Here is a 55939-nt window from a genome sequence, read left to right on the forward strand (position 1 = left end):
CGTAGTCGATGCAACGCAATTGGCCCCGCGCAGCAATCTTGTGCGCATCTCGACCGGCCGAGACGCCGCGGACACAGCCTTCCTCGATAATCACGGCGGTTCTATCACTTTGCATGCCTCGGAAGTTCGCGCAGTCGTCGACGGCGTTCTCGACAACGACGACTACGCGACACTGACGTCCATCGGATGAAGAGCAGCGTCAGGCGCTGATCTGGTTCTGCGAGGCCATCGTTCGCTCGAGGAACTTGACCGTGAGATCGACGATCGCTTTGCCCTCGCGAAGCGCTTTGCCGATCACCGGGAAGGCATGGATCTGCCCACTCCAGATGTGCGTTTCGACGGCTTGTCCTGCCTTGATCAAGTTTTCGGTCATGATCTCGACGTCCGGACGCATCAATTCGTATTCGGCGGACACCAGGAACGACGGCGGAATCAGGCTGGCGTCGGCGTTGATCGGCGACTGCGCACCAGGAATCTCGTCCGGACCCTCGAGCCACCGGTCCTTGAGCTTTTCCACCTGTGACATCGGTAGGTAGGCGTCACGTTTCATGAAATCGGGATCATGGTCCTCGAGGTTCACGTTGAGAAGCGGCGAGTATCCGACGACGGCTGCGGGCCGCGTGATTCCGCGCAGTGCGGTAATTTCGGCGACCTTCATGGCCAGGTAACCGCCCGCCGAGTCACCGGCGACCACAATCTTGTTCGGATCTTCCGCTGTCTCGAGCAACGCGGTGTATGCGGCCATCGCGTCTTTGACGGAGGTGCCGATGGAACCTTCCGGCAACTGTCGGTAGCGCACGGAGATCACCGGTACGCCGGCCTTCGCCGAGAGCAGGCCGCACAGCGCGCGGTGCGTTGCCAGACCGCAGAAGACGAACCCACCGCCGTGGAAGTAGAGGATTGTGGCGCCGGCCAATTCGCCCTGCGCTTTGCGTGGATGCTGCACCTTCTCGCTGGGCACACCACCCAGCGTGAAAGGCTCGATGTCGAGGTTCTTCGGCTTCGGCAGTTTGTCCGCCATCGCGTCGAGTCGCTCGAGTTGGCGGATACCGCGTTCGGTGGTCGGCCAGAGGGTGAACATGGGCTTCACGAACGTCCTGGTCAGGCAGAAGATAACCCGTGCTCGCGGGCTCACGTTCCAATGCCATACCGTCGAATCTCGCGTCCGCATAGCGTCCTCCCAGGTCAAGCCGTTTTGTGCATGTGAGTTACACATACTTGTCGGCTGCTGATGTGAACGATAACTGACGCTGCGTCAAAATGACACGACGGGTGGACCTCAATTGCTCGAGCGTGTGCAAGTTCGGCTCGCAATCACGGCTGGGAGAGATACGCGGACAGTCCGCGGTGCCCGCCACGCATCATCGCTTCATGATTCCACTCGAACACCGGCTTCGCGATCTTCGAGGCCAGACCGAGCGCTCCGGACACCGCCACTTGTTGCCGAAATTCGGCTATGCAACCAGATCCAGTAGGTCGCACCGCCCAGCTACTCCACCCGGTCATCGCCCCGGAGAGACGCACTTTCAGATAGCGGGCAACTGAATCTTCGACCTCGCGCCGCCCGAAGACCAGCAGCGTCAGAGGGACAGCGCTGCGGATGGACATGGAGCCTGAGTGCTCGTCGATCGTCCGGACTCGGCGTATCTGAGGCCACCACTGCGAATACCTCTCGGCGTTCGCGAGAACGTCGTAGACACGGTCGGCAGAGGCAGGGAGCGTCCAGACGCTGTGGAAGTCGAAGTCGGTCACGGTTCAGTCTGTCTGCGCAGCAGCAGTCACCCTTGCACCGTAACCCGAACCGCGGGTGCCCACGCACCTGGCTTGCTCAGTATTCGAACGTCTCCACCCGTCGCAGGATCTCCTCCGCGATCTTGGCGGGGCTCCCGCCCACGTCGACGACGATGGCCTGTTCGTCCGGGTCGACGGCCTCGAGCGTCGAGATCTGGGAGTCGAGGAGCGAGGCGGGCATGTAGTGATCGAGGCGGGCGGTCAATCGCTGGCCGATCTGATCCCGCGAACCGGCGAGGTGCACGAATACGACGTGCTCACCGCGAAGAACGTCGCGGTAACTCCGCTTGAGCGCCGAACACGTGACGATGCCCGGCTGACCGGCGTCGGTATGGCTCTTGATCCAGACGGCGATCTTGTCGAGCCAGGGCCAGCGATCTTCGTCGTTCAACGGATGCCCGGTGGCCATCTTGTCGATGTTCGCCTGCGGGTGCAGATCGTCGCCTTCTTGAAGGTCCCAGCCCATCGCGCCGGCGAGCATGCCGCCGACCGTCGACTTTCCCGAACCCGAGACACCCATCAGGACGAGCACGGGATACTGCTTCTGCTGTGCCGCTTCGCTGTTCATGTGCTCGCCTACCTAGATGAATGCGCTCAACACGAGCACTCCGGCCAGACCCGATACCGAGATGATGCATTCCATCACGGTCCAGGTCTTGAGGTTCTGTACCACGCTGACGCCCAGATACTCCTTCACCAACCAGAATCCGGCGTCGTTGACGTGCGAGAGGAAGAGCGAGCCTGCACCGATCGCCAACACCATCAGCGAGACGTGCGCCGACGAGAGGTCTGCCGCAACCGGAGCGAGGATGCCCGACGCCGTTACCGTCGCCACCGTTGCCGAACCCGTTGCGACGCGGATCAATACCGCCACCAGCCAGGCCAGGAACAGCACGGGAAGGCTGCTGCCCTTGATCGCGTCGGCGATCACCCCGGCGATACCGGTGTCGATCAGGACCTGCTTGAAACCGCCTCCGGCACCGACGATCAACAAGATGCCTGCGATGGGAGGTAGGGAACTTTCGAGTGACTTCGAGATGGCCTTGCGGTCCATCCCGCCGCCGCGACCCAGAAGCACCATTCCGACCAGAACAGCGAGACCCAAAGCGACGACGGGTGTTCCGAGGAAGTCGAGGACGGACTTGGGGAGCGCCTCGGAATCGGGCGCGATCACGTCGGCGAACGCTTTGCCCAGCATGAGAACAACCGGAAGGAGGATCGCTGCGAGAGTCGCCGCGAACGAGGGGCGCTGCTGCTTCTCTTCCTCGCCTCGATCTTCGCCTGTGACAAAGAGATCCGGAACCTTCACGTCGACCCACCGCGCGGCGTACTTACTGAAGACCGGTCCGGCGAGAACAACAGTGGGGATCGCGACGAGGACACCGAGCGCGAGGGTGAGGCCGAGGTTTGCGTTCAATGCCGAGACTGCAACCAGCGGGCCGGGGTGAGGGGGAACCAACCCGTGCATGGCCGAGAGGCCCGCGAGGGTGGGGATCGCGATACGCATCAGGGACAAGCCGGAGCGCCGCGCGACGAGGATGATGACCGGCATCAACAGCACGAGACCGATCTCGAAGAACATCGGCAGACCGATGACCGCGCCGACCAGAGCCATGGTCCACGGGAGTGCTTTGGTGCTGGATCGGCCGACCAGTGTGTCGACCACGCGGTCGGCACCGCCGGAATCGGCGAGGAGTTTGCCGAACATCGCGCCGAAACCGATCAGGATTCCGACGCTTCCCATGGTCGACCCGAAGCCGGTGGCGAACGCCGCGACCGACTCGGCCGAACCGAGGCCTGCCGCCAGTCCGACGCCCACCGCGCCGATGGACAGCGCGAGGAAGGGATGCAGGTCCAGCCAGGTGATCAGCGCGATGATGACCGCGACGCCGGCGACCGCAGCGATGATCAATCGTGCGTCGCTACCAGCGGGGACGACCTCGGCCGCCAGCAATGCTGTGGTGTTCATAGGGACTCCCAGTCCGATGAGTGATTGAGGTCACTGTTCCTTAATTAACCTACAATTTCAAGAGCAGACACTAATTTGTAGTATTTATCCGGCTTCCACCGGGCTTACTCCATACGCATGGGACGATCTACATATGCCTTCTGTCCCGTTTCAGCAGTTACACGACTCGATGCTGGAACAGCTCGGCCAAGACATAGTCGGTGGCGTTCTCGCCCCGGGAACCACGATCTCGGCCGACGAGGTCGCAACGCGCTACGACGTGTCACGAACCGTCATCCGCGAAGTCGTCCGCGTTCTCGAATCCCTCGGATTGGCCTCGGTTCGTCGACGCGTCGGAATCACCATCCTCGGCTCCGAGCACTGGAACTCACTCGACCCCAATGTCATCCGCTGGCAACTGGCCGGTCCGGATCGGTTCGAGCAGCTGTCGATCCTGAGTGAACTCCGTTCCGGTATCGAACCCTTGGCTGCACGACTGGCCGCAACGCGAGCAACACCCGAGCAGTGCGGCGCTCTCACCGCAGCCGTCATCGGCATGTCAGCTACCTCTCGCGCTGCCGATACCGATGCCTATCTCGGCCATGACTCCGACTTCCACCGCACACTGCTCGCCGCCTCCGGCAACCCGATGCTGCGTGCGATGTCGCAGATCGTCGTCGAGATACTCGAAGGCCGCACCCGCCACTCGCTGATGCCCCACGAAGCCGACCCCGAAGCTATTCACCTGCACGGAGTGGTCGCGTCAGCCATTCAGGCCGGGGACGCCGACGCTGCAGAAGCCGCGATGCGTTCGATCGTCGCGGAATCCGCAGAAGCGGTCGAAACAATGCGCGAAAGCCCCGAACCGCCGCCTCATCTGTAAGTCGAGCCACAGACTCGGCGGAATTGGCCCGCAACTGCTCCGCAAGTGGAACGCTTGGCGCCATGACAGCACTCGCTACCCAGAACAGCGCACTCTGATGGCCCGCCCGGTACGCGTCGTCGTCCTCGGTGCCGGATCGTGGGGAACCACGGTGGCCGGCCTCGCTGCCCGCAACACTCCCACCCTGCTGTGGGCACGAAATTCCGAAGCGGCCGACGAAATCAATTCGCAACGGACCAACTCCAAATACCTTGGTGAGCGCAAACTTCCCAAGGGACTCAAGGCAACCTCGGATCTGGTCGAAGCCGCTCGCGAAGCGGACGTCCTCGTCTGCGGAGTGCCGTCGCACGCCGTTCGCGCCACCCTCGCCGAGATCGCCAACGAGGTTCGGGCCTGGGTGCCGGTGTTGTCACTGTCCAAGGGCCTCGAACCCGGCACCCGGCAGCGTCCCACCGAAGTGATCGCCGAGTGCCTGCCCGGCCATCCCGTCGGACTGCTCGCGGGCCCCAACATCGCCAAGGAGATCGTCGACGGCATGGCCGCGGCATCGGTCGTGGCCACCCAGGACGATCGCGTCGCCGCCGCGCTGCAACCACTCTTCGCGTCGTCGGTCTTCCGTGTCTACCGCAACACCGACGTGCTCGGCTGCGAACTCGGCGGCATCCTCAAGAACATCGTCGCCATCGCCTCTGGCATGGCGGACGGCTTGGGCGTCGGTGACAACACCCGCGCGATGGTGCTCGCACGCGGCCTCGCCGAGATGACCCGCCTCGGTGAAGCGATGGGCGCCAACCCGCGTACCTTTGCCGGCTTGACGGGCGTCGGCGATTTGATTGCCACCTGCATGGCTCCGACTTCTCGTAACCGTCGCGTCGGCGAAGCTCTGGCGCAGGGCCTGACCGTCGAGGAGGCTGTCGCCAAGCTCGGTCAGGTCGCAGAGGGCGTCAAGACCGCCCCCACCGTCATGGATCTGGCCCGCGAATACGGCGTCGACATGCCGATCGCCGCGGAGGTCGAGGCCGTCATCGGTGGCCGTCAAAGTGCCAGCGACGCGTATCGCGGGCTTCAGAAAGTTGCTCCAGGCGGCGAGCACGAGGTGGCGTGAGGAAGTTCTACAGATATCTAGCAATTTAGCTAGATACCTGTAGATCGCCCGAGATCAGTGAGATGGAGCGTCGACGAAGATGTCGATCGCCAGCGGTGACCGACCGCCGTACTGCGAGAAATCCGAGATCCCCGCCTCGCGCAGGATCTCGACGTCGAGCACCGTGCGACCGGTATCCGTGCCGGCGGGACGCCCGAGAATCTCGACCGCCGCATCGGCCATGATCTCGGGTGAACGCGAGTGATCGATGCTGTCATCTCCCCCGAGCAGGTTTCCGACAGCGGCCGTGGCGATCATGGTCTCCGGCCACAGGCAATTACTCGAAATCGGTGCACCTGAATACTCGGCGGCGATACCCAAGGCCGCCAACGTCATTCCGTATTTCGCCAGCATGTAGCCCGGATGGGCACCCAACCAGTGCGGCGAAAAGTTGAGCGGCGGCGACAGCGTCAACACGTGCGCGTTGGCCGACACCTGAAGGTACGGAAGGCACGCGCGGGTGAGCGCGAAGGTTCCACGGACGTTGACCTGCTGCATCAGATCGAACCGCTTCATCGCGAGGTCTTCGGTTTTCGAAATGTCGAGGACGCTCGCGTTGTTGACCACGATGTCGATGCCACCGAAGTGCTCTACCGCTGCAGCCACTGCCCGTGCGATGTCGTCGTCGCTCCTCACGTCACCGACGACGGGAATGGCATGACCCCCAAGCCCGTTCAACTCGTCCACAGCCGTGTGGATGGTTCCGGGCAGCCTGGGATCCGGAGTATCGGTCTTGGCGAGCAACACGATGTTCCCGCCGCGGCGCGCTATCGCACGGGCTATGGCAAGTCCGATACCACGGCTCCCGCCGGACATGATTGCGGTTCGTCCCCGGAAGTTTTTGTCGTCCAAAACGAATCCTTGTCATCGTCGACGGTCATCGTCGCTGCGGATGTGGCCGAGGGAAGTCCCGACACGACCACTCGTCGACTTCCACGATATGAGCGCCTCACCGCGATGACTACGTCCGCTGAGCATCAAGAATCGTTGATCCCTTGTCCCGTCAGGACAACGGATCAATGCGGTCAGCCACCCACCGGGCGCAGGATCCACCATCCGCCGAGCACGAGCACCGCGACGTTCACGAGCAGAAACAAACCTACCCAGACGATCGCGGGTATCGGTGAGAGCCTGGCCAATTGATCGGCATCCGAATCCGGCGCTCCACCGCGTCGCATTCGCTGCCGTTGAAGTTCCACGACGGGGCGAGGCCCGGCAAAGAGCAGAAAGAGCGTCAAGAAGTACGCTGCAGCAACTTGCTGCTCCTGGGTCCCCCACCAGACGAGACCGAACAACACTGCGCCCACGACGGCAAGTGAGAAGACTCCGTAGAGGTTTCGGATCAGAACCATCATCACCGCGATGACGAATACGCCGATCCACAGCACCGAGACCGCACGCTGCGCACCCAACAAACCGGCCGCGCCCAGGCCGAGAATCGACGGTCCCACGTAACCCGCGAAAGTCATCAGAATGACGCCGAAGCCGGTCGGCTTGCCGGACGAAATCGCAACTCCCGACGTATCCGAATGCAGGCGAAGACCTTTCAAGCGTCGACCGACCAGGACGGCGACGATCAGATGAGCGCCCTCGTGTGCGATGGTGACGACGTTGCGGGCGATCCGCCACAGGTGCGGTTCGAGAACGATGATCACGGCGATCAACGCGGCCAGCTGAACCACCCACGCCGGCGGATTGGGACTGAGCGCCGCCACCCGATCCCACGCGGTTTCGAGCGCGTTCACTCCGCTTGCCCGCGCAGGTATCGGCCGAAGTGCGGGACCGTGAATCCGATGGACCCACGTTCTGCCGAGTAAATCAGCCCCTTCTTGATCAGTCCATCGCGTGCCGGCGACAGGGAAGCCGGCTTGCGCCCCAACTCGACGGCGATCTTCGCGGTCGCGACCGGTCCGTCGTCCCCGGCGAGATCGGCCATGGCCCGCATGTACTCGCGTTCCGCGGGCGTTGCTCGCTCGTACCGTGACCCGAAGAAACCGACAGCGAGTTCTTCCTCCGCCGTCGGCGCCCCGACGCGCACATCGTCTGCCGTGATCGGACTCGACGCCGCCACATCCCACGTGGCTTTCCCGTAGGCCTGAACGAAGTACGGGTACCCGTCAGCCGCTTCGTAGAGGGCATCGAGCGCAGATTCGGTGAACTCGACGTCCTCACGCTCGGCAGGTGCGATCAGTGCCTGATCCGCCGCTTCCCTCTCGAGGCGGTCGATCCGGTGGTAGCTGAACAGGCGCTCCGAGTAGCTTTTCGACGCCGACAGCACAGCAGGCAGATGTGGAAGCCCTGCCCCGACCACGATCAGCGGCGCCGCGTCCTGACTCAACTCGTGGCAGGCCCCGCAGATCGCCGAGACATCCGAAGCCCCGAGGTCCTGCATCTCGTCGATGAAGATGGCGATCCCGACACCGACATCCCTGGCCAGCGACGACGCGTCGAGCAGCAACTCGACCAGGTCGATCTCGATGTCGCCACTGTCTGCGCGACCTTTGATCGCAGGTGCGTCGATGCCTGGTTGCCAACGCTCACGCATTCCCTTGTCCGCGGTGGCGCGCAGGGCAAACGACTTGAGGACTCCGAGGAACTGCTCGACCCGTTCCGGATCGCGATGCGAGACCGCGATCTCTCGGACCGCCATGTGGAGCGCCGACGAAAGTGGGCGTCGCAAATCCTGATCGGGTCGTGCCTCGATCTTTCCGGTCCCCCAGCTGCGGGAGATCGCCGCCGAACGCAACTGATTGAGCAGGACGGTCTTGCCGACGCCACGCAATCCGGTGAGGACAACACTTCGTTCCGGGCGGCCACGCGCAATCCGCTCGAGCACGACGTCGAAGGCGTCGATCTGCTTGTCACGCCCGGCGAGTTCCGGCGGTCGCTGACCGGCACCGGGGGCATACGGGTTGCGCACGGGGTCCATGCCCATCGACGGTACAAGCCGAGTAGACGAATATCCCGCTATCTAGCGCGTGTCCTAGAGAGAACTAGGAACAGCAATATCGGCTCGACCTTGTCGAACCGGGCTCCGGCATCGTCGTCTAACAGTCCAGGCTCGACGCTCGGGCGAAGTCCCCGGCCACGTGGGCTCCAATTGCTCCGGCCAGAATGATCGCGGGATGCGCCGCGGCCAGATAGAGCCCAGACACGCCTTCGGCGAAGCCCAACAATGGGCGGGCACCACGCGGGATGGGACGGTCAGCGACTACCGCCTCGATCAGTTCGACGTGGTCACCGTCAACGAGCTGACTGCGGACTGCCTGCAGCGTCGGCTCGGCCAGCTCGCGAGCATCTCCGGAGAACCCGACCGGAACATCTTCAGCCGCAATCAGTGTCGTGTCGTCCAATTGCCGGATCTCGAAATCCGGAGTGGAGAGTATTCCGTTCACCAATGGGTGGGGCGTCGAGAATCTGATGAGGCAACACGGGGAGGCGTCGACCTCGACGTCGACTCCCGCCGACGCCGCGAGCTCGGGGATCGCGGTACCTGCAGCGAGCACGGTGGTCGATCCGTAGACGGGACCGTCGGCAGTCACTACTCCGCACACTCTCGCGCCCTCCGTGAGCACCCCGAGCGCACTGACACCGGAATGCACTGTGGCACCGTACTCTTCGGCACCTCGCATGAGCGATCGAGCGAACGCAACCGGGTCAACGCCGCCGTCATCAGGCGCGGACGCTGCCACCACCGGGGCCCTCCGTAATCCCGGCTCACGAGCAAGGATTTCCTCTTTACCGATGAGGTCGACGGGATGGCCGAGTGCTCGATGTGTATCTACGAACGCTCGGGTCTCCGCTTCCGTCTCTTCCCAGGTGATCGCGCCTCTGCGGCGCAAACCGATTGGCTCGGCGAGTTCGCGCTCCAGGCGGTCGAATTCGACTGCGGCGCCTTGCCGGAACGGATCTGAGTAAGTTTCTGCGGCACTCTTCGAGAGGCCGACCCAGGCAAAGGAGTTGCCGGTCACCCCTCCGGCCACCGAGCCGTGCTCCAGCACGGTGACTCTGAGACCAACGCGCGCCAGGTGATACGCGATCGACGCGCCGACGACACCGGCACCAATCACCAGGATCGGACTGTCGTTTCGACCATTTGGTTCCGTCACCAGTGGACCATATCTTCGAGCCGCAACCTGGATCCACTCAATTTGGATGCAAGGACGTCGGCGGTTAGCGAAGGACTAGGCCTGTTCCCGCTCGGCGCACATCGGGAACGATACGGTGTGCTCGTGCTCTGGCGTTGGTTCGCAGTCGTGATCGTCATCCTCGCTGTTGCCGGCATGTGGCACGTGACCATCCCCGACCGTCCTGTTGCCGTAATAGTCGACGCCGAGACGCTGGGGTGCGCGACCCCGTATCCGATCGGCCCGCTCCAGACGACACCAACTGCGACGGTTCCAGACGATTTCTACCGGTCGCCGCCGTCACGTGCGACCCGTACATCAGCGACAACGTGGCAGCCGACCGAACCGTCAGCTTCTCTGCTCATCGTTGGGAGGGCGATTTCAGTCGGGCGGTGGAAATGCTGAACCGCTCGTCCGCGCACAAGACTTGGTTCCCCGGAAGCTGCGGTGACAACTACAGCCTGGCTGTCCTGGACCAATTCTGGTTGGTCGACGATCGAGGCCGAGCAACTCGGCCGGGGTATCCCTCCGATTCGTGTGGACTGCCGAAACCCGGTGGCCTGGCTGCCATCAAGGAGCTGACACCGGTCGGCAGTACCGAAGACCGAATAGCGTTGTCCGACGACCAGATCTACGAACTGTCGCATTGCCGGCCGGCCTACCGACCAGCCACAACAGGTACCGCGGCGCTGACGTCGCTGTCGGCGGGCAGCGTTTTCTGCCGATTCTCCGCCACCGAATTCGTAGGCACATCGTCTACGACGGAAACCTTCGACGGGCTTCCACCCGCTCCCGACTGTGGCGCGTTGGCCACCGAGGTGGCATCGACGATCTACGTGGACCGTCCTACGAACGAGGAACGATTGCTCACCGTCGAGCTCGACGGCTGTCGGCGCGTCATCGCCGACGGATACGCGCCGATGCAAGCGTCGGACGAGCTGTTGGCGTCTTTCCGGTAGCGCTGCGCCACAATGCAGTTGATCTCCCGCTCGGACGCGTAGGTCCCGATGTGACCGCTGACGGCACGCAATCTTGTCAGGCGCCCGGGAACTGAAGGTGCGCTTGGGTCTTTCCCAGAACCGTCTGGCCCTTGTGCATGACGGTGACATCGATACACACAATCCGCGTTGTGGAGTCGATCCGCGCGATCTTCGCAGCGACGGAGAGATCTGCACCATCGACGGCATCGACTACGACGGGCCGAGTAAAGCGAGTTTCATACGAGATCACCCCGCTCGGGTCACCAACCCAGTCGACGATGGCTTGCAAAGCAATTCCGGCGGTGAGCATTCCGTGCGCCAGAACTCCCGGTAGCCCAGCCGCAGTAGCGATTGCGTCGTTGAAATGGATCGGGTTCATGTCGCCGGAGGCACCGGCGTAGCGAACTAGGTCATCACGAGTGAGGACCAGATCGACCTTCGCGACGATGTCACCGAGGACGAGGTTCTCGAAGACCGGCACGGCGGCAATGGTGATGCCTCTTCTCCTCTCGCCAGCAGGGTCGAGGTGACCGTCGCGACCAAAGCCTCGGTCGCGTCGTGGATCTCGGAAACTGTCGACAGGATCGCACTGCCTGCTCGCACTGTCACCCCTGTAATCGTCAGTGTCGTAGACAGGTCATCGCCGGCGACTATCGGACGCTCATGCTCGATCTTCTCGGAAGTATGGACCACACGAGTCGGATCGAGCCCAGTATCCGGCGTGCGCAGCAGTGCCATGATCGCTCGTTGCTGGACAACGGTTGTGAATGTTGTCGGCGCGATGACATCGACGAACCCGGCCTCCCTGGCGACACCGACATCATGGTGCAAGGGATTGCTCGAACGCACCGCCAGAGCGAACTCGCGAATCTTCTCGCGCCCGACAAGGTACGAAGACGAGGGAAACACCCGGCCGGCGAGCGCTGGGTTCACAGGAGACATCCCGGAATACTAACGGCGGCCGACTTCGAGTTGATTCGTGGCCTGAGGTCTCGTCGGCCCGAGAATCCGATCGAGGAGACGCTCAACCAACTGGACCGCCAATTCTGCTGTGGCGTAGCCGGGAAGCATCCCCTGGGCGAGCCCGGCGACAGCCGCCAGAATGAGCTCGGCGTCGAGGTCGGGATCCATTGACGGCGCAACCGCGTCCCGATTGGTCACTCGTTGAAGCTGGCCGGAAATGAGCGCAGTCAACTCTCTTGGGGCAGTGAGGGTTTCCTCGGCGGCGATTCCTTGTCCGGTCAGTGCGGCAGCGTGGAAGGCGCCGAGAACAATCGCTTCCTCTCGACGTTGTCGATCGAGCGGGAGCATGCCAACAAGGAACGCTGAAATAACCTCGCGGGGTGTCGCTTCCGCGCCAAGAACAGACAACTCCTGCATCAAGCGCGCACCCGCATCCTGACGCACAGCTTGATGCGTCGCGAGAAGGAATTCCCGCTTCGTGCCGAAGTAGTACTGCACGAGTCGCACCGAAATCCCGGCCTCGGCAGCAACGGACTGAAATGTCACCGCCGCGAGCCCACCGTCGACAATCACTCGCCGCACCGCATCGGTAATCTCCCGTTGCCTCACTTCATGGTCGACCAGTCGCGGCATGAGGCTGTCCTTCCCCTTTCGAATGGATGACTTTGACTCGTTAATGATACGCACGTGCCGCATTAGTGATACGGTCATACCATCAAAATTGAAAGCAGCGAGAGGGAGGCTCATGCCGAAGATCGGACGATTCAAGAACGAGGCATCAAAGCAGGCGTACGAGAGCATCTACCGAGAACTGGAGGGCACCTGGCCGGTTCCGTCGACACAACTCGACGTGCCGACATCGTTCGGAACCACCCATGTCCGCAGGTCGGGGACCGGCACGGAGACGCCGATCGTCCTGCTGCACGCAGTCGGCGCCAATTGTCTGCAATGGCACATCGTCATCGAGGACCTGTGCCGAGACCGAGTCGTTTATGCGCTGGACACGATCGGTACTGCAGGCCGCAGTGTGCAGACCGCTCCATTGACCGGGGAATCCGACTTCGCAACCTGGGTGGGCGAGGTATTGAACGAACTCGGGGTCGATCGCGTCCACCTGGTCGGCTACTCGCATGGTGCATGGCACGCCGTTCTCGTAGCACTTCATTCTCCTGAACGACTGGCGAGTGTGACGCTCATCGAACCGGGTGGAGTCTTCGACAAGCCCTCGTGGCGTGTGCTGCTGAAGATGATCCGCGCCGGTATGCGCCGCACCGACAAGAATATTCGCAAGCTCAATGATTGGCTGTCCCCCGGGTACGTCATCGGCGATCGCGAGTTCGCTTTGGTTACAGAGGCATTGAACTACCGGCCCGGTGTCGGGTGGGCACGAATGCTCAAAGATGCAGAAGTGCAGTCGATCTCGGTTCCCGTGCTCGTAATCTCCGGTGCTGAGACGGTGGTCTCCAACCCCGAGCATGTGGCCGCGAGGCTGGCTGACCTTCAACCTGAAGCCGAGGTGGAGATCTATGCCGGAACCGGCCACGGAATCCTGGGACACATACCTGATCGGGTAATTCCCCGACTCATGAAGTTCGTCCGCAATCATGACGACGCGAAGCGGACGTGATCTCGCGGACCAGCCGCCGACAGGGTGGTGATGAAGCCGGTCAATCAGCTGACCAAGGCGGTACAACTGATTGATGCGAACATTCCTCTCCGACCGGCACGGTCAGGCAATGGTGGCCGTTGCCGCCGCCGTTTTGGTCGTGGCGGGAGGTCTGTGGTGGACGAAGACCATCTCCTCGCGCAGATACTCGGTGGCAGTGCTTCCGACTACGAGTCCGATCTGACGATCACGGATGCGGATGCACCTGGGCTCGCGGTGACTGCCCGAGGTCGAACCCCCAGCGCCGCCCGAGCATTGGCGACCGACGCCGCCGAAGCTCTCTGTTCGATCGTCGGAGAAGCCAACGCAATGACTTCCGGAGGGTTCACGTGCACCGTCGTTCCACCGGGGAACTGACGGATCTATGTTCAGTAGCGCGGCCGCGCCAGGTTCAAGCCTGTTCCCGCTCGGCGGCGAGGGCAACCGCCCGCTCGAAGGTGTGGACGAGCACTGCGCGTCGAGCGACCTTGTGATCGTCGTCCGGTTGGAGTTCATCGATGTAGCCATCCCACACGTGCAGGTATCGATCGCGCCAGTCGATCAGCACTTGCGTCGACGGAAAGGTCACACCGACTCGTTTCGTCTGCGCAATATCGGTGAGGATCTCAAGCCAGGCCGGCACCATCTCCCCACCCCATTCGTCCGGCTCCAGACTCGAATCGTCTTCGAACTCGGCGGTGATGTCGTCCACGATTCGGCCGGTCAGTACCCCCAACCCATCCGCGACAGTGTCACTGTCGAAGTTCCCCGGACCCCAGACTCCCACAAGCCCTCCCGTATCGATCGTGGATATTTTCAGGTCGACAATCTCGCTACGGTCGCGACCGGCGGTGAGCGTCCGACCCTCGCACAGTCAGAGCTTGCGGTCGTTGCTGCCCGCCCAAATCGGGCTGTCGGCTATCTTCCGAAACTTCGGCGACCCGCCGATTGCTGAAAGCTTGAGCATCAACCAATTCCAGATCTGCACAGTTACCTCCACGTAGTGGTTCACCGTCAACACTAACCGACCGACAAGACTCTTTTGGCGCACGGTCAAGAAACGATTCACGGATGGACGAGATGTCCGAAATATGTTGCAAGAGTCTAGTTTCAGGAACTGCACTGCGCATCGCCGTTCCCACAGGCAATTCCGTCGATTGCGTAACAAGTATACGAAGGACAGCCATCGATCTCCGGAAGGAAGGCGGATCAGGCGGAGGGGGGCGGTAGTGTCAAATCCGGAAAGCGAATCTCGCTGGGCAACTGTTCACGAAGGAACGACTTCACACGCCGGGCACCGAAGATCAATGGCGCTGGTGACTTGCCAGTCGGAGGATGTCAACAAGAAATAGAACCCGTATCGCGTATATCACCAGTACCCGTTACATATTCGACTCTACGTCTCACTGCAGGAGGACTGAGAACATGGCTGATGTAATTTCGTGGATTATCCAGAATCCAATCGGTGCCGTCGTCGCGCTTGTTGCCGACATCGTGATTTTGACGATGACGTCCATCGCGGGGTACTCGTAACGAACCTGCCCTGATCGCACTGTCGCTGCGCGTAGCTCCGACATTGAAAACTTTTATGCAAAAACACATTTCACGAAAGGAACCACAATGGGTTCGATCAGCGCCTTCAACGAATGGGTCAACCAGGCTACGTATGCGGGCGACCCCTTTGCCACCGCCATTGCGATCGTGCAGTTCTTCGCTGGGAGTCTTGTCAACCTGTTCACCGGCGGCCCCATTCTATAAGTGCGTCCACTCTCGGCCCAACGTCTGCGCGGCGTCCATCGCGGCATGTTCTTCGGCGATACGACTCCACTCGAAGAGTGCCCGGACATCGCTTGACGAGCATGAAGTGTTGGACGGTCGATCAGGACGAGTCGGCATCGGGGCGAATGAACACCGAAGTGCCCAAGCATGTTCGACGCTCGGCCCTTGCTGTCTTGTTACCCGTCGGTCGGGGTGAGCTCAGGGTTTTCCTGGATGAAATGCAGATAGCGAGCCCGTACGCTATCGCAATGGACTTGATGGTCTGGATCGTCACGACGCCATTTCTAGCAGCGGCACTTGCGGGCGTGATGCGACGAACGCTGGGGACGAGAGTCGGATGGCCGCGAACACTTGCGGTCGCGGTGATAGCCCTGTCGGTGGGGGTTCCACTGTCGGGATACGTCGCAACACTTGCAGGAATTGCCAGCCAGGACGATCAACTTCTGGTGAGCGTGGGAACCGCGCTCATATTCTTCGGAGTTGTCGCGCTCTGGGTGTTCGCAGCATGCCTGGCCGCATTGGTTTTCCTCGAAGTCGTCATTCCTACGGGTTCCCTACCTGGCCCGTCAGAAGCCTTGCGGCGCAGCCGCAAATCCTGGCGACGGACGAAACGGTACGTCCAGATCATGAGTATCTTCATGCGAGCGGGAGGCGGGTCTGCTCTCCGTGCCGGACCGTCCGCACCTCAGTTCGGGGACGCGTTGGTGGATATTGTCAGCCGATGCGGTGTCACTTTCGTGAAGTTGGGACAGATCCTCGGGACGCGAGACGACCTCATCCCACCCGAGTTGGCGCGCGCACTCTCGTTACTGCAAAGTTCGGCACGCCCAGCTGATCCCGACCGCATTGCGGAGCTACTGGCATCGGAACTCGGGGACACCCCCGAGGCGGTGTTCGCTTGGTTCGATATGGAGCCGTTCGCCGCCGCCTCTGTTGCACAGGTTCATTCCGCGCGCACCACCGAAGGCACCGAGGTGGTGGTGAAGGTTCAACGACCCGAGGCCGGCACACAGGTGAGCGTGGATTGCGATATCTTCCTCCGCGTGTCATCGCTTGCGGAGACCCGCTTTCCCTGGGCACACGATATCGGCGTTCATCGACTCGCCGGCGGCCTCGTCACGTCACTACTCGAGGAACTCGACTACCGCACCGAAGCAGCGAATACCGGCGCGATTGCTTCCACCATGTCGAACCGCCCGGATATCGTCGTTCCTCACATCTACCCCAGCCTCAGTAGCGGACGGGTGCTCGTGATGGAACGTCTTCGCGGCACACCACTTTCCGATGGCGAGGCAGCGCTCACCGACGTCGATGTCGACGCCCGCAGCAGTATTGCCACCGAGCTTCTTGCGTCGTTGCTCGACGGGATCTTCGTCCACGGGGTATTCCACGCCGATCTTCACCCCGGAAACATCCTGATCCTCGACGACGGACGTATCGGGCTACTCGACTTCGGGGCTGTCGGAGTTCTGGACGGAGAGACACGGATCCTGTTCGCCGTGCTCCTGAACGCCGCCCTGGCAGGTGATCCGGTGGCGACCGTCGACGCGATGCTCATGGCATTCGACGTACCGTCCGAAGTGGATCGAGGAGCACTACGTCACCAGGTAGGCCGAGAGATCACCCTGCTCAGTGTCCAACCCAATGTTTCCATGGCATCGTTCGCGCGAATGTTCACCGTGCTTCGAGAGCACCGAATTGGAGTGCCGGGAGACGTTGCCGCCGCATTCCGTTCGCTCGCGTCTTTGGAGCGCGCCCTCCGGCTCCTGGATCCGCAGATCGACCTCGTCGCAGCTGTTCGGGCCGAAGTACCCCGACTGTTGACCCAGGTCGCGAGCCCGGCTGCAGCCGCGCAGGCGATCTTGTCGACGACGGCGGTCACAACCGCGGTGGTCAGGCGCCTGCCTGGTCAGCTCGACCAGATCGCGACCTCGATCGCGTCGGGAAACTTCACACTTCGAACCCGCTCCGTCGCACATCCCGACGACAGGCGATGGCTCCGACGGTCGGCGAACAACGCCCTGGGTATGGCGGCGGGAGTGACCGCCCTGATAGTTGCGGCGATCCTGCTATTCGTACCCGGCGGTCCTCAACTCACACCTCAGCTGTCGGGCTACGCACTCGTGAGCGCGGTACTGGGCTTCGTCGGCGTCGTTCTGTGCATGCGGACCGTGTTCCGCTTGTTCACGCTCGACAACAGGTAGCGAACAAGCACGCACGCCGGCACTGAGCACTGGCGGTAAGGTCAGATCCGTGTCTGAGATCGAGCGCTTGCCGTATCGGCTGTTGACCGGACCCGACGATGCGGAGTTCTGCCGTCGCGTATCCGCGGCTCTCGCCGACGGATACGTCCTGCATGGTTCTCCCGCTGCGACATTCGACGGTGAGCATGTAATCGTCGCTCAGGCGATAGTGCTGCCACCGACCGAGGCGCGATCCCGCGCGTAGCCGACTGTGACGGGTCGTCCGAGACAAGGATGAATCATGCCGGTGTTCATCGCTTGATCTCGATGTCTTCGAAGTCAAGCGCCAGGAGCGTCGGCCGCGAGAGAACGCGGCCGCCTGGGACTCGCGGAAGTACGCGCCGTCGAGTGGGAACGGTGAGACCGTCGAACTGGCGGTGCTGGTCGCAGTAGAGAGCAGCTTTCGCCCAGCTGCCCACCGGTTCGGCAACGAAGTCGTGACGGCGGATGAGGCCACCGTTGTCGACGTAGAAGGTCTGTTGCGGGCAATGGGTGTCGAGTCCCGGCGCAAATGTTGCCTCTAATCGTCGCCATTGCTGCCCGGCTTCCTGCCACGGTTCGGCTTCGGCGACAGTGATGTCGTCGCGGGCCAGGAGCAACGGCGCGTTCAAGTAATTCCAGAAGGCGTATCCGGCGAAGTAGGCGGTGTCGAGCGCATCCCAGTGAAAGTTGCGTCGGATCCCACTCATCCCGAAGAACTCCGGACGCGGGTCGGTTCGGCCGTCCAGCTGTTCACCGTCACGGGTTTCGATCCGCACGACGCCCTTGTCGAACACAGCGCGCTCGCCGACACGCGGAAAGTCATGGAGGACAGTGTGTTGATCGGCGACTTGAACCTCGACCGTGAACTTCGCCAGCTTGTTGCCTGCGAAGCGCTGAGGCAACAGACCGCTCAAGCGTCCCCGGGCCGTGATCGCTGAAACCGACTGCCAACGTTCGACTCCGCCATGTGCGGTGAGGACTTCATCGAGCAATTCGTTCATGATGTGAGACTCTTCGTCCCCTGACGAAATTGGGGAAATCAGCGATCAGACGGCCGCGGGGCTGTAGTTGCGTTCTTCCGGCGGTACCACTGCCAACCCGCAGTGATGATGACAGCGCCGGCGAGGGAGCCCAGGATGCCGCTGGGGCGCAATGATATTCCGTCGCCTGCAATCAAACTCACAAGCAGTCCACCCACCAGCGAACCACCGATTCCAGCGATGAACGCAAAGGTCCAATCCACTCGTGCGGCCTTTTGCCCCAGAATCAACTGGGCTCCCGCTCCGATGACGATCCCGAACAGAAGTATTCCGATGATGAGCATGAGCTGAGGCCCTTTCGTGGAGTGACGGCGCAAGACGCGAACGACTTACTCTGCGCCATCTTTCCGGTATGTCCCCTATGTCGTGGTGAAATCCGTGTGAAAGGTCGTCGTCGCTCACTCCACGCCGCTAGGACGACGCCAGTGTCGTCGCCCAGCGGTAGTCCGCCTTGCCGGCCGGGGTTCGCTTGACTTCATCGACCAGCACGATCGTGCGCGGCACCTTGTATCCAGCCAACGTCTTGCGGCAATGCTCCTGTACCACTTCGAGAGTCAGCTCGTCGGATCCGGGGTAGGTCGCGATCACCGCTGCGACCTGCTGCCCCATGCGCGGGTCGGGTGCAGGGACCACGAGCGCGTCCGATATTGCCGGATGCGCGTGAAGGGCAGCCTCGACCTCCTCCGCGAAGACCTTCTCGCCGCCAGTGTTGATGCACTGTGAGCCGCGGCCCAGGAAGACAATCGTCCCGTCCGCTTCGACCTTGCCCATGTCGCCGAGCACCGAAAGGCGGGTGCCGTCGGCACGGGTCGGGAACGTGCGGGCGGTCTTCTCTTCGTCCTTGTAGTACCCGAGCGGGACGTTTCCGATACGCGCGATGTAGCCCACGTCGTCGGAGCCGGCGGGGATCTCTTCGAGACGCTCGTCGACCAGGATCATGTTGGGTGAGGGTGGCATTCGCAGATTGCCCGCCTCGTCGATGGAGAAGGCCCCGTCGTTACCGGACTCGGAGGCTCCGAAGTTGTCGCGCAACAGTAGGTCCGGCTTCACTGCCAGCATGCGATCCCGAACACTCGTGGACCAGATCGCGCCACCCGACGTGATCGAGAAAAGGGTGCTGAAATCGACCTCGTCTTTGCGTCGTTCCATCTCGTCGACCAACGGGAGTCCCATGCCGTCGCCGACGATCAAGATCACCTGTACCGAATCCTTCTCGATCGCTTCGACAACCTTCTCCGCGTCGAACTCGCGCCGTAGAACAACTCGCGCACCGAGCGTGAGGAAGGTGAACAGCGAGTACAACGCGGCGCCATGCATCAGCGGGGCGGCAATGAGGAACGAGAGTTCCGGAAATTCCTTTGCAGCACTGGCAATCTCGGCAAGGTCCTGTCGCGCTTCCTCTCCGTACGGATTTCCGCCGGAGAGCGGCTTACGGAAGAAGTCGTCATGACGCCACATGACGCCCTTCGGATATCCGGTGGTCCCGCCGGTGTAGAGGAGGTACACGTCGTCGCCCGAACGAGCGTCGAACTCCCCCACTGGCGACTGTTCACGGGCGTCGTCGGACGAAACTACAGAAACTTCATGCGCTTTCGCTGCGGCGACCAGTTCTGCGTCGATCTCGCCGATCACGATCACCGTCTTGACCTTCGGGCATGCACCGAAGAGGGAAGCAAGGACACGCTGATGCTCGGGCAGTTCCACGACCACCGCGACCGAATCGGAGTTGGTGAAGATGTACTCCAGTTCAGCGGGCGTGTATCGGTAGTTCACGTTGATCGGAACCGCGCGGATCTTGATCAACCCGAGGATCGACGTGACATGTTCGACGCTGTTCTTCAGGAACAGAGCTACATGATCGCCACGTGAGATACCGGCTTTCGCGAGCAGATTGGCGGTTCGGTTGGCTTCCGCATCCAACTGAGCGTAGGAGAAGTTCTCTCCCTCGTAAGTCAAGGCGACGCGATCAGGTACCGAGCTGGCGACGGTTTCGAATACATCAGCGAGGTTGAACTGCATCGTCTTCCCTTTCAGAGTCTGCGCCGCGATATCGAGGCATACAACCCTGAATCTAGAACACGTTCCATGTCACGCGAGGCGAAACGGAACGATTAGCTGATCATTACCTGGACCTGACTATCGGTGCGGCAACGGCCGAGGCTGCCCCGCCCGACATCCATTCGGTGAGCAGGGTCTGCCACGACCCACAATGACAGCGCAGATAGGTGACCGTCCCCTCGCTGGTCCGATGCAGGGATTCGACCTCCCAGCGGTGGATGCAACCGATCGGCGTGAGCTCTGTTTTCTTCATGCACCGAGCATGATGTAATGGCATTGTGCATCTCAACCCTTACGGTGAATATGCGGTGACATTGGCCGCCGACCTGGCCAATCGAAATCCCGAGAGCTTGACCGAACTAGTCGAACGCTGCGTCGATGCAGGCATCATTCTCGATTTCCCCATCGCCGAGAAGGACCTCGACGAGACCCTCGACCTTCTGATCGAGTGGTCGAAAATCGTCGACGTCACGGAGGAGGCAGCCCGCGCCGAACTCGTGAACGTCATGCTCGAGCAAGCGTCGGCGTATCCGCGTATGACCAACCACGCGAACGACGGCTGGCATCTGCACTACCGCGATCCCCAACAATCACTCGCCGAGGTCCTCAAGGCACTCTTCTCGGTGGGCACGGCGCTACACCTCGTCGGCCGCGGCATGCACCGATTAGGTCGATGCACCCTGGACGAGTGCACCAACATCTACGCGGACACCTCCCGCAACGGCAATCAGCGGTACTGCTCCCCAACGTGCGCGAATCGCGACGCGGTGCGACGTCATCGTGCACGCAAGTGAGCTGCACCTACTACGACGTGGGACCCACTACCTCGAAATCCGAGCCACCTTGGTACTCGAACTGAAAGCTACCGCCGCTGCTTCCCGAGTTGATGCGATTCCACGCGTCGATCAAGTCCTGAACCGTGGTGTATCCCAGATCCTCCAAAGATCCTGAGAGACTTCCGGTTCCTGCGCCCTCGAACCAGCCGCCGACCACAACTGCCTGCGGGATCGCGATAGTGGGGTTGGTCGGATCGAGCAGTCGAACACACGCTCCCGCAACGGCGTAGACGCCGGCCGGCAGATTGCCGACGGTCCGGGTGATCGTCTGGCCAGGCGAAACGGCGAACAGATCGAGGATGTTACTGACGGTCGGATACACCAACACGCCAGGCTGGAGCAGCTTCGCCGGATCACGAATCACGTCGGAAACATCCCTGGCATTGAGGATCGCCACCGTGCAGTTGATGAAGCTGAACCGCGGGTTCGGGTTGGTGACGGTGAAGGTGATCGCATTGTCCGCTGCGCTCACCGACACCGGAGGCGGGAGAATCGCCGGTGCTGCCGACGCCGTCGCCGGAGACATGACAACCAGTCCCACGACGGCGGCCGACGCCGCGGCAATGCTTCCGATGGCGCGTTTGAATCCACGACTTCGCATTTTCCGAACCTCCAGGCAAGTCGGTCAGATCACCAGATGCATGAAGAATAGACCGCTCAGTCGGAAAATTGGGGAGGCAGACGGTGCGCTACCCGAAAAGGCCCTCGGCGCTGCCACTGCCGAACAGGTCGCTCAAGCTGCCGGTATTGATGCCGCTGAACGGTCCGCCGATGACAACGAGGCTTGGTACGCCAGGAACCGGCTTGCCCAACGTCTCGAGATCGAGAAGATCGAAGCAGGCACCGAGCACGGCGTAGGTTCCGTCCGGAACATCGGTCACGGTGTTGGTGACCGTCTGCCCCTTGCCCACGTCGAACAGCGAGGCCGGATCGGTGATCTTGGGGTACACCACAAGGTTCGGATCGAGCAGTTTCAGCGGATCATCAAGCACAGCAGCAGAATCCGCGGCGTTGACGACAAACGCCTGACACAACGGGGCAATGCCCGTGTTGTTGTTCGTGATCGTCAGTGCCAGATCGTTTCCGGTCACCTTGTACGAGACGACCGGCGGGACCACCTCGGCCGACGCAGTTGCAGGATTGACCATCGCGACGCCTGCCGCGGTTGCAGCGGCAACCGCGACGGTTCCCACTACGCGACGTACTCCACTCGTGCCCAGCTTCATCGAGGTTCCTTTCGTACTGCGCCTTGAGTTCGGCAACAGTGCGCAGCCTAGATCGGATCTAGCGCCCGAAATGGCCCAATTGTCCCGCCAGGAGGTCATTCCCGAAAGATCGGGACATACGTCCCCTTCTCGAAGAGTTCGCTGTTCGACTCAGTTCCCACTGGAGACGAAGGGCGTTCGCACCGGTCCGCCGGCCGTACCGTGCGGTGCCACCAATCCACGCTTTTCGAGGATCGGACGCACGCCCTCACCGAACTGATACGCCTCTTCGAGATGCGGATAGCCCGACAGTACGAAGTGATCCAGACCGATCGCCGCGTACTCGGCAATCCGATCAGCCACTTCTTGGTGCGAACCGACCAATGCGGTGCCCGCTCCCCCTCGGACCAACCCGACGCCGGTCCACAGGTTCGGCGCAATTTCCAACGACCTTGCTCCGACGCCCTGCTTGTAAGCCGAACCGCCGCCGTGCAATTCCAGCATCCGACGCTGACCCTCGGAGCCGGATCGCGCAAGACTCGCCTGAGCCTGCTCGACGGTCGCCGGGTCGAGCGCGCTGAGCAGCCGATCCGCTTCTGCCCATGCCTGTTCCGAGGTGTCCCGGCTTATGACGTGCAAACGGATTCCGTAGTCGAGGTGACGACCTTGAACTTCCGCGAGGTCACGAATCCAGGCGATCTTGGCGGCGACAGCGGACGGCGTCTCACCCCAGGTGAGGTAGGTGTCGGCGTAACGCGATGCGACGGTTCCGGCTGCCGGCGAGGATCCGCCGAAGAAGATCGGCGGTACCGGATCCGGAATACGCTGCAGCGTAGCTTTTTCCACGTTGACATACTCACCGGAAAAATCGACTGGCCCGTTACCGGACCACAGCTGGCGGATCACGTCGAGGAACTCACCGCATCGTGCGTACCGCTGGTTCTTGTCGAGGAAATCACCGAACGTGCGCTGCTCGTGGTCCTCCCCGCCGGTCACGACGTTGAGCAGCAGACGACCGCCCGACTGCCATTGGAAGGTTGCGGCCATCTGGGCGGCCAGCGTGGGGCTGAGCAATCCCGGTCGCAGAGCAACCAGAAACTTGAGTGTCTCGGTGGTCTCGATCATCATCGCCGTCGTCAGCCATGCGTCTTCACACCACGCGCCGGTGGGCGTGAGGACGGCTTCGAAACCGTTCGTCTCGGCGGCCGCACCGATCTGGTTGAGGTATTTCAGCGTCGCCGGACGATCACCGGACATCGAGCTGCCGTGCCCACCCGCCATCAGATTCCGGGAATCACCGTAAGTAGGCAAGAACCAGTGGAAGCGCAGTGACACGGTGATTCCTTTCGTCGACGAACAGGCAGAACTCTTCTGTCATTACAACCACACTCCACCTCGAAGAACAGGGTTGAAATCACCCTGATCGCTATGGGTGCCCACTTTCGGCTCCGGCGATACTTTCGTGAATTTGCACCGCTACCCGGGGGCTCCGATGACCACGTTTGCCGAAGTCGAGCACAATTCACCGTTCTCGAACGAGACCGACGGTGAGCGACGTTCCAGACTGAGAACCGTCGTCGCCGCAAGCCTGCTCGGCACGACGGTCGAGTGGTACGACTTCTTCCTCTACGCGACGGCCGCGAGCCTGGTCTTCAACCAACTGTTCTTCCCCAATCAGAGTTCCTTCGTCGGGACCATGCTTTCTTTTGCGACCTTCGCGGTCGGCTTTCTCGTTCGCCCTATCGGTGGAGTGGTGTTCGGTCACATCGGCGATCGCATCGGACGCAAGAAGACGCTTGCTCTCACAATGTTCATCATGGGTATCGCGACGGCGCTCATGGGTGTTCTTCCGACCGCCGCTCAGATCGGGGTTGTTGCTCCGATTCTGCTTCTGCTGCTTCGTATCCTGCAGGGATTTGCTCTCGGTGGCGAGTGGGCCGGAGCCGTTCTCCTGGCGGTGGAGCACAGCCCGGAGAAGAAGCGTGGCCTGTTCGGCAGCATCCCGCAGATCGGATTGGCTCTCGGGTTGGCATTGGGCACAGGAATGTTCGCGCTCCTTCAAACAGTCTTCGACGACGAACAGTTTCTCCGTTTCGGCTGGCGCATAGCCTTCGTTCTGAGCTTGGTTCTCGTGATCGTGGGGTTGGTGGTCCGTTTGAAGGTGGACGAGACGCCCGCCTTTCAGGCCGTTCGCGACCTCGAACAACGCTCCTCCGCCCCGCTCAAGGAAGTCTTCCAAGGAAAGGTCGCCCGAAACACCGTACTGGGCATGCTGTCTCGCTGGGGCGAAGGCGCTGCCTTCAATACCTGGGGCGTCTTTGCAATCACGTATGCAACCAAGACTCTGCATTTCGAGAAGGTTCCCGTACTTCTCGTAGTCACCGTCGCCGCGGTCGTGATGGCGATCTTGCTGCCGTTTTCCGGTTTACTCACCGATCGGTTCGGCCCGCAACGGGTCTACATCGTGGGCATCGCCGCGTACGGCCTCGCGATCTTCCCCGCCTTCGCATTGTTCGGGACCGAGAACCTTCTGCTCTTCGGAGTCGCGATGGTCGTGGTCTTCGGAGTGATTCATGCCTTGTTCTACGGCGCCCAGGGAACGCTCTACGCCAGCCTCTACCCCACCGAAATCAGATACACCGGCTTGTCTGTCGTTTATCAGTTCTCGGGCATCTACGCCTCCGGCGTCACTCCCCTGATTCTGACTGCACTGATCGGCGCCAGCGGCGGTTCACCGTGGCTGGCCTGTGGGTATCTGGTTGCCACGTCGGTGATCAGCGTCGTTGCCACTGCGGCGATCAGGAAGAGTGATCTGCATCTGTAGCGATCACACCTGAATATCCGTATCTATTGCACATTCACTAGATATGCATAGAAATACCTGAGAAGAAGAACAGCTCGAGATACGCCTACGCATCGGATACATCGGTGTATCGTTTGGGGTCCACCCCGACGGAGGCGCCGATGACGACTGGAACGGACAACTCGCCGGCCAAGCGTGTCACCAAACGCCGTGGTCAGACCCGGCAGCGACTGCTCGACGCGGCCGCGGACGTCTTCTCCGAATCCGGGTTCGGACACGCAACGGTCGAGCAGATCTGCGAACGCGGCGGTTACTCCCGAGGCGCGTTCTACTCCAACTTCGATTCACTCGACGAACTGTTCTTCGCGATGTGGGAGCAGCGATCTGCAGCAATGCTCGCCGATCTGCGGTTGGCGACGGAGTCGATCACCGCCGGCAACGCCGTCGACATCCATTCCGCCGTGGCCCGAATCGTGTCCGTGGTTCCGGTCGACCCGCAGTGGTACCGGATCAACGCGGAATTCACAGCCCACGCGCTCCGCAACCCGGCACTTCGTCAGGCGCTTGCCGACCGTGAAGACGCAATTCTTCGGACCCTGCTTCCCATCGTGGAGTCCGCACTCAGCGATGTCGGTCGAACAATCGTCGGTGACCCGACGTCGTTGGGACGAGCATTGGTCGCAGTTCACGACGGCACGAGCGTCCAGTGCCTCGTCGATACCGACACCAGCGCCGCCTTCGCGCTGCGTCGCGATATCTTCACTCGAATCCTGCTGTCCTACAGCGAAATAATCCAGAACAACCAATCTGAAGAGGAGCTGTCGTGAGCGAACAAGCTGACGTCATCGTTGTCGGGGCAGGGCTGGCGGGACTGGTCGCCACCTACGAACTGACGCGCGCCGGCCGCAAAGTCCTTGTGGTGGAACAGGAGAACGCGGCAAACCTCGGAGCCCAGGCATTCTGGTCTCTCGGCGGGCTCTTCCTCGTGAACAGCCCCGAGCAGCGTCGCCTCGGTATCAAGGACTCCCTCGAGTTGGCAATGCAGGACTGGATGGGCACTGCCGGATTCGACCGCGACCGCGAAGATCACTGGCCGCGACAGTGGGCCAAGGCGTACGTCGAGTTTGCGGCCGGAGACAAGCGTCAGTACCTGCACGATCTGGGTCTTCGCCTGATGCCCAACGTCGGCTGGGCCGAACGCGGTCGCGGAATGGCTCTCGGACACGGCAATTCGGTCCCGCGCTTCCACCTCACCTGGGGTACCGGTCCCGGCGTGGTCGACGTCTTCCTGACCAAGGTCATCGCCGCTCAGAAGCGTGGACTGGTCACGTTCAAGCACCGCCACCAGGTGGATCAGTTGGTGGTCACCGACGGTACGGTCACCGGTGTACGAGGAACCGTCCTCGAACCGTCCAGTGATCTCCGTGGCGTGAAGAGCTCCCGCACTCCCATCGGCGAATTCGAGTTCGCCGCACAGGCCGTCGTCGTCACCTCCGGCGGAATCGGCGGCAACTACGAACTGGTGAAGAAGAACTGGCCCGAGCGACTCGGCAAGGCACCGAAGCACATGCTGACGGGAGTGCCCGCACACGTCGACGGACGCATGCTCGAAATCACCGAATCCGCGGGCGGAAACATCGTCAACCGCGACCGCATGTGGCACTACACCGAAGGCATCCAGAACTGGAATCCGATCTGGCCGAACCACGGAATCCGCATCATCCCCGGACCGTCCTCGATGTGGTTCGACGCCACCGGCAAGCGTCTGCCCGTCCCCAATTTCCCGGGCTTCGACACGATGGGGACCTTCAAGTACATCCTGGACAGCGGCCACGAGTACACGTGGTTCATCCTCGATCAGAAGATCATCGAGAAGGAGTTCGCGCTCTCGGGATCGGAACAGAACCCCGACTTCACCAATCGCGACTTCAAACTCCTTCTCGAACGAATCAAGAAGGGTGCGCCGGGGCCGGTAGAAGCGTTCAAGCAGAAGGGCGCCGACTTCGTGGTGCGCAACAACCTTCGCGATCTGGTCGACGGCATGAACGCCCTCACCGACGAACCGCTCCTCGACTACGAGGACATCGAACGCGAAATGATCGCCCGCGACCGCGAAGTCGACAACAAGTACAGCAAGGACTTCCAGGTCACCGCCATCCACGGCGCCCGTAATCTGTTGGCAGACAAGATCGTGCGTGTCGTTGCACCACATAAGATCTTGGACCCCAAGAACGGACCACTGATCGCGGTCCGGTTGCACCTGCTCACGCGCAAGACCCTCGGCGGCTTGGAAACCAACCTGGATTCACAGGTCATCAAGGCCGACGGCAGCGTCTTCGACGGCCTGTACGCGGCCGGCGAGGTCGCGGGCTTCGGCGGCGGTGGAGTCCACGGTTACAGCGCGCTCGAAGGGACCTTCCTCGGTGGCTGCATCTTCTCCGGCCGCGCAGCCGGACGAGCACTGGCGCGCAACCTGTAGCCCAGATCAGGCGAGCGAATGCGTGACCAGTATGTGATGGGCGCGCATTCGCCGTGCCTCGTGCACGGATTGATGGTGGTGATGATGCGTCGGCCCGCGCGCGTGGCGAACCAGATCGTGAACAGTGCGGATGACGGTCGGCATTGCGACCCTCCCTCAGGAGATTGTGACTGCTGCTCTTACTGGTGAAATCACTGTCTGGACACCGCCACTCGCGCCACCTCCTCCGGATCGATGAGGTGGGTATGGTCGTCGTCGCCGACGTCGATCTGCACGAGGTCGATACAGCCGTTGAATGTGGTTGCGCCACTGTAATCGACACTGACAGGCATGCCGTAGTCGTCACCGATGTCGGTGGTCTCGTCCGCAGAGAAGACCATCGGTTGGGTCTGCTCGACGCGACCCGAACCCACTTCGCGACCGTCGTGGTAGATCGTGACACCGCCGCACCTCGCGAGACCACCTCCGTCGTAGGCGAACTCGGCCCTGATCTGATGTGATCCTGCCGGTATGTCAACGTCGGAACCGATGACGAACTCGGTCATGCCGAGCAGGTTGTAGACGAATTTCGCGCGGCCTTCCCGCGCGTAGAGCGCCCAGCCGCCGAACCTGCCTCCCTGCGCGATCATCACACCGTTGGCAGTAACGCCATCCGCGAGGTCGACTGCTGCTGTGACACTGAATGATCGGTTCTTGATACTCAGCACGCTGTGCTCGCTCAGTCGCTTCATTCCGGGAAACAGAACTTGCCTGTTCCCGGATACCAACTGCGGACGCCCCGCGATGTGAGGGTTGAACCTCTCGAATCTACGATCGTCGATCGGAAGTACGTTGTACTTGACCGCTTCGATCAACCACAAGCGTTGCAGTGCAGCGAGTTTCTCCGGCATCTCAGCGGCCAAATCATTGGATTGCGTCCAATCCTGTGACCCGTCGTAGAGTTCCCACACGTCGTCGTCGAGAGCGGGAAGCACCTCCGCGAACAGCCACGGAGTGCTGTGACGCGTGACCGCACTCCAACCCTTGTAATAGATTCCACGGTTGCCGGCCATCTCGAAGTACTGCAGATCGTGACGTTCGGGGGCTTCGGCGTCGTCGAAGGTGTAGACCATGCTGGTCCCCTCGATGGGTGATTGCTGGACGCCGTTGACAAAGGTCGGTTCCGGCAGTTTCGCGACCTCGAGGATCGTCGGTGCAACGTCGATGACGTGGGCGAACTGCGATCGCGTCTCCCCCTTGGTCCGAATCCCCGCCGGCCAGTGCACGATCGTCCCGTTGCGAGTGCCACCCCAATGCGACGCAACCTGTTTCGTCCACTGATACGGCGTACACATTGCCCACGCCCACCCCACGGAATAGTGGTTGTACGCGTCCTTGGTACCGAACTTGTCCTTCACTTCCGCCATGAACTCGGGCGTCTCGATGGCCGCGAGTCCGTTGAAGTTGGCCATCTCGTTGAAGGCTCCGTTGACCGTCCCCTCTGCGGACGCTCCGTTGTCTCCGATGATGTAGTACACGAGGGTGTTGTCGAGAGCTCCGAGTTCTTCGATCGCATCGACAAGCCTGCCGACATGGAAGTCGGTGTGTTCGAGAAATCCTGCATAGACTTCCATTTGGCGTTCGAGGACAGGCTTCAATTCCTCACCCATGTCCTCCCACGCCGGAATCGCCTCAGGGCGCGGGGTGAGAACCGCATCCGTGGGAACGACGCCCAGCTGCTTCTGCCGCTCGAGGATCTTCTCGCGTTGAGCGTCCCAACCTCCGGCGAACCGGCCCTCGTACTTGTCGGCCCACTCCTTCGGAACATGGTGCGGCGCATGGGTAGCGCCGGGAGCGAAGTAGACGAAGAACGGCTTGTCCGGAGCCAAGGACTTCTGCATCCGGACCCAGTCGATGGCGTGGTCGGCCAGGTCCTCGGTGAGGTGGTAGCCCTCCTCCGGTGTCTTGTCCGGCTCCACAGGCGCGACGCCTTCGTACAGCGCCGGGTAATACTGGTTGTTCTCCCCGCCGATGAATCCGTAGAAGTGCTCGAATCCGCCTTCTCCCGTCGGCCACGACGTGAACGGTCCCACCGGGGATGTTTGCCACGGCGGAACCTCGTGACACTTGCCGAACTGCGCCGTCGAGTATCCGTTGAGTTTCAACGTCATCGGCAGTGCGGCTTTGGTATTCGGCCGCAGGCCGGAAAGACCAGGAGCCGAGGTAGCGGTTTCGGTGATCGATCCCATGCCGACCGAATGATGGTTGCGCCCGCTCAGAAGAGCGGCGCGGGTCGGAGCACACAATGCCGTCGTGTGAAACCGCGTGTACGTGAGCCCATTACCTTGCAACCGCTCAGCAGTCGGAGTGTCCGCCGGTCCGCCGAAGGCACTGCTTGCGCCATATCCCACGTCGTCCAACAGGACCACCAGAACGTTGGGTGCCCCGGTCGGTGGTAGTAACGGAGTGATCGGCGGAAACTCGGTGTCCGGATCCTTCGCGTCGTACGTCACCAGACCAAGATGTTGTCGATCCGGGATCGGTAGTACAGCGCGGCTCTGGCCCGTCGGATCCGTCATGACGTCTCGCCTTCTGTCTCTCACATGGCTCTTTCAAGCGTTTCAGGATCACGACGACATCGACATCATCCGTTTCGGGTGAAGGCGCACCATTACCGCAGCGTGGAGGCTTGAAGTGTGGATCAGCCCGGACGTTTCGCTCCCACCCCGATCGGGCATGCCTTCCTCGTCCCCCGGCGCCGTGTACGTGCCGGCCTGACCCAGATCCTGTGCGTCGTCGTAGGACTGGCTGCCGGACTGGCGATGCCGTATATCCGGAGCGGCCCGATGATTCCCGCACGTCAGGTCAGCGAGATGCTCGTTGCCCTCGGACTGGGGTTACTGGGTGTAGTCGCAGTGATCTTCTCGCTGCTGTTCCTCGTCGTCCAGTGGGCTGCGACCACCTTCACCCCTCGCCTCTTGTTGTTCCGCGACGACCCCATCGTGTGGCGTACGTTTGCCTTCGCGATAGGCCAGTCGGTTTTCGACATCACGGCAGCACTCGCCATCAGCAACGAAACGGATGTGTCCGTGGTCGTGCCCAGTCTCGCAGTGCTGGCACTCTTGGCCACGCTGACGCTGATCAGACTGCTCCAACTGCGCGCCTTCTCGGCCATCCAATTGGCTCCGGTCCTCGCCTCCATCTCGAGCCGTGGACGAGCAGTCGTCGAATCCGTATACCCCGACACCGATCGGGAGTTACCGCCTCTACCAACGCTTCCGGTGATCATGACGATCGAGTGGCATCGGCCGCCCGCCGTTCTGCAGCAGATCCTCGTCGAAGATCTGCTGCACAAAGCTCGCGGCTGTCACGCTCTTGTGGTCTTCCGAGTCTCGCCAGGCAGCACTCTGCGAGGCAGACTGCCGCTCGCCGACGTCTACGGCGAACCCATGCCCGCCGACGCGATCCTCGACGCCCTGGTCAGTGGGAGTGAGCGAACCTTCACGCAGGACCCCCTACTCGCGCTTCGGTTATTGGCCGACATCGCGCTCAGAGCGCTCTCACCCGCGATCAACGATCCTGCTACGGCCGTCCAGGCTCTGGACGAGATCGAGGACCTCCTCTCGCGCGTGGCCTCCGTACGAGCAGATTCGATCCGGGCCCTCGACCAGCGTGGTGAACTGCGCGTGGTGGTTCCGCTGCCCGGTTTCACGACCTTCGTACGAACCGGACTGGACGACGTCATAGCCTCTGCATCGAACTCGCCGCTCGTTCTGGGTCGGCTTCGCGAGTTACTTTCGCACGTCGCCGCTCACTCGGAGTCTCCGAACCGCGACGTTCTCGCCACGCGCGCTGGTTGGGTAAGCCAGATGTCCGACGGGTTTCGTCGACGCGAGCCGCCGTTGTGAACCCGTACAGATTTGCGGGCCATCGCGTCAAAGCATCGTCAAGATCAGTCTCAGTGCTGCGGGAAATGACGATACTGACTCGGTGAGACATGCAGTGATACTCGGACACCGTGGAGTCATATCGTCGACCACCCGCCCCGGCGGCGAACCTGAGAAGCAAAAGCTTTCCGTCGCAACCGGACTGGCGGGCCTGTCGCTCGACGCGATGGCCTCGGTGTCGTACGGTCCAGAGGCCATCGTGTTGGTGTTGGCCCTCGCCGGCGGCGCGGGGATCGGCTTCACCGTGCCGGTGACGATCGCCATCGCCGTGCTGCTTGTCGTCCTGGTGGCGTCGTATCGCCAGGTGATCGCCGCATTTCCCGAAGGTGGTGGCGCCTACGCCGTCGCGAAGAAGCATCTGAGCCCCCGCGCGAGCCTGACCGCCGCCGCCTCGTTGATCGTCGACTACACACTCAACGTCGCGGTATCGATCGCAGCCGGTGTCGCGGCCCTGACCTCCGCCTTCCCCGCGCTTCTTCCCTACACGGTCTGGATTGCGCTGGCGATACTCGGCGGCATCACGGCACTGAATCTGCGTGGCATCGCAGATTCCGCGCGGGTATTCATGTTGCCCACCGCGATCTTTGTCGTCAGCATCTTCACGGTGATCGGCGCCGGACTGCTTCGGGAAAGCCCCGCCGCCGCAACGGCTCCCTTCGTCGCCGACAACGCACACACGATCGGCATTCTCCTTCTGCTCAAGGCATTTTCGAGTGGTTGTGCCGCATTGACCGGTGTCGAAGCCATCGCCAACGCGGTACCCAGTTTCAAAAAGCCTCGCGTGCGTAGCGCTCAGCGCGCCGAAGTTGCTCTGGGAATCCTGTTGGGCACCATGCTGATCGGCCTTGCCGTGTTGATCGAAAAGTTCTCACTGGCCCCGATCCCCGGAACAACAGTCCTGTCGCAGCTCACGTCCGCTGCCCTCGGAAATGGTGTGGGCTACTACGTCGTCCAATTCTCCACCGTGATTCTGCTGGCATTGGCCGCGAACACCTCCTACGGCGGACTCCCCAACCTGATGCGGATCCTTGCCGACGACAACGTGCTCCCACACCGCTTCAGTCGGAAGTCGACGCGCGACGTCTTCACGTACGGCGTCTTGTCGCTCGGCGGCGTCGGCGCTCTCCTGCTCATCGGATCCGGCGGAAACATGAACACCTTGGTGCCGCTGTTCGCCATCGGTGTGTTCATCGGTTTCACGCTCGCGCAGTTCGGCATGGTGCGCCACTGGCTCGCCGAACGGACACCGGGTTGGAAATGGCGCCTGGCGCTCAACGGTTTCGGCGCTGTGTTGACTTCGATCGCAGCAGTGGTGACCACCGCCATGAAGTTCACCGAGGGCGCCTGGCTGATCGCTCTCGCACTCCCTGCGCTCGTCCTCGGCATGGAACGCATCCGCGGCGCGTACACACATATCGGTACACGGTTAACTACTCAGAGTGACAACGATTCTCTGTCCATCGGATACAAACCAGCGGTCCTAGTACCCGTCTCCGAAATTACATCGCTCTCCACCCGCGCGATGGCCGCGGCAACGGCGATGTCGTCGCGGCCCATCGCAATTCGAGTCTGCCTGGCCCACGAATCTACGACGGACTTCACCCGCCGATGGCAAGCCCGACACCCGAATTCGCGTTTGATCGTCATCGATGACACCGAGAATTCTGTGGGGAACACCCTCGCTCGATATATCCGCACACACTTCCCTCACCGGGAAACATTTGTCGTCGTCGCCACCATCGACCCGGCGACCAGATGGCACCGGTTCCTCCCGAGCCAACGGACCGATGAGATCGCTCATGCACTGCGCAAACACACCGAGGCCGTGGTGTGCCAAATTCCGGTCCGGATCGATCCGGCTCACCGCGATCCCGCCCTACGCGCGTGACCCGTCACTCAGAGCGAGGTCCCGAACAACATGCCGAGCAGATACGTCGCGCCGGCAGCGCCGTAGCCGATCGCAAGTTGGCGTAGGGCCCGCTTGAACGGCGGCCCGCCCGACAGCAACCCGACCACAACGCCGGTGGTCAGCAACGCGATCCCCACGAGAACAGACGCGACGATCAGGGCTGTCATGCCTTCCAGGCCGAACAGATACGGCAACACCGGAATGATTGCGCCCGAGGCGAAGAAGCAAAAACTTGCCGCCGCTGCGCCCAATCCGGTTCCGACGGCTTCATGGTTGTCGACAACGTCCGCGGCGCCGAAGGTGCTGTTCGCTAGGACCTCGGCGGCGCGCTGGTCCGCTTCCTCGGCGGACATGCCGCGGGCCCGGTAGACCAGAGCCAACTCGTTGGCGTCGACGTCGAGCAGACCGACAGCTTCGCTGGCGGCGGGACCAGGATTGGACGCTTCCAACAACTCTCGCTGAGAGCGGACGGAAACGTACTCGCCGGCACCCATCGACAGGGCGCCGGCCAGAAGCCCGGCCATGCCGGTGATCAGAACGATCTGGTTGGAGACGCCGCTACCACTGATGCCGAGTACGAGAGCGAGGTTGCTGACCAGGCCGTCGTTGGCCCCGAAAACGGCGGCACGAAACGTCCCCGAAAGTCTGTTCCGACCCCGAGTGGCCAAGGCCCGCACCACTTCTTCGTGGATCTTCTCGTCCGCGCCCATCGATGCAGTCGCGTCGGCGTCGTTGGGATACGGGGATCGCGTCTCCGCGCGCTGCGCAAGAGCAAGCACGAAGACGGAGCCGAAGCGCCTGGCCAGAAAGCCCAGTATCCGGGTGCGGATATCGCCGCGCAGTGGTTTGCCGACGTGATCGCCGAGTAGCGCTCGCCAGTGCGCCTCGTGTCGGCCCTCCGCGTCGGCCAGTGCGAGAAGGATTTCGCGCTCCTCGCCGCTGCGCCTACCCGCGAGGTCGCGGTAGACGGCGGCCTCAGCTTGTTCGTCGGCGAGGTATCGTCTCCAGCGCTTGACATCTCGCGGGTCTGGATCGGGTCGTGCGGCCGGAACTGTGGACATCGTGTTCCCCTTCCGGTGAGGCGGTCACGCTTCGAGTACGCGGTCCATCCACGTCGTCAGATCGTTGATGACGTCGTCGCGGTTGGTCTCGTTGAAGATCTCGTGCCTGGCGCCCGGATAGGTGTAGTAGGTGACGTCTTCGATCCCCGCCGAGTTGTACCGTTCGACTGCGACGTCGGTACGGCTCAGCGCGGCGTTGAGAGGATCCGAGGTGCCGACGAAGACCAGGATCGGAAGGTCTTGTCGCACGCCCTCGACGTCGACGAACCTCGGCCCCGCTGCGATAAGTCCGCCCATGCCGGCGTCATCCAGGCTGAAACCGCACAGCGGATCGTTGATGTACAGATCCACCTGAGCTTCGTCACGGCTGAGCCAGTCGTGCGGAGTACGGGCCGGTTCGAACTCCGCGTTGAACTGGGCGAGGACGTCCGGGCCGTCGTTGACGAGGCTCTCTATGAGTTGATCGACCGCGGTGGTCCCCGACAGTGCGACGGCGTCGATCAGGTGCGAATGATCGAGGATGTACTGCTGCGAAGCGAACGAACCAAGACTGTGGCTGAGCAGCACGACCGGCAGGCCCGGGTGTTTGTCGCGGATGATCCCCGTGAGGGTCACCATGTCTGCCACCAAGCGGTTCCAGCCGTCGTCGCCGATGTTGCCTGGGCCGGCGTGCATGCTCTCACCGTGGCCGCGGTGGTCCGCCGCGTAGACGAGGAAGCCGCGAGCATTCAGAGCTTCGGCAACGTGTGCGTAGCGTTTTGCATGCTCACCCATACCGTGCGCGAGTTGAACAACCCCTCGAGGTTCCTGCTCGGTGGGCCATTCGTGGACATGAATGACCACTCCGTCGTCGCTGGTGAAGGTGAACATGCGCTACTCCCGGTGGTCGCGATCCGGACAGGTCATTTCTCATGCTAGATCCGCAGCGGCAATCCATCCGGGAAGTAGGTCCTGATCACCGGCGAGCCTGATTCGTTTCTGCACATCCGGGCTCGGATTCGGATATACCGGACACGGATGTTCCGGAGCCAGTTGTCGACCAGCTTGAGGAGTACAGAGCGATGAATCCCAACCGCATGCGCAACGTCGGCTTGTTGGCGGCTCCTCTTGCTGCTCTCGCCCTTCTCAGCGGTTGCGGCTCGGATGAAACGGGAACGGCCGAGAGTTCACCAGCACCCGCCTCAACCACGACCGCCTCTGCGCCGACGACCCAGACCGGTACTGCCGCACCTTCGACGACCCATACCGATCACACCCAAACCACAACCTCGACGGCACCCAATCCCGAAGGCTGCGCGATCGGGGAACTGAACGTCACCCTCGGCGAGTCGAGTGGCGCCGCCGGTTCCGTGGAGCTTCCGGTTGTCTTCACCAACACGGGCGGCCGCACGTGCACGCTCGACGGTTTCCCTGGCGTCTCGTATGTCACGGGAGCGTCCGGAAGCGAAGTGGGTGCCGCCGCCGGCCGTTCCGGATCCGGTTCACTCGTCTCCCTTGCCCCTGGCTCCGCCGCAACGTCTTTGGTGCGAGCTACGAACGTCGAGAACTACCCGGCAGATCAGTGCGGCGTGACCGACGTTGCGGGACTGAAGGTTTACCCGCCCAACAGCTACGACTCGGTCTTCCTCGCCTACCCCACCAAGGGTTGCTCGATGACCGGCGCGAACATCAACCAACTGACGGTCGCACCGGTCGCCCGCTGAGTCACGGCTTGAGGCGTCGTAGGCCCCAGAGCGCCGGCAGGAGGAACAGGCCCGAAAGGATCAGGACGAGTGCAGCTTCCGTGAACTGAAATCGTCGGACCTGGTCGACTGAGTGGTACCGCGTTTCGTAGTGGTCCACTCCCTGCGCGAGCACACACGCACGGTAGTCGGCATCGAGTTGGGCCAAGAAGGCCTTTTGGCGAACGTAGAAATCCACGTCACTCTCGTCGGTTCGCTGATCGTATTCACTGCCGGCTGTATCGGTAGTGCACGCCTGATAGTCGATCTCGACGGGCTTCCCGTTGGCATCGGTGTATCCGCTTCGCACGATCCACGCCATCGAGGAATCCATGACGTACGTTGCGTAGAAGGTGTCTTGGTCGATACCTTGTGTCAGCACAGTCGGCTCGGCATAGTGCGGCCGTGCCAGATTCTGAAATCCCACCATCAAACCGGCGACGGCAATCAAGGTGACGGCCACCGCGGCGATGGGTGATCGCACCAGCAGTGATACCGCAGCTCCGGCGACCAACGCCATGAAAGTGTATGCACCCAAGACGATTCCGCTGGAATTGAACAGAGGGAAGAGCATCGAACTCATTCCATACGACTGAACGGGTCCGACGTTGACCACATAACTCCAACTCTCGAATCCGACCCGAGCGGCTTCGAGAATGAAACCGAGGATCGCGGATGCGGCAGTGAGCGGAAGAAAGACAACAACGACTCGCATCCAGAACCATCGTGCTCGACTCACCGACTGCGTCAGACCGAGAACATGTGTTTGCTGATCGATGTCGCGGGAGAATACGGTCGCACCCACCAGCGCCCCGAGTAGTACCGGTAAGGCAGCGGCGATCGTGTTCACACCGGTGACGGTGGTATCCGCCCAACAATCCCAACCGATCCCGACACACTCTAGGTAAGTCCCTCCGCCGTCCACTCCCGAAGTACGTCGAGTTCCGATTCCGCCGAATATCGCTGCTATAGCCAAAGCTGCGATGAATCCCAACGACACAACGAGCGATGTGCGGTGATGCCGCCACGTAACCCAGATCATGCCGCCACCATCGTTTCTGCGCTCAGGTGCCCGAGCACCACGTCATCGAGAGTTGCGTCGTCGATCACCCAGCCGGCCCGAGGGCTCGGACGGACTCCCTCCACCACATGAGAATTCGACCGCATCCCCTTGTCGGTATGAATGACCGCACCGGCGCCGACCACGTCCGAAGGATCGCCGTCCCCGATCAATACGTAATGGGCAGCGATCAATTCATCCAACGGTCCGGACAATCTCGCGTTTCCGCCGCCCAGTAGAAGTAGTCGATCCGAGACGTCTGCCAGTTCGGAGACGATGTGTGACGACAACAGAACCGTGGTGCCGTACTCGGCAACGTCTTCGAGCAGGGTGGTCGCCACGGATCGCCGCGCCACGGGATCAAGATCCGCCAAGGGCTCGTCGAGAAGCAGCAGTTGCGGCCTGCGTCCGAGTGCCAAAGCCAGTGCAACCCTGGTTCGCTGACCTGGTGACAGCGTCTTCGCCTTTGCATCGAGAGAAATCCCAGCGCGCTCCACCAGATCCAGAGCGTACTTCGCATCCCACTCGTCGTTGGTGTACGCGCCGAATCGAAGAAGTTCTGCAACAGTGAATTTGGGGTACAGCGGCTTGTGCTGAGCGAGGTAGGACAGGCCTGGGCAGATGCCGTCCTGATCCGGCGTGCTACCCAGGACCGAGATCGAACCGTGGTCAGGCATCGTCAATCCGACCGCCAAGGACATCAGTGTCGACTTGCCCGCTCCGTTCACCCCCACCAGGGCAGTGATACTTCCGGTGGCCACCTCGAAAGTGCAGGCGTCGAGCACCTTCTTCTTGCCGAAGCGCTTGTCCACGTCCTGCATCGTCATTGCCGATTCTTGCGCAGTCATGATGTCTCCCCCTGCTTTCCGGACGGATCCGATTCGATGAACGTCTTCTCGAGCTCCAAGCTCACCAATGCTTCGATGTCCGTGCGCTCGAGTCCGGCGGCGACGGCATCTGCCACCCAGCGAGCCAACTCGCGCCTCAGCGCAGAGCTTTCCGCCATACCGGGCTTGGCCAGGGACTTGACGACGAACGTGCCCAATCCAGGCCTCGGGGCAACAAGTCCGTCGCGCTCGAGTTCCTTGTAGGCCTTCAGGACTGTGTTCGGGTTGATCGCGAGCGCTCCCACGACGTCCTTGGCTGTGGGCAGCCGATCCCCGACGTGGAGATCACCGAGCCTGAGCGCCTGCTTCACCTGAAGGACCAATTGCACGTATGTGGGAATGCCGGATCGGCGGTCGATACGGAAGTCGATCATCCGAACCCTTTCACTAGTTCATTAGTGGAATAGATATTTACCCTGCCTTGACCTCCCGGGTCAAGCCAGACGACCCCTGTAAAGTGCAGATGCCCCGGCTTGCCGGGGTGCCACGCTGCTCGTGTGAAGTTCGGTGAAACCCCGGCACTGTCGACGCAACTGTGAATTCGCCCGGCACTACTCGAGGCGGACGAGTCAGGTCACCGGCCTCGTGGCGACACGATGGTTCTCGGACGAAGGACCGCTCGTGGCGCTTCCCCTCGCGGCCGCGCTGCTCGCGGCCCTCGTCCACTAGCGGAGGGGTGGCTGTGAGTACTCGGCCGACACGTAGATTCAGATCCGTACTTGCAGCGCTGACGGTGAGCACCGCACTGCTTGCCGGTGCCTGCAGTAGCTCGACGTCCGACGCACCCACGACCACAGCCGCCTCGGACGGTTCGTTCCCGGTGACTGTTGTTTCCGGTCCCACGGATTCAGGCACTGACATCACCATCGAGTCACGTCCGCAGTCGATCGTGTCGCTCAGTCCCAGCGCCACGGAAACCTTGTGGGCCGTCGACGCGGGCGACCAGGTGAAGGCCGTCGACAATCAGTCCGACTACCCGGCCGGTATCCCGGTCACCGACCTCTCGGGCTTTCAACCGAACGTCGAAGCCATCCTCGGTTACGCACCGGATCTGGTGATCGCGTCGGATGACATGAACGATCTTGTGTCCGGACTGCAGAAGGCGAAGGTGCCGACGCTCCTGTTACCGGCAGCGACCAGCATCGACGACGTCTACGCCCAGATCGAGCGCGTCGCGAAGGCCACCGGCCACGAGGACAAGGGCACCGAGGTCGTCGACACCATGCGCTCGGACATCGACGCCGCTGTCGCCAGTGTTCCTGCGCGCCAACAGCCGCTGACGTACTTCCACGAACTCGACTCCTCGCTCTACACCGTCACGAGTTCGAGCTTCGTCGGGCAGATCTACTCGTTGTTCGGAATGAAGAGCATCGCCGACGCCGCGGGGCAGGGCGACTATCCGCAGCTGTCCGCCGAATTCGTGGTGCAGGCCAATCCCGATCTCATCTTTCTCGCAGACTCCCAATGCTGCGGAGTGACAGAAGAATCCGTCGCCGCCCGACCCGGGTGGAGCGGCATGAAAGCGGTTACCGGCAACCAGATCCATGTGCTCGACGAAGACCTCTCCAGCCGGTGGGGACCTCGTGTCGCCGATCAGGTGAAGGCTGTCGCGGCCATCGTTGCCCAAGTTCCCGCGGCCTGAGCATTCGATGATCAAAGCCGGTATCTCCCATCATCGGACGGCCGTTCTGCTCGGCGCCGCGCTGATTCTGTGCGCTGCCTTGCTGATCGGTGTTCTGGTGGGGCCGGCCGGTTTGACGCCTGATCGGACAATTCTCGAACTTCTGGACGGAATACCCGGCATCAACATCGATTCCGGTCTCACCGCGACACAGCAGGCGATTCTCTGGCAGATCCGGCTTCCGCGAGTAATCCTGGGCGCCTTGGTCGGAGCCATGTTGGCCGTGGCCGGCGCCGCATACCAAGGTGTGTTCCGAAATCCCTTGGCGGATCCGTATCTCCTCGGCGTTTCGAGCGGAGCCGGACTGGGTGCGACCCTCGCCATCGTTTCGGGTGGCGCCCTGGGCATGTTCGGAATTCCCATGGCCGCCTTCGTCGGTGGTGTGCTGGCCGTGTTCGCAACATATTCGCTCGGCCGAAGCATTGGCGGGCCGCAGAACGCGGTAGTCATCATCCTCGCCGGTGTCGCTGTCGCGGCGTTCACGAATGCAGCGCAGACTTTTGTTCAGCAGCGGTTCGACGATTCACTCCGTGAGGTCTATTCCTGGCTGCTCGGCGGATTGTCCACCGACGGTTGGTCGGAAGTTCTGGTCGTCCTGCCGTACGTCGTGCTCGCATCTGTCGTCATCCTCGTACACCGGCGCGTACTCGACGTGATGGCGGTAGGTGACGTCGAAGCCTCCAGCCTCGGCGTCGATCCGGCCAGATCGCGCCTGGTACTGGTGCTCGCTGCAACACTGGGAACAGCTGCAGTAGTGAGCGCCAGTGGGCTCATCGGCTTTGTCGGAATCGTTGTTCCCCATGCGGTTCGACTGGTCGTCGGCCCGTCGCATCGGCTGCTTCTCCCCCTGTCACTCATGCTGGGTGCGGCGTTTCTCGTCCTCACCGACGTCGCCGCCCGCACGGTCATGGCGCCGGCCGAACTCCCGATCGGCGTTGTGACCGCGATGATCGGCGCCCCGTTCTTCCTTCTGGTTCTGCGCCGCAGTCGAGTTTCCGCATGACCGACACCGCAGTGCGATGCCGCGACCTCCGAATCAACCTCGGCGGCAAAGACGTCGTCGACGGCATCGATCTCGATGTGACACCCGGCGATTGGGTTGCCGTGGTCGGGCCGAACGGCGCCGGCAAGACGACCTTGATGCATGCCCTCGCTGGATTGATTCGGTCCACCGGTGAGCTCACCGTCGGGGGACTCAACCCACGCAGTTCGAGCCGCAAGGCCATGTCCGCAGTCGTCGCGCTGATGCCTCAGCGTCCGGTGGTACCCGAGGGCGCCACGGTTGCCGAACTGGTTGCGCTCGGCCGTACACCGTATCTCCGACGCTTCGGCACCGAAACCGCCACAGATCGTTCGGTGATCTCCTCGGTGATCGAAAGGCTCGACCTCACCGAGTTCGCCGATCGACGAGCCACCGAACTTTCCGGCGGCGAATTGCAACGCGTGGTCCTGGCTCGGGCACTGGCTCAAGAGCCGCAGGTACTGCTCCTGGACGAACCCACCAGTGCTCTCGACATCGGCCACCAGCAGCAGGTTCTCGACTTGGTGGAGGAGCTGCGAGAAGCCGACGACATCACGGTCATCGCCGCGATGCACGACCTCACCCTCGCAGGTCAATACGGGCGACGAATCGTGTTGCTGGACAAAGGCCGCGTCGTCGCCGACGGCGCGCCCTCAGCGGTATTGCAAGCCGACCTTCTCGGCCGTGTGTACGGAGCTCGGGTCGAAATCCTGGACCGGCCCAGCGGTCCCATAGTTGTTCCGATTCGGCAGGAAGGCACGCGCTGATGGAACTGGTGTTGCTCGGCACCGGTGCTGCTGACGGTTGGCCGAACCCGTTCTGTACCTGCCCTTCCTGCCTAGCAGCCTTGTCGAGTGGAACCATTCGCGGGCACACTGCCGCTCTGATGGACAACCGAATCCTGTTGGACTGCGGTCCGGAAGTACCTCGAGCGGCGTCACGCTACGGACGCACATTGGCAGGCGTGGAACACATTCTGCTGACGCACTCTCATCCCGACCATCTGGGCCCGATGGCATTGCTGTTCCGGTCCTGGGCCTCTCGTACCGAACCACTACAGGTTCTCGGGCCACCGGACGCGCTCGATCTCTGCCGAGACTGGGTAGGCCCCGCCGATCCGGTGACCTTCACGCCGCTCGAGCCCGGTCAGTCGATCATGTTGGGCACCTATCGTGTTCGCACACTCGAAGCCGCGCACGAAGTACCCACCCTTCTCTACGACATCACCGACGCATCCGGGACCCGAATCTTCTGGGCCACCGACACCGGGCCGCTGCCCGAATCAACTGTCGACGCCCTCGCCGACGCCTGTTTCGACGCCGTCTTTCTCGAAGAGACCTTCGGCTACAAAACTGACCACGGCACCGGGCACCACGATCTGCCGACTTTCGCGAGAACCGTGTCACAGCTACGCAATTGCACCGCGATCACCGACAGAACCGATGTTGTCGCCGTACACCTCGGGCACCACAACCCAGTCGAAAACGAACTCGCCGAGGCACTTCGGGTGTCCGGGGCGCGAGTGGTTCCGGATGGAACTGCGCTCGAGATCGGGGTAGGACAGAGCCATCGAACTCTGGTCACCGGTGGCGCCCGTTCGGGCAAGTCCACTCACGCAGAGGCCTTGCTTGCCGGCTACCGGCACGTCACGTACATCGCCACCGGGGATCCGCAGGACGACGATCCCGACTGGATCGAACGAATTGCGTCGCATCGCGCGCGGCGGCCGTCGACGTGGACGACGGTGGAGACCTCCGAGGTGTCCGAGATTCTTTTAGGCGCAACAACACCGATCCTGCTCGACTGCCTCGGCACGTGGTTGACCGCATGTCTGGACCGACATCAGGCGTGGGCGACGGGAGATCTCAGCGCCGTCCACGTGGACATCGACCACTTGGTCGACGCCTGGGCCGCCTCTCCGGTACCGATTGTCGCCGTGACCAACGAAGTCGGTAACGGCGTCGTCCCGGACACGAAGTCCGGGAGGCTGTTCCGTGATCTACTCGGTCTGCTGAACAGCCGCATCGCCGGTGCGTCGGAGTCCGTGGTTCTGATGACCGCCGGACTCCCCCAGCACCTGCGCGGGTGACGTCAGAGCAATCCGGTGAGCTGACGCGCACAATCAAGTAGGAACCCGACCAACTCTCGATCCCCCTCCGTCACTCGCCCGCTCGCTCCCTGAACACACAACCCGCCGGCCACCTGGTCTGCGTGATCGCGAACCGGTACTGCCACCGCGGATCGACCCAGGCGACATTCCTGGTTCTCGAATGCATAACCCTGCAGACGAACCGATCTCAGCTGTTCAGACAAAGCATCGAAATCACCGATGGTGAACTCCGTGACCCGACGAAGTTCCAAACCCGACAGCAACTGCTCGTCGTGCGCCAACAGAACCTTCCCCAGCGCATTCGCGTGAAGGTTCTTCGGCAGTGCGGCTATTCCGATGATCTCGTGGTCCGGATCCTTGTCGACGAACCGCAAGCGCCCACCGGCGAATGACGCAACGTGCAATCCGAACCTCGTGTGTGTCCGCATGTCCTCGACACGCTCGTGCAGCGTCGGCGCCGGACCACTCGACGACGCCGCATGCGAGAGCTCGGCAGTTCGACGCCCCAACGCGAACCCCGACAGATCTGGCACTCGTACGAGGAAGCCCTCCGCCACCAACAGATTGAGCATGCGATACGCCGTGGCCGAAGGGACGCCTGCAAAAGTGGCGATCTCCTTCGCGGTTGTTCCCGGTCCCAGATGAGCCACCGCCTCGAGCATCCCCAGCGCCTTCTGAACTGCACGCGGTTGTTGTCCACTGAAGTGGGTCTCTTCGCCGATCCGTTTGTCTGATCGTGGACCAGCGGTTGCACGGTCCGCGGACACCGCCCATGCTCCGGCGAGTTACCCTCGGCGGTCCCACGATCCGGTACGAGTCGCCTTCGCCCGTCACCGTCTATCAGCAGAGTGCCAGCACCGGGCAACAGGTCCGCCGTCTCGACGCTGTCGAAAGCGCCGAGCATCAGAAGGCTTTCAGGTCTGGCTCGTCGAAGCAACGAACTCCACACTGTCCCCGACACAGCAACAGCAAGAGCAGCGATCGGCAGTGCCCACATCCCGTGAACCGCACCGTCGAGAACGATGTAGACCAGTAGACCGGCACCGGCGACGCTCACCGACACCGTGCATATCCGGGTCAGCGAAGTATGTTCCCCGATTCGGCGCAAGAACTTCCACGAAGCAAAGGCCACCAGCGTGTAAGCGCAGACCAACGCGGTCTCCACCACGCCGTCGAAGGATCCCGAATCGTCGCGAACCGTATCCGAATAGATGAATACGCCCACCGCACTTACCGCGACGAACGCAAGTACCGCAACGTACGGGGTACGGAACCGTCTGTGCACGCGAGCGAGCGGCGCAGGCAGTACCCGTTCGATCCCCATCGAGTACAACAACCGCGAACCCGCCTGCGCACAACCGAGAGTGGATGCGAACCAGGAACACGTCATTCCGATCTTGACTGCCAGAACCACCTCCGCGCTGGCCCCGGATGCCGTTCCCTCGAAGTACGCTCCGACGATCGTTGCGCCGTGGCCGGTCATCGCCGCCCAGGCCGCAAAAACGAAGAGGACCCCGCAGATGATCGGCGAAATGAGGACCGTGCGTGTGACGCTGATGAGTGGTCGCTTCGCTTCTGGGCCGAAGAAGGCCGAACTTTCGAAGCCCGCCATGCTGAGTACCGTCAGCATCGCGAGAAACGGAACTGCACTCAGCGACGGATTCGGCAGGGCAACAGCAGTTGTCGTGTCACTGTGCGTCGCCAGCATGACTACGACGATCAGAATCAGCGAGCACGCCTCGACAACGAGGATCGCTCGAGTGGCGAACCGAACGCCTCGCACTGCAATCCACGCGACGGCCAGGGCAATCGCCACCGTCGTGATCACCGTCGCCGCCGTCCCCCGCACGTCGGGTCCGACAATGGCGATGGTATCGAGCAGACTCGGAACTGCCTGGGAGAAAACCGAAACCGAGATTCCGAGATACCCGAGCACCAGTGCCGCGCCCGCTGTCAGTGTCGCCCGGATACCGGAGCCTTGGAAGACGAAGCTGTACAACGATCCTGCTGCGGCCAGTCTCCGTGTGAACTGAGTGATGCAGAACGCAACGAGAAAAACAGCCGAAGTTGTCGCAGCAATCGCAGCCAACCCGACGTAACCGGGACTGTAGGTAATCATCCACAGGGCGATGAACACCATTCCCGTTGCGGGTGCGATCGTGGAGAGTGACTGCCCCAACAGATCGATCGGGGTCAGACGTCCCCGTCCGAGACCACGGAGCGGGGAGAACACGGGCTCACTGTGTTGATCCGCATTCTGCGCTCGCGTGATCGCTGCACGCAGTGCCGCACTCACGGCCATGTCTCACCGTCCGTCGCGTCCAGGCCCGAACCTACGAGCGAATTGTCAGAATTCGGTCAAGTTAGTCCGCTTATGTTTCCGCGCAGTTTCGACGATGGCGCGCACAGAACTTTCAAGTGGGAATCCGACTCTGTTTCCCACCCAGCGTCATGCCGGATCCAGGGCAGCCGACGATGCCCTGCCCCGCCGGCAGCGGCTTCACCTGCGAGTTCTCCGATTCTCACACGACAACTGCTCTCTCAGTTGCACCTCGTCCAGGCGTAGCGCGGTCGACGCGGGTTCGCAGCATCGCCCGTACAGGATGTGTCCCACACACCACCGGCACTACCTGAGAGGAACGGAGGAAGCATGGGCTTGGTCAGCGCCACCACTTCGGCGATCATCGGATTCGTTCTCCTGCTCGCCGGCATTCCCAAGCTGAACGAGCACGACGGGGTCCTTCGTTCAGTGCGCGGATACAAAGTGTTACCGGTACGACTCGAAGCGCCGATCGCTCGCATCCTTCCCGTCGCGGAAACCGTCGTAGGCATCCTTCTGGTTCTCGGCGTTGCCCAACGCCTCGCTGCCTTGGCTGCTGCCGTCATGTTCGCGTCGTTCTTCACGGGCCTCACGATCAACCTCCTGCGTGGGCGACGCGATCTGGACTGCGGTTGTTTTGCATTCGGAGTCGGTGAGATTCCGCGAATCGGATGGTTCCACGCTGTTCGTGCCGGAACACTCGCGGTGATCGCTGTGGCAGTGTCGGCCACCGCCGGACAGGCTGAGATCGGCGTCCAGGTCGCGGCGGCGACCTTCGGATTCCTCCTCGTTCTGGCTGGAGTTGCTCTCGCACAGATTCGTTCGGTGGTCCATCTGGGGCGACGCCCTGTCGACGACTACCTGTCGAGCGCCTCCATCCGACTCCGCACCGCCGAAACCACATCCCGGTACGGCTCGTGAACCACACCCACCGCACCGAAAACTCGAAGGCAGGACTTCCACGATGACCACTTTCCTTCTCGTCGCGACCGTGATCCTGGTGATCGCCGTAGCCGTTCTCTTCCTGATGGTTCTTGCTCTGGCTCGTGAAATCGGCCGCGTCCAAGTACGTCTCGGACCTCTTGGCGCCCGGATGATGGATACCGGCCCCAAGGTCGAACAGGTCGGCCCGTCGTTTGCCGGTCTGATCGACCAGGAAGGACGAACCGTCGGAGTCGGTGGTCACCGCGACAAGCCCCAACTCCTGCTGTTCACAGCACCGAGTTGCTCGACGTGCAAGAGCCTTCTTCCCGGCGTAAGGGCAATGGCCCGAGCCGAATCGGATCTCGACGTGATCATCATCTCCGACGGAACACCCGAGGAGCATCGCGAGTTCCTGGCCGGCAGCGGGATCGGTTCCGAGCTCAGTTACATCGACGCTCGCGACGTCGGAATCGCGTACCAGGTGGGCACCACTCCGTACGGCGTGATTCTCGACGAGCACGGCAAGATCCGAGGGAAGGGCCTGTGCAATCACATGGCTCAGGTGGAAAGCCTGCTCAATGCACTCGAAACCGGCACCCCCTCACTCCAGCACCTTCATGCCCAGGCGAAATCCGGCAGCGCGGCCTGATCTTCCCGCACAGTTCGATCCTCTTCACGAATCAGGAGAAAATCGTTGGACGACAATGAATTCCCGCAGCACAACATGACGGAGAACCGATATCCCGTCGACGAGGCGACAGTTCAGGCCCAGGCCGAATGGATGGCCGGCCAAGGCGGTTCGCTCACCAGTCGAACCGGACGCAAACTTTCCGAACGAGTTTCGCGGCGGTCCATGATCAGTCGGATCGGCAAGTGGACCATGGGTGTGTCAGGAGTGGCACTGATCAGCACACTTCCTGTGACGCGTAGTGCCTTCGCCCAAGAGCCCGAGGTTCCTGCACCGGCACCTGGCCCCGAACCCCTTGTCCCTGTCTACGACGGTAAAGATCCGGCCGAGTGCGAGTACTGGCGCTGGTGCAACATGGACGGAACGTCTTGTGCCGCATGCAACGGCGGCGGTGTCACCACCTGCGCCCCCGGCAGCAAGCCCGGCGCAGAGTTCTGGGTCGGATGCTGCACGAACCCTGATACCGGTAAGACCTATCTGATCGCCTACTACGACTGCTGTGGTGCGCCTTCGTGTTCCAACGCATTCTGCGGCGAACCGGACATGCAGGCCGTGATGTACAACCCGGTCTCCGGAAGCTACGACCAGGAAATCATCTGGTGTGTCTCCGACGAGTCTCAGGCATACACCTGCACGATGGCGCCCATCATCGGTGAGGACTGCCAGACTCGACCGGCCGAGCGCCCCAAGGTCGGTGCCGGATCATGAGCAGTCCGCGAACCCGAAAACTGGCGCGCCCCGCCGTTGCCGTCATCCCACTCACCGTCGTACTCGCGCTGGCCGGTTGCAGTTCGTCCGACAACGACGAACCGTCCAGCGCAGGTGATGTCACCTATCCGACAGTTCCGTTCACTGCTCCGGGCGAGGGAATCTCCCTCGGACACGACGACCAGGAAATCGGCGATACCATTCCCGAGCCATTGCACGTCGGTTCGATCACCCCGATCGCAGCTGACCGCCTACTCGGCGTCGAAGGTGGATTCGGCCAGCTCGAGCTCAGCGTCAACGTCATCGATCCGAAGACCGGTGTGGCCGAGAGCCGGATCACCGTCGGCCCGGGCATCTGGGATCCGGTCATTCACGGATTCGTCGGGGATTCCGCCGAAGATCCTGCGGTGCTCGCTGCGGAGGTGTGGCGCCCCCGAGGTTCCCGTGGCGCAGCCGATTTCACGGTCAGCACCTACTCCGGCAACCTGCTGGAACCAGCCGAGGTCATGCTTCCGGACGTCGCACGCGTACATTCCCGTCCCGGCTCCAATGCGGTGACCTCGGACGGCAAGTTCTTTGTCACTTGGGATGACGGTTTGTACGGCATCAGAGTGGTCGATCTCGAGAAGAAGGAAGCAACCGGCGCACTCCAGATAGTCGGCTGCGGTCCGTTCACGTGGATGGTCGATCACGAGCTGTACAGCGTCTGCGAGGACTCCCGGGAACTGCTACACGTCACGATCGGTGACGACGGTGTTCCCAAGGAAACCGCCCGAAGCAAGGTCCTACCCGAAGATTTTGTCTCCACCCGAAAGGTCACGTGGGCATCGGAAGCACAAAAAGCCTTGCTGGTCAGTGAGAACGGCGATGTGTACGTCTTCGACTTCTCCAACGGACTGCCTCAGGAAGGTGTCAAGCCGATCGGAAACGCCGGGCAGGACTCCGGTCGATTCTCGGAGAACGTCATCAACGCCGACGCAACCCGGCTCGCAATCGCGTACACGGACACGGCTATTCATCCGGACTCTGCTCGGGGAGGCTCACTGGTCAAGATCGACCTGTCCGACGCGACGACCTTCGCCCCGGTGAAGAGCTTGACGCTTGCAGACCTCGGCCTGACAGACATCAAGAGCATGACCTTCTCCGTCGACGGCGCCACGTTCTACGTGCTCGGTTCGGGACCAGAAGTCGAAGGCTCCGCTCCGCAGAAGATCGTGGGTTACAACGCGAGCACCGGTGAGCAGGTCAGTTCCGTCGATGTCTCGGGCAACGTCGGGGATGTCAGCGGGTTGATCACACCAGAAGTACTCCGATGAGCCGTCCCGGATCCGGTGTGGTGATGGGCCGGCGCCGCTTCCTGAGTTTGGGAGCGCTCGGCGCCGGAGCACTCGGGCTCGGCGCCATGGGGACGATTGCCGGATGCAGTTCCACTGCAGCATCTCCGACGCCCACGACCGATCTCGACTACATCCTGCCCACCGACCCCGAAGTTACTGCCGCAGAATCGGCGCGAGCCTGGAACGGGACCACCGCTGCGTTTGCCCTTGCCGCCGGATTCTCGACGGTAGATCTTGGCGGACGCCTCGCGGACACGTGGACGTACGGAGGCGCTGCGGTGGCTCCGGAACTTCGACTGAAGTCCGGTGACCGGGTGAACGTCAGCGTCCAGAACGGCCTCGACGCCGAAACAACACTGCACTGGCACGGAATTCGAATCCGCAACGACATGGACGGCGCGGCACCCACCACGCAGGCTCCCATCGGCGCCGGTTCGAGCTTCGAGTACAACTTCATCGCCCCGGATCCGGGAACGTACTGGTACCACTCGCACAGCGGATTACAGGCCGATCGGGGGCTCTTCGGCGCCATGATCGTCGAGGATCCGAACGACACCACCGGGGCCGACGTCGATGCCGTCCTGGTGCTCGACGACTGGCTCGACGGATTGGGAACCTCCCCGGATTCCGTCCTGATGGCCCTGAACCCGGCAATTTCGGGTGGGCACGGCGGACACGGCGGTGGGGCAACAACTCCGGCGGAACACTCGGAAGCCGACATGTCCGTCGCGCAGCAGTTGGTCAGCGGCGGACACGGTTCTTCCGAACCACTCGGCGGGATGACTCAACACATCGCGTATCCGCTGCACTTGATCAACGGGCGGCCACCCAATGATCCTGCTGTCGTCACTGCAGCGCCCGGTTCGACCCTGCGACTACGAATCGTCAACGCAGCGGCCGAAACTCCGTACCGGTTTGCTGTGGCCGGTCACGAGATGACAATCGTCGCTACCGATGGCTACGACGTGGAGCCAACTCCTGCCGACACCATCATCGTCGGCATGGCCCAACGCTACGACGTATTGGTGACGGTGAAGTCGGGAACATGGCCGGTGGTAGCGAAGGTCGAGGGCCGAGATGGTTATGCGTCGACCGTCCTACGCAGCACCGACGCGTTGGCGCTGGCGAATCCGGATGTGGGCGGAAACCTCTCGGAGCTGGCCGGGCGGCTGGTAACCGAAAGCGAACTCCGGCCCACGGAATCCGCACGACTCGAGACGAAGACGCCTGATCGCGACTACCACATCGAGTTGATCCAGGCCGGCGATCGATACGTGTGGGGAATGGCGGGAGCCGATGCGGGCAAGCTCGTCATGAAACAGGGCGAACGGGTCCGCATCACGATGAAGAACACGTCCACGATGTGGCATCCCATGCATACCCACGGCCACACCTTTGCGGTACCGGATTACGGCGGGCTTCGCCGCGACACCGTGAACGTCCTACCCGGCACCGAGCTCGCCATCGAGTTCGACGCCGACAATCCCGGCGAGTGGATGTTCCACTGCCACAACGCCTACCACTTCGAAGCAGGCATGACGGCAAATCTGCGTTACGTCCGCTGACAAGTCGAAGAATGGAGAAAACCCCTCATGAAGAAACTCGTTCCCGCTTTCCTCGCAGCCTGCGCGGCATTGAGCCTCACCGCCTGCAGTAGTGACGCCGGTGCGTCGTCGGACGAACCTGCCGTCGTGATCGAGGTGAAGAACATGGCGTACACACCAGCATCGGTCACCATCGAGAAGGGGCAGACCGTCGAATGGAAGTTCGACGACAGCGGACTCCCCCACGACGTGGTCGGCAACGGTGATCTCGACGGGAAACTGAAGAGCGAGTTGCTCACCGAGGGAACCTTCTCGTACACGTTCGACGACACCGGCACCTTCACCTACCACTGCACGCCCCACCCGATGATGGTGGGCACCGTGATCGTTCAATAGTGAGGAGGTGGATCGCCGGCTTCGTCCTCGCCGTCACAGCGACGTGTGTTTCGTCCTGCGGCACAGAAGATCCCGTCCCCGACGTGGTGGTCGAGATCAGCAATGTTCAGTTCAGCCCGATGGACGTCACGGTGGAACACGGCGGCACCGTCGAGTGGCGCTTCGACGACGGTGGACTCCTGCATCACGTGGAATCACCCGGCCTGTTCGACAGTGGTATCACCGGAGACGGAACGTTCCGGCACACGTTCGAGAGCGTCGGCGTCTACGAGTATTCGTGCTCCGTCCACCCGTACATGATCGGAGTCATCACAGTGCTGTGAACTCTGGCTCATCACTTTTCGCTGCGACTTCGACTCAATACTTTTCCTGAACCACAAACACTTCGGAGGATCCGATGACTACTGTTCTCTCACACGGCCCACTGCAGACCGATGTCCCTGACATCCGGCCGACCCTTCAAGGCTCCGTCGGCACCGCGACCCGTGTCAGCCTCGTCGCGGCGGGCGCTGCTGCGGGTGCCGGCCTCGCACTCGTGGCCACGCCTTCCGCGACAACAGCTTTGACCACAGCTGTTATCGGCGCCGGACTGGTTACGTCGCTGGCCGCGAACTGGTCGACCTGCGGAATGTCCGTCGCCGGAGTTGTTGCCGCGCCGAAGCAGGTAGATCGGAAGGGATCCTCGACTCCCGTCCGCCGACTCGGCTGGCACGCACTGGGTTCGGTCACGACGGGGGCCGTCACCGGGGCATTGATCGGCGCCCTCGGTGCGACGATGTCCGGCTACGTCCCGATCAGCTGGGCGCTGGGCGTCTGGGCCGTCGTCGCGGTTGCGTACGGGCTGCACGAGCTGGGTGCAATGAAGATGCCGACTCCGATGCGGCGCCAACAGCTTCCTCGTCATCTGCGCCGCACCATGGCGCCCTGGAAGGTCTCGCTGATCTTCGGCGCGATCATCGGCCCGGGATTTCTGATCTTCATCCGCTCCAGTGCGTACTACCTCCTGGCGCTCGGCGTCATCGCCTCGGGTTCACCGGCTCTCGGCGCGGCGCTGTTCACGGTCGTATCCCTTGGCCGCTGCATGCCCAGCCTCGCGGCAATCGTGCACACCAAGCGTGGTGGCTCGATGCCGGGATTCCTCTCGATCATGTGCGTCGTGGACCGTCGCGTGCAGAGCGTCACCGGCGCGGCATTGATCGCACTGGGAGCATTTGCCGCCGCAGCACTGATCTGACTGTCGAGCTAGCACCCTTCATCTCGAGTGAACACACGTTCCGACTCTCGGGAGCGTGTGTTCACTCGACAGAAACCGTGCGCACTCACCCCGCGTCAGGGAATCGACAGCGCCACCTGGACCGAGTCCTCCGACGGCGACGTCACCTTTGCGTCCCGACTCCACAGCATGTCCAGCGCTGCCTTGGGCTTGGCAAGAACCCACTCCCGCGCGGCGTTCTTGATCAGCGTCGGAGTTGCGCACCCGCAATCGCTGTTCACCCCGTCGGCGTCGATGCCGACGTCTCGGCACAACGCCACAGCGCGTGGCACGTGATACCCCTGAGTGACGATCAACGCCTTGGTCACCCCATACGTATGTATGGCCCGGAAGCAGGTGTCATAGGTGTCGAGGCCGTACGGATCCCCGACGATGCGACGCTCATCTATTCCCTGCTCCACCAGGTAGTTCGTCATCGCCGCGATCTCGTCACCCGAGCCGCCGTTCGCGTCGCCGGAGACCAGGACCGCTTTAGCCTTTCCCGCTTCCACCAGTTCGACTGCTGCGTCCAGTCGCCCTTTCAGGAAAGCCATCGGCTTACCGTCCTTGATCTGCGCGCCCAGCACGATCACCACCGGAGCGTCGGGAGCATCGGCGGCGTCTGACGTATGTCCGGCCGACGCCACGGAAATCCACACGATCGAGCCCGCGTAGACAACTGCTCCGAGCACCGCAATGCCTGCGACCCATCGAGGCCATCGGCGCTTCCGCGGCGGTTTCACCGGATCTGCAGCGGCTTCGTCCATTCTTCGATCAAACCACACGGTTTGCTCATGGCTCTCGCGCTCGGTCGATCCTCCATCCCTCCGCGCCACTGCGCTCGGCCCACAGATCCGAGTACTTTCCGCCGTGCGCGATCAGGTCTTGGTGAGAACCCACCTCTTCAACTGTGCCGCCTTCGAGAAACACGATGTGATCTGCTCCCTGAATAGTCGACAGGCGGTGAGCGATGACCACCACCGTTCTACCACGGGCCAATCGGTGAATTGCCTCGGTGATCGCTACTTCGTTCTCGCCGTCGAGGGCGGAAGTCGCTTCGTCGAGTAGAACTATCGGAGTGTCCTTGAGGAAGGCGCGCGCAATCGACACCCGCTGACGTTCACCGCCGGACAGCAGCGATCCGCCTTCACCTACTCTCGTCTCTTCGCCGCTCGGCAGACGATCGATCACTTCGCCTAGTCTGGAATCGACCACCGCTTGGAGGACCTCCGACTCGGTGGCATCCGGTCTCGCCAACCGAACGTTCTCCACAATGGTTCCGTCGAACAGGTAAACCTGCTGCGAGACAGTCGATATCCGAGACATCAATGCTCTCGTTCCGATGTCGCGAACATCTACTCCCCCGATCGACACCGTTCCTTCGTCAACGTCCCAGAATCTGGAGATCAGCCGAACCAGCGTTGTCTTTCCGGAACCGGAAGGGCCGACCAACGCGGTGACCGAACTTTCCGGGAATTCGAGGCTGACGCTACGAATCACGCGATCCGGGCCGTAGCCGAAGGAGACCGAATCGAACCGAATACCGTACGACGTCGGCTCTTTCGGCACCTCAGGCTCCGCCAGCACCGGTACATCGATCATCTCTCGGACAGATCCGAGCGACACCCGGGCCAGTGAGATACCTTCACCGAATCCTGCGAGCATTTCCATCGGCTCCACGAACCTCACGGCCAACACGAGCACAACGATCACGCTTGCGGTGTCGATGGACCCGGTGGTGACCAGCAGTGCCGCCAGAGCCAGTACAGCAAGGAAGGCAACCTGAACGACGATCATGAAGCGCAGCAGATACTTGTCGACCGAGCCGATTTCCTGGAGGTGTGCGTCCCGGTTGGACACAAGAGCTTCGTCCAGCCGATTCCATCCTTCGTCACTCTTACCGGCTGAGCGCAGAACCTGTTGCGCCTGTGCATATTCGACGACGCGCGATGCCAATTCGGATTCACTCTTTCCAATCGCCTCGTATTCGGGCACAACCGCCCGCTGCACGTTGCGGTAAGCGCGAATCCCCAGTGGAACGAAGACGACCATCGCGAAGGACAATCTCCAGTCGACGAACAGGACAGCGATCGCCACGGTCGCGGGAGTGACGGTCACGGTGACGAGTTGCACGACGATCATTCCCGGGATACTCATCAAGATCGCTGTGCCCTCGGTGACCAGACGAGTGAACGCTCCACGGTTTGCCTTACTGAACCACCCGAGCGGAATCTGCACCAGATGCTCGCCCAGTCGGTGCATGATTCCACCGGCAAAACGCTCGATTCCGATGCGGTACGCACGATTCTCGGCTATCCACCGTACGGCGCCGCAGGCCGCCGCCACGAGAGCAGCCGAGACAACCCATGGAATTGCAGCGCCGTAGTCGCCGCGGACAACCGCTTTCAGTATCGGGATCGTCAAGGCGAAAACGACACCCTCGAGTATCCCGGCGAGCGTGAAACCTACTATCTGGCCTCGCATCCCGTTGTCTCGTCCGAGGATCTCGTCCAGGTCCCGAATCATTGAAGTACCTTCCACGGAGTCATGTCCTCGCCGAGGGGATTCTGGAGCGCCCACATCCGCGCGTAGGTTCCCCCGAACTCCGACAGCTGTTCGTGTGTACCCTTCTCCACAATTCTTCCGTCGTCGAGTACGAGTATCTGGTCCGCGTAGCGGATGGTGTGCAGTCGATGAGCGATCACCATCATGGTGCCGCCGTCTGCACTGATCTCGCCCAGCGCCCGTTGAACGGCCGCTTCGCTGTGCGGATCAGCCTGCGAGGTCGCCTCGTCCAGGATGACGATCGGCGGATTCTGAAGGATCGCGCGAGCGATGGTCAGGCGTTGCTTCTCCCCACCCGACAACTCACCACCCGAACTACCACCGATCTCGGTGTCGTACCCGTCGGGCAGTCGCATGATCACGTCGTGAATCTGCGCCCGCTTCGCTGCTGTCTCCACCTCCAGATCGGTTGCATCCGGCCGACCGAGCCGGATGTTCTCGCGCACGGTATCCCGTAGGAGGACAACATCCTGGAAGACGATCGCCATCGATTTCAAGACTTCACGACTGGACTGATCTCGTACATCGCTTCCACCGAGGCGAACAGACCCGTCCGTCACGTCCCAGAACCGCGGAAGTAGACGTGCCAACGTGGTCTTTCCGGAGCCGGACGGTCCGACGATCGCGGTAACGGTGCCCGGTTGCATCTCGAAGGAAATATTCTCGAGGACGCGCTGCCCGGCAGTGTATTCGAATCCTACGCAATCAAACTCGACCAAGGTGCCCCGAGCCGAGACCGGATCCTGGGGTTCGGCCAACGCGGGTTCGCCGAGAATGCCCTCGACGTGAGTGGCTCCCAGTTGGCCTTCGCGGTAGAGGTTGGCCATCGTTCCCAGATGGAGAACCGACGACGGCACACCTATCCCGACGACCAGAAAAGCAACAAGAGCTACCGGGGTGATCCAGCCCCCGGAGAGCAACGC

58 protein-coding genes and 3 pseudogenes (2 of these 61 cut by a window edge) are annotated in these 55939 nt (G+C 62.0%); 28 read left to right on the plus strand and 33 right to left on the minus strand.

From position 1 onward, the window contains the following. Positions 1 to 190, plus strand: the final stretch of a protein-coding gene (locus tag I7X09_RS12025; RefSeq protein WP_200316967.1) for a transglutaminase-like domain-containing protein. Its footprint begins 614 nt before the window's first position; 190 of the gene's 804 nt are visible here — the last part of the coding sequence; the start codon falls outside the window, past its left edge; the stop codon is at positions 188 to 190. Between the two features lie 9 nt (positions 191 to 199). On the opposite strand, the gene I7X09_RS12030 is transcribed toward I7X09_RS12025, so the two are convergent. The 4 genes from I7X09_RS12030 to I7X09_RS12045 form a co-directional block, all read right to left on the minus strand. Beyond that, on the minus strand, positions 200 to 1171 hold the full coding sequence (locus tag I7X09_RS12030) for an alpha/beta hydrolase (protein ID WP_095972066.1): 972 nt from the start codon (positions 1169 to 1171) through the stop codon (positions 200 to 202). A 143-nt stretch (positions 1172 to 1314) separates the two neighbouring features. Further along, a complete protein-coding gene (locus I7X09_RS12035; protein ID WP_200316969.1) occupies positions 1315 to 1752 on the minus strand; it encodes an SRPBCC family protein in 438 nt (145 codons plus the stop codon). Positions 1753 to 1828: 76 nt separating this feature from the next. Next, positions 1829 to 2359 carry a gluconokinase gene (locus tag I7X09_RS12040; protein ID WP_003940404.1) on the minus strand — a complete coding sequence of 177 codons (531 nt, stop codon included), beginning with the start codon at positions 2357 to 2359 and terminating at the stop codon, positions 1829 to 1831. A gap of 12 nt (positions 2360 to 2371) precedes the next feature. Then, on the minus strand, positions 2372 to 3760 hold the full coding sequence (locus tag I7X09_RS12045) for a GntP family permease (protein WP_095972064.1): 1389 nt from the start codon (positions 3758 to 3760) through the stop codon (positions 2372 to 2374). 133 nt (positions 3761 to 3893) lie between these two features. Here I7X09_RS12045 and I7X09_RS12050 point away from each other — a divergent pair, with 133 nt between their 5' ends. Together I7X09_RS12050 and I7X09_RS12055 are read left to right on the plus strand one after the other, a co-directional pair. Continuing rightward, on the plus strand, positions 3894 to 4622 hold the full coding sequence (locus I7X09_RS12050; RefSeq protein WP_047272025.1) for a FadR/GntR family transcriptional regulator: 729 nt from the start codon (positions 3894 to 3896) through the stop codon (positions 4620 to 4622). Positions 4623 to 4719: 97 nt separating this feature from the next. Next, complete coding sequence (locus I7X09_RS12055) at positions 4720 to 5727, plus strand: NAD(P)H-dependent glycerol-3-phosphate dehydrogenase (RefSeq protein ID WP_019745531.1); 1008 nt, start codon at positions 4720 to 4722, stop codon at positions 5725 to 5727. 54 nt (positions 5728 to 5781) lie between these two features. Here the strand turns inward: I7X09_RS12055 and I7X09_RS12060 are convergent, their stop codons facing one another. The 4 genes from I7X09_RS12060 to I7X09_RS12075 form a co-directional block, all read right to left on the minus strand. After that, positions 5782 to 6582 carry an SDR family oxidoreductase gene (locus I7X09_RS12060; RefSeq protein WP_234036891.1) on the minus strand — a complete coding sequence of 267 codons (801 nt, stop codon included), beginning with the start codon at positions 6580 to 6582 and terminating at the stop codon, positions 5782 to 5784. Positions 6583 to 6791: 209 nt separating this feature from the next. Beyond that, positions 6792 to 7511, minus strand: coding sequence for a M50 family metallopeptidase (locus I7X09_RS12065; protein ID WP_003940327.1), 720 nt, complete (start codon positions 7509 to 7511; stop codon positions 6792 to 6794). Next, on the minus strand, positions 7508 to 8695 hold the full coding sequence (locus I7X09_RS12070) for an ATP-binding protein (RefSeq protein ID WP_095972059.1): 1188 nt from the start codon (positions 8693 to 8695) through the stop codon (positions 7508 to 7510). Before I7X09_RS12070 ends, I7X09_RS12065 begins: the two co-directional genes overlap by 4 nt. A gap of 118 nt (positions 8696 to 8813) precedes the next feature. Further along, entirely contained in the window at positions 8814 to 9875 is a 1062-nt protein-coding gene (locus tag I7X09_RS12075) for an NAD(P)/FAD-dependent oxidoreductase (protein ID WP_200316973.1), read from the minus strand. Between the two features lie 236 nt (positions 9876 to 10111). On the opposite strand from I7X09_RS12075, the gene I7X09_RS12080 reads away from it, so the two are divergent. After that, positions 10112 to 10852 carry a hypothetical protein gene (locus tag I7X09_RS12080; protein ID WP_234036892.1) on the plus strand — a complete coding sequence of 247 codons (741 nt, stop codon included), beginning with the start codon at positions 10112 to 10114 and terminating at the stop codon, positions 10850 to 10852. A 76-nt stretch (positions 10853 to 10928) separates the two neighbouring features. On the opposite strand, the gene I7X09_RS12085 is transcribed toward I7X09_RS12080, so the two are convergent. The 3 genes and pseudogenes from I7X09_RS12085 to I7X09_RS12095 all read right to left on the minus strand — a co-directional run bounded on the left by I7X09_RS12085 (position 10929) and on the right by I7X09_RS12095 (position 12469). Continuing rightward, a complete protein-coding gene (locus tag I7X09_RS12085) occupies positions 10929 to 11369 on the minus strand; it encodes a MaoC/PaaZ C-terminal domain-containing protein (protein ID WP_200317792.1) in 441 nt (146 codons plus the stop codon). Then, a pseudogene (locus I7X09_RS12090) lies at positions 11369 to 11815 on the minus strand (FAS1-like dehydratase domain-containing protein); the annotation flags it as partial. The pseudogene I7X09_RS12090 and the gene I7X09_RS12085, both read right to left, overlap by 1 nt. Before the next feature lie 9 nt (positions 11816 to 11824). Next, entirely contained in the window at positions 11825 to 12469 is a 645-nt protein-coding gene (locus I7X09_RS12095; RefSeq protein WP_200316975.1) for a TetR/AcrR family transcriptional regulator, read from the minus strand. A gap of 112 nt (positions 12470 to 12581) precedes the next feature. Here I7X09_RS12095 and I7X09_RS12100 point away from each other — a divergent pair, with 112 nt between their 5' ends. Further along, complete coding sequence (locus tag I7X09_RS12100) at positions 12582 to 13463, plus strand: alpha/beta fold hydrolase (protein WP_200316978.1); 882 nt, start codon at positions 12582 to 12584, stop codon at positions 13461 to 13463. A 156-nt stretch (positions 13464 to 13619) separates the two neighbouring features. Continuing rightward, complete coding sequence (locus I7X09_RS12105; protein WP_200316980.1) at positions 13620 to 13859, plus strand: hypothetical protein; 240 nt, start codon at positions 13620 to 13622, stop codon at positions 13857 to 13859. A 34-nt stretch (positions 13860 to 13893) separates the two neighbouring features. On the opposite strand, the gene I7X09_RS12110 is transcribed toward I7X09_RS12105, so the two are convergent. Together I7X09_RS12110 and I7X09_RS12115 are read right to left on the minus strand one after the other, a co-directional pair. Continuing rightward, a complete protein-coding gene (locus I7X09_RS12110) occupies positions 13894 to 14268 on the minus strand; it encodes a DUF4259 domain-containing protein (protein ID WP_200316982.1) in 375 nt (124 codons plus the stop codon). Positions 14269 to 14355: 87 nt separating this feature from the next. After that, positions 14356 to 14550 (minus strand): hypothetical protein, encoded by a 195-nt coding sequence (locus tag I7X09_RS12115; protein ID WP_200316984.1) that lies wholly within the window; start codon positions 14548 to 14550, stop codon positions 14356 to 14358. Positions 14551 to 15101: 551 nt separating this feature from the next. Between I7X09_RS12115 and I7X09_RS12120 the strand changes: the two genes are divergently transcribed. From I7X09_RS12120 to I7X09_RS12130, 3 genes are all read left to right on the plus strand, one after another. After that, positions 15102 to 15239 (plus strand): hypothetical protein, encoded by a 138-nt coding sequence (locus I7X09_RS12120; RefSeq protein WP_200316986.1) that lies wholly within the window; start codon positions 15102 to 15104, stop codon positions 15237 to 15239. Positions 15240 to 15508: 269 nt separating this feature from the next. After that, positions 15509 to 17464 carry an ABC1 kinase family protein gene (locus I7X09_RS12125; RefSeq protein ID WP_234036893.1) on the plus strand — a complete coding sequence of 652 codons (1956 nt, stop codon included), beginning with the start codon at positions 15509 to 15511 and terminating at the stop codon, positions 17462 to 17464. Between the two features lie 49 nt (positions 17465 to 17513). After that, positions 17514 to 17708, plus strand: coding sequence for a DUF1737 domain-containing protein (locus I7X09_RS12130; protein WP_095972056.1), 195 nt, complete (start codon positions 17514 to 17516; stop codon positions 17706 to 17708). A 46-nt stretch (positions 17709 to 17754) separates the two neighbouring features. Here I7X09_RS12130 and I7X09_RS12135 read toward each other — a convergent pair whose 3' ends face one another. The 4 genes from I7X09_RS12135 to I7X09_RS12150 all read right to left on the minus strand — a co-directional run bounded on the left by I7X09_RS12135 (position 17755) and on the right by I7X09_RS12150 (position 20836). Next, complete coding sequence (locus I7X09_RS12135; RefSeq protein WP_200316987.1) at positions 17755 to 18486, minus strand: hypothetical protein; 732 nt, start codon at positions 18484 to 18486, stop codon at positions 17755 to 17757. Positions 18487 to 18524: 38 nt separating this feature from the next. Beyond that, on the minus strand, positions 18525 to 18809 hold the full coding sequence (locus tag I7X09_RS12140; protein ID WP_095972054.1) for a hypothetical protein: 285 nt from the start codon (positions 18807 to 18809) through the stop codon (positions 18525 to 18527). Between the two features lie 127 nt (positions 18810 to 18936). Further along, positions 18937 to 20544, minus strand: coding sequence for an AMP-binding protein (locus I7X09_RS12145; protein WP_200316988.1), 1608 nt, complete (start codon positions 20542 to 20544; stop codon positions 18937 to 18939). Between the two features lie 103 nt (positions 20545 to 20647). Continuing rightward, entirely contained in the window at positions 20648 to 20836 is a 189-nt protein-coding gene (locus I7X09_RS12150) for a hypothetical protein (protein ID WP_143538690.1), read from the minus strand. A 25-nt stretch (positions 20837 to 20861) separates the two neighbouring features. Here I7X09_RS12150 and I7X09_RS12155 point away from each other — a divergent pair, with 25 nt between their 5' ends. After that, on the plus strand, positions 20862 to 21377 hold the full coding sequence (locus tag I7X09_RS12155; RefSeq protein WP_200316989.1) for a CGNR zinc finger domain-containing protein: 516 nt from the start codon (positions 20862 to 20864) through the stop codon (positions 21375 to 21377). A gap of 10 nt (positions 21378 to 21387) precedes the next feature. Here the strand turns inward: I7X09_RS12155 and I7X09_RS12160 are convergent, their stop codons facing one another. The 3 genes from I7X09_RS12160 to I7X09_RS12170 all read right to left on the minus strand — a co-directional run bounded on the left by I7X09_RS12160 (position 21388) and on the right by I7X09_RS12170 (position 23959). Continuing rightward, positions 21388 to 22020 carry a hypothetical protein gene (locus tag I7X09_RS12160; RefSeq protein ID WP_200316990.1) on the minus strand — a complete coding sequence of 211 codons (633 nt, stop codon included), beginning with the start codon at positions 22018 to 22020 and terminating at the stop codon, positions 21388 to 21390. 88 nt (positions 22021 to 22108) lie between these two features. Next, a complete protein-coding gene (locus I7X09_RS12165; RefSeq protein WP_234036894.1) occupies positions 22109 to 22645 on the minus strand; it encodes a hypothetical protein in 537 nt (178 codons plus the stop codon). Between the two features lie 150 nt (positions 22646 to 22795). Then, the gene (locus I7X09_RS12170; RefSeq protein WP_095972049.1) at positions 22796 to 23959 is read right to left on the minus strand and encodes an LLM class flavin-dependent oxidoreductase; all 1164 of its coding nucleotides are present in this window, start codon (positions 23957 to 23959) and stop codon (positions 22796 to 22798) included. Between the two features lie 157 nt (positions 23960 to 24116). Here I7X09_RS12170 and I7X09_RS12175 point away from each other — a divergent pair, with 157 nt between their 5' ends. The 3 genes from I7X09_RS12175 to I7X09_RS12185 all read left to right on the plus strand — a co-directional run bounded on the left by I7X09_RS12175 (position 24117) and on the right by I7X09_RS12185 (position 27906). Then, entirely contained in the window at positions 24117 to 25448 is a 1332-nt protein-coding gene (locus I7X09_RS12175; protein ID WP_200316991.1) for an MFS transporter, read from the plus strand. Positions 25449 to 25588: 140 nt separating this feature from the next. After that, positions 25589 to 26254, plus strand: a complete 666-nt coding sequence (locus tag I7X09_RS12180; RefSeq protein WP_200316992.1) for a TetR/AcrR family transcriptional regulator — start codon at positions 25589 to 25591, stop codon at positions 26252 to 26254. Further along, the gene (locus I7X09_RS12185; RefSeq protein ID WP_200316993.1) at positions 26251 to 27906 is read left to right on the plus strand and encodes an FAD-binding dehydrogenase; all 1656 of its coding nucleotides are present in this window, start codon (positions 26251 to 26253) and stop codon (positions 27904 to 27906) included. The genes I7X09_RS12180 and I7X09_RS12185 overlap by 4 nt, the downstream gene beginning before the upstream one ends. Before the next feature lie 6 nt (positions 27907 to 27912). On the opposite strand, the gene I7X09_RS12190 is transcribed toward I7X09_RS12185, so the two are convergent. Together I7X09_RS12190 and I7X09_RS12195 are read right to left on the minus strand one after the other, a co-directional pair. Continuing rightward, a complete protein-coding gene (locus I7X09_RS12190; protein ID WP_153211511.1) occupies positions 27913 to 28050 on the minus strand; it encodes a hypothetical protein in 138 nt (45 codons plus the stop codon). 47 nt (positions 28051 to 28097) lie between these two features. After that, positions 28098 to 30464, minus strand: a complete 2367-nt coding sequence (locus I7X09_RS12195; protein WP_200316994.1) for an arylsulfatase — start codon at positions 30462 to 30464, stop codon at positions 28098 to 28100. A 117-nt stretch (positions 30465 to 30581) separates the two neighbouring features. On the opposite strand from I7X09_RS12195, the gene I7X09_RS12200 reads away from it, so the two are divergent. Next, a complete protein-coding gene (locus I7X09_RS12200) occupies positions 30582 to 31793 on the plus strand; it encodes a DUF2254 family protein (RefSeq protein ID WP_200316997.1) in 1212 nt (403 codons plus the stop codon). Between the two features lie 94 nt (positions 31794 to 31887). Next, positions 31888 to 33720, plus strand: coding sequence for an APC family permease (locus I7X09_RS12205; protein WP_200317798.1), 1833 nt, complete (start codon positions 31888 to 31890; stop codon positions 33718 to 33720). 8 nt (positions 33721 to 33728) lie between these two features. On the opposite strand, the gene I7X09_RS12210 is transcribed toward I7X09_RS12205, so the two are convergent. Then, a complete protein-coding gene (locus tag I7X09_RS12210; RefSeq protein WP_200316999.1) occupies positions 33729 to 34802 on the minus strand; it encodes a VIT1/CCC1 transporter family protein in 1074 nt (357 codons plus the stop codon). A gap of 24 nt (positions 34803 to 34826) precedes the next feature. Further along, positions 34827 to 35672 (minus strand): alpha/beta hydrolase, encoded by an 846-nt coding sequence (locus I7X09_RS12215; protein ID WP_095972042.1) that lies wholly within the window; start codon positions 35670 to 35672, stop codon positions 34827 to 34829. Positions 35673 to 35863: 191 nt separating this feature from the next. Here I7X09_RS12215 and I7X09_RS12220 point away from each other — a divergent pair, with 191 nt between their 5' ends. Then, positions 35864 to 36505 (plus strand): DUF4232 domain-containing protein, encoded by a 642-nt coding sequence (locus I7X09_RS12220; protein WP_200317001.1) that lies wholly within the window; start codon positions 35864 to 35866, stop codon positions 36503 to 36505. A gap of 1 nt (position 36506) precedes the next feature. Here the strand turns inward: I7X09_RS12220 and I7X09_RS12225 are convergent, their stop codons facing one another. From I7X09_RS12225 to I7X09_RS12235, 4 genes and pseudogenes are all read right to left on the minus strand, one after another. Further along, on the minus strand, positions 36507 to 37565 hold the full coding sequence (locus I7X09_RS12225) for an ABC transporter permease (RefSeq protein WP_234036895.1): 1059 nt from the start codon (positions 37563 to 37565) through the stop codon (positions 36507 to 36509). After that, positions 37562 to 38002, minus strand: coding sequence for a hypothetical protein (locus I7X09_RS29735; protein WP_409529213.1), 441 nt, complete (start codon positions 38000 to 38002; stop codon positions 37562 to 37564). The genes I7X09_RS12225 and I7X09_RS29735 overlap by 4 nt, the downstream gene beginning before the upstream one ends. 9 nt (positions 38003 to 38011) lie before the next feature. Next, a pseudogene (locus tag I7X09_RS29740) lies at positions 38012 to 38335 on the minus strand (ATP-binding cassette domain-containing protein); the annotation flags it as partial. Positions 38336 to 38427: 92 nt separating this feature from the next. Beyond that, positions 38428 to 38844 carry a GntR family transcriptional regulator gene (locus I7X09_RS12235; protein WP_095972039.1) on the minus strand — a complete coding sequence of 139 codons (417 nt, stop codon included), beginning with the start codon at positions 38842 to 38844 and terminating at the stop codon, positions 38428 to 38430. 308 nt (positions 38845 to 39152) lie between these two features. On the opposite strand from I7X09_RS12235, the gene I7X09_RS12240 reads away from it, so the two are divergent. The 4 genes from I7X09_RS12240 to I7X09_RS12255 are packed head-to-tail and all read left to right on the plus strand — an operon-like array spanning position 39153 to position 43261. Continuing rightward, positions 39153 to 40112 carry an ABC transporter substrate-binding protein gene (locus I7X09_RS12240; RefSeq protein WP_200317005.1) on the plus strand — a complete coding sequence of 320 codons (960 nt, stop codon included), beginning with the start codon at positions 39153 to 39155 and terminating at the stop codon, positions 40110 to 40112. Positions 40113 to 40119: 7 nt separating this feature from the next. Continuing rightward, positions 40120 to 41154, plus strand: a complete 1035-nt coding sequence (locus I7X09_RS12245; protein WP_200317007.1) for a FecCD family ABC transporter permease — start codon at positions 40120 to 40122, stop codon at positions 41152 to 41154. After that, on the plus strand, positions 41151 to 41939 hold the full coding sequence (locus I7X09_RS12250) for an ABC transporter ATP-binding protein (protein WP_166812087.1): 789 nt from the start codon (positions 41151 to 41153) through the stop codon (positions 41937 to 41939). Before I7X09_RS12245 ends, I7X09_RS12250 begins: the two co-directional genes overlap by 4 nt. Continuing rightward, complete coding sequence (locus I7X09_RS12255; RefSeq protein ID WP_200317009.1) at positions 41939 to 43261, plus strand: bifunctional adenosylcobinamide kinase/adenosylcobinamide-phosphate guanylyltransferase; 1323 nt, start codon at positions 41939 to 41941, stop codon at positions 43259 to 43261. Before I7X09_RS12250 ends, I7X09_RS12255 begins: the two co-directional genes overlap by 1 nt. Before the next feature lie 2 nt (positions 43262 to 43263). Here the strand turns inward: I7X09_RS12255 and I7X09_RS12260 are convergent, their stop codons facing one another. Further along, a complete protein-coding gene (locus tag I7X09_RS12260; protein WP_200317011.1) occupies positions 43264 to 44049 on the minus strand; it encodes an IclR family transcriptional regulator in 786 nt (261 codons plus the stop codon). Then, a pseudogene (locus I7X09_RS12265) lies at positions 44049 to 45584 on the minus strand (APC family permease); the annotation flags it as partial. The gene I7X09_RS12260 and the pseudogene I7X09_RS12265, both read right to left, overlap by 1 nt. A gap of 348 nt (positions 45585 to 45932) precedes the next feature. Between I7X09_RS12265 and I7X09_RS12270 the strand changes: the two are divergent. The 8 genes from I7X09_RS12270 (at position 45933) to I7X09_RS12305 (ending at position 52433) form a co-directional block, all read left to right on the plus strand. Next, positions 45933 to 46523: a MauE/DoxX family redox-associated membrane protein gene (locus I7X09_RS12270; protein ID WP_200317013.1), complete on the plus strand. Its 591-nt coding sequence runs from the start codon at positions 45933 to 45935 to the stop codon at positions 46521 to 46523. Positions 46524 to 46566: 43 nt separating this feature from the next. Further along, a complete protein-coding gene (locus I7X09_RS12275; protein ID WP_095972032.1) occupies positions 46567 to 47175 on the plus strand; it encodes a redoxin domain-containing protein in 609 nt (202 codons plus the stop codon). A gap of 75 nt (positions 47176 to 47250) precedes the next feature. After that, positions 47251 to 47922, plus strand: a complete 672-nt coding sequence (locus I7X09_RS12280; protein ID WP_029256402.1) for a methylamine dehydrogenase light chain — start codon at positions 47251 to 47253, stop codon at positions 47920 to 47922. Then, on the plus strand, positions 47919 to 49238 hold the full coding sequence (locus tag I7X09_RS12285; protein ID WP_200317015.1) for a hypothetical protein: 1320 nt from the start codon (positions 47919 to 47921) through the stop codon (positions 49236 to 49238). The genes I7X09_RS12280 and I7X09_RS12285 overlap by 4 nt, the downstream gene beginning before the upstream one ends. Beyond that, the gene (locus tag I7X09_RS12290) at positions 49235 to 50824 is read left to right on the plus strand and encodes a multicopper oxidase family protein (protein ID WP_200317017.1); all 1590 of its coding nucleotides are present in this window, start codon (positions 49235 to 49237) and stop codon (positions 50822 to 50824) included. The genes I7X09_RS12285 and I7X09_RS12290 overlap by 4 nt, the downstream gene beginning before the upstream one ends. A gap of 27 nt (positions 50825 to 50851) precedes the next feature. After that, the gene (locus I7X09_RS12295; protein WP_095972029.1) at positions 50852 to 51199 is read left to right on the plus strand and encodes a plastocyanin/azurin family copper-binding protein; all 348 of its coding nucleotides are present in this window, start codon (positions 50852 to 50854) and stop codon (positions 51197 to 51199) included. After that, positions 51199 to 51522 carry a cupredoxin domain-containing protein gene (locus I7X09_RS12300; protein ID WP_095972028.1) on the plus strand — a complete coding sequence of 108 codons (324 nt, stop codon included), beginning with the start codon at positions 51199 to 51201 and terminating at the stop codon, positions 51520 to 51522. The genes I7X09_RS12295 and I7X09_RS12300 overlap by 1 nt, the downstream gene beginning before the upstream one ends. Before the next feature lie 74 nt (positions 51523 to 51596). Then, a complete protein-coding gene (locus I7X09_RS12305; RefSeq protein ID WP_166812070.1) occupies positions 51597 to 52433 on the plus strand; it encodes a methylamine utilization protein in 837 nt (278 codons plus the stop codon). Between the two features lie 95 nt (positions 52434 to 52528). Here I7X09_RS12305 and I7X09_RS12310 read toward each other — a convergent pair whose 3' ends face one another. The 3 genes in view from I7X09_RS12310 to I7X09_RS12320 are tightly spaced (at most 25 nt apart) and all read right to left on the minus strand, a layout consistent with a single transcriptional unit that may run on beyond the window. Continuing rightward, positions 52529 to 53218: a SanA/YdcF family protein gene (locus I7X09_RS12310; protein WP_019745580.1), complete on the minus strand. Its 690-nt coding sequence runs from the start codon at positions 53216 to 53218 to the stop codon at positions 52529 to 52531. Positions 53219 to 53243: 25 nt separating this feature from the next. After that, entirely contained in the window at positions 53244 to 54977 is a 1734-nt protein-coding gene (locus I7X09_RS12315) for an ABC transporter ATP-binding protein (protein WP_200317019.1), read from the minus strand. Then, a protein-coding gene (locus I7X09_RS12320; RefSeq protein WP_200317802.1) for an ABC transporter ATP-binding protein crosses the window boundary here: on the minus strand, positions 54974 to 55939 show its 3' portion. Its footprint extends 837 nt past the window's final position; the window shows 966 of its 1803 coding nt (coding positions 838-1803); its start codon lies off the right edge, out of view — the gene reads right to left on this strand; the stop codon is at positions 54974 to 54976. Before I7X09_RS12320 ends, I7X09_RS12315 begins: the two co-directional genes overlap by 4 nt.

It is taken from the genome of Rhodococcus sp. P-2 (assembly GCF_016598535.1).
Lineage (GTDB): Bacteria > Actinomycetota > Actinomycetes > Mycobacteriales > Mycobacteriaceae > Rhodococcus_F > Rhodococcus_F baikonurensis.

What these genes read in the sequence shown, in the direction of transcription:
- I7X09_RS12030 (WP_095972066.1), bottom strand. Translation starts at nt 1,171, where the DNA reads ATGCGGACGCGAGATTCGACGGTATGGCATTGGAACGTGAGCCCGCGA.
- I7X09_RS12040 (WP_003940404.1), bottom strand. Translation starts at nt 2,359, where the DNA reads ATGAACAGCGAAGCGGCACAGCAGAAGCAGTATCCCGTGCTCGTCCTG.
- I7X09_RS12045 (WP_095972064.1), bottom strand. Translation starts at nt 3,760, where the DNA reads ATGAACACCACAGCATTGCTGGCGGCCGAGGTCGTCCCCGCTGGTAGC.
- I7X09_RS12050 (WP_047272025.1), top strand. Translation starts at nt 3,894, where the DNA reads ATGCCTTCTGTCCCGTTTCAGCAGTTACACGACTCGATGCTGGAACAG.
- I7X09_RS12055 (WP_019745531.1), top strand. Translation starts at nt 4,720, where the DNA reads ATGGCCCGCCCGGTACGCGTCGTCGTCCTCGGTGCCGGATCGTGGGGA.
- I7X09_RS12060 (WP_234036891.1), bottom strand. Translation starts at nt 6,582, where the DNA reads ATGTCCGGCGGGAGCCGTGGTATCGGACTTGCCATAGCCCGTGCGATA.
- I7X09_RS12070 (WP_095972059.1), bottom strand. Translation starts at nt 8,695, where the DNA reads ATGGACCCCGTGCGCAACCCGTATGCCCCCGGTGCCGGTCAGCGACCG.
- I7X09_RS12095 (WP_200316975.1), bottom strand. Translation starts at nt 12,469, where the DNA reads ATGCCGCGACTGGTCGACCATGAAGTGAGGCAACGGGAGATTACCGAT.
- I7X09_RS12100 (WP_200316978.1), top strand. Translation starts at nt 12,582, where the DNA reads ATGCCGAAGATCGGACGATTCAAGAACGAGGCATCAAAGCAGGCGTAC.
- I7X09_RS12120 (WP_200316986.1), top strand. Translation starts at nt 15,102, where the DNA reads ATGGGTTCGATCAGCGCCTTCAACGAATGGGTCAACCAGGCTACGTAT.
- I7X09_RS12125 (WP_234036893.1), top strand. Translation starts at nt 15,509, where the DNA reads ATGGACTTGATGGTCTGGATCGTCACGACGCCATTTCTAGCAGCGGCA.
- I7X09_RS12135 (WP_200316987.1), bottom strand. Translation starts at nt 18,486, where the DNA reads ATGAACGAATTGCTCGATGAAGTCCTCACCGCACATGGCGGAGTCGAA.
- I7X09_RS12140 (WP_095972054.1), bottom strand. Translation starts at nt 18,809, where the DNA reads ATGCTCATCATCGGAATACTTCTGTTCGGGATCGTCATCGGAGCGGGA.
- I7X09_RS12145 (WP_200316988.1), bottom strand. Translation starts at nt 20,544, where the DNA reads ATGCAGTTCAACCTCGCTGATGTATTCGAAACCGTCGCCAGCTCGGTA.
- I7X09_RS12150 (WP_143538690.1), bottom strand. Translation starts at nt 20,836, where the DNA reads ATGAAGAAAACAGAGCTCACGCCGATCGGTTGCATCCACCGCTGGGAG.
- I7X09_RS12160 (WP_200316990.1), bottom strand. Translation starts at nt 22,020, where the DNA reads ATGCGAAGTCGTGGATTCAAACGCGCCATCGGAAGCATTGCCGCGGCG.
- I7X09_RS12165 (WP_234036894.1), bottom strand. Translation starts at nt 22,645, where the DNA reads ATGAAGCTGGGCACGAGTGGAGTACGTCGCGTAGTGGGAACCGTCGCG.
- I7X09_RS12175 (WP_200316991.1), top strand. Translation starts at nt 24,117, where the DNA reads ATGACCACGTTTGCCGAAGTCGAGCACAATTCACCGTTCTCGAACGAG.
- I7X09_RS12180 (WP_200316992.1), top strand. Translation starts at nt 25,589, where the DNA reads ATGACGACTGGAACGGACAACTCGCCGGCCAAGCGTGTCACCAAACGC.
- I7X09_RS12190 (WP_153211511.1), bottom strand. Translation starts at nt 28,050, where the DNA reads ATGCCGACCGTCATCCGCACTGTTCACGATCTGGTTCGCCACGCGCGC.
- I7X09_RS12195 (WP_200316994.1), bottom strand. Translation starts at nt 30,464, where the DNA reads ATGACGGATCCGACGGGCCAGAGCCGCGCTGTACTACCGATCCCGGAT.
- I7X09_RS12210 (WP_200316999.1), bottom strand. Translation starts at nt 34,802, where the DNA reads ATGTCCACAGTTCCGGCCGCACGACCCGATCCAGACCCGCGAGATGTC.
- I7X09_RS12215 (WP_095972042.1), bottom strand. Translation starts at nt 35,672, where the DNA reads ATGTTCACCTTCACCAGCGACGACGGAGTGGTCATTCATGTCCACGAA.
- I7X09_RS12220 (WP_200317001.1), top strand. Translation starts at nt 35,864, where the DNA reads ATGAATCCCAACCGCATGCGCAACGTCGGCTTGTTGGCGGCTCCTCTT.
- I7X09_RS12225 (WP_234036895.1), bottom strand. Translation starts at nt 37,565, where the DNA reads ATGATCTGGGTTACGTGGCGGCATCACCGCACATCGCTCGTTGTGTCG.
- I7X09_RS12235 (WP_095972039.1), bottom strand. Translation starts at nt 38,844, where the DNA reads ATGATCGACTTCCGTATCGACCGCCGATCCGGCATTCCCACATACGTG.
- I7X09_RS12245 (WP_200317007.1), top strand. Translation starts at nt 40,120, where the DNA reads ATGATCAAAGCCGGTATCTCCCATCATCGGACGGCCGTTCTGCTCGGC.
- I7X09_RS12250 (WP_166812087.1), top strand. Translation starts at nt 41,151, where the DNA reads ATGACCGACACCGCAGTGCGATGCCGCGACCTCCGAATCAACCTCGGC.
- I7X09_RS12255 (WP_200317009.1), top strand. Translation starts at nt 41,939, where the DNA reads ATGGAACTGGTGTTGCTCGGCACCGGTGCTGCTGACGGTTGGCCGAAC.
- I7X09_RS12270 (WP_200317013.1), top strand. Translation starts at nt 45,933, where the DNA reads ATGGGCTTGGTCAGCGCCACCACTTCGGCGATCATCGGATTCGTTCTC.
- I7X09_RS12275 (WP_095972032.1), top strand. Translation starts at nt 46,567, where the DNA reads ATGACCACTTTCCTTCTCGTCGCGACCGTGATCCTGGTGATCGCCGTA.
- I7X09_RS12280 (WP_029256402.1), top strand. Translation starts at nt 47,251, where the DNA reads ATGACGGAGAACCGATATCCCGTCGACGAGGCGACAGTTCAGGCCCAG.
- I7X09_RS12285 (WP_200317015.1), top strand. Translation starts at nt 47,919, where the DNA reads ATGAGCAGTCCGCGAACCCGAAAACTGGCGCGCCCCGCCGTTGCCGTC.
- I7X09_RS12290 (WP_200317017.1), top strand. Translation starts at nt 49,235, where the DNA reads ATGAGCCGTCCCGGATCCGGTGTGGTGATGGGCCGGCGCCGCTTCCTG.
- I7X09_RS12295 (WP_095972029.1), top strand. Translation starts at nt 50,852, where the DNA reads ATGAAGAAACTCGTTCCCGCTTTCCTCGCAGCCTGCGCGGCATTGAGC.
- I7X09_RS12305 (WP_166812070.1), top strand. Translation starts at nt 51,597, where the DNA reads ATGACTACTGTTCTCTCACACGGCCCACTGCAGACCGATGTCCCTGAC.
- I7X09_RS12310 (WP_019745580.1), bottom strand. Translation starts at nt 53,218, where the DNA reads ATGGACGAAGCCGCTGCAGATCCGGTGAAACCGCCGCGGAAGCGCCGA.
- I7X09_RS12315 (WP_200317019.1), bottom strand. Translation starts at nt 54,977, where the DNA reads ATGATTCGGGACCTGGACGAGATCCTCGGACGAGACAACGGGATGCGA.